Origin of the sequence: Microbacterium sp. LMX7-1.2 (assembly GCF_040675935.1) — a bacterium.
GTDB lineage: Bacteria > Actinomycetota > Actinomycetes > Actinomycetales > Microbacteriaceae > Microbacterium.
Genome location: NZ_JBEGIL010000001.1, coordinates 2,342,681 through 2,399,352, shown reverse-complemented (window position 1 = coordinate 2,399,352; position 56,672 = coordinate 2,342,681). Strand labels below are relative to the sequence as shown.

Below are 56,672 nucleotides of genomic sequence, written 5' to 3'. Positions count from 1 at the left end.
GATCTGCAGGAAGACCACGTTGCGCAGCCAGGAGTCCTTGGCCGGCAGGAGGAAGGGGGCGGCGTCTCCGCCGGAGAGCTCCGCCGTGACGCTCTTCAGGTCGTCCCAGGTCTTCGGGACCTCGAGTCCGGCGTCGTCGAAGATGTTCGAGTTCGCCCAGAGGTTCACGGTCTGGGTGAGGATCGGCAGCGAGTAGAAGTTCTCGTCGCCCTCGGGGTTGCCCATGCGGGACTGCTCGATGCCGATCGGGTAGAACTTGTCCTGCCAGTCGTCGCCCCAGGTCTCGGCGGCGCAGTCCTGCAGCGGCATGAGGTTGTCGCGGTACTGCTGGGTGAGCGCGCCGGGCTGCAGTCCCACGATGTCGGGCATCGTGTTGGAGCTCGCGCGGCTCTGCAGGTCGACGAGGTACTCCGGGTAGTTGAAGATCGTCGCGTCGATCGACGATCCCTCGTTCTGGGCCTCGAAGGCCTCGATCATCTGGCGCGTGGTCTGCTCGATCGGGCTCCACGAGCGGAACGTCACGGTGTCGGCGTCTCCCCCGCCACCGGTCTGGGTGGGTGCGGCACCACCGGCACAGGCTGTCAGTCCCACGGCTGCTGCGCCGGCGACGGCGACAGCCAGGCTCTTTCTGAGCTTCATTCGCAAACCCCTTACATCGTCGTAGAAGTTATCGGCGTGCGCCGAACGACGTCAGTTTAGGTTTATTTGCGTATTCTGGACCAGGAAATCAGCCCAACTTGGTGAAACTCTTTCTGTTCTTGTGTTTTCCGATCCCCAGTCTTTCGATTTCACAAGCGACAGCGACGACGATCCGCGATTCTTTGGGATCGCGGGGTTTGCGAACTCAGCGGTGCGTCGCCACGACCTGCGCGACAGCGGAGCGCTCGGCGTCGGTGGGCTCGGCGATCGCCATGCGGCAGTGCGCGTCGGCGACCTCGAGCACGCGGTACGCCTCCTTCATGCGGGCCATGTCGCCGCCGATCAGCGACACCACGTCGTCGACCGCCGCCTGGGCCGCGGCGATCGCGGCGGGATCGCCCGCACGACCGGCGTCGGCCAGCGCGCGGAACGGCTTCGGCGTCACCGAGGAGACGCCCGACACGACGCCCTGCGCACCGGCGTCCACCGCCGCGATGAGGTCGCGATCCGCGCCCGTGTAGAGCTCGAAGTCCGCGGGCACCGCCGCGCGGTAGGCCGCGATGTCGTCGAGGCTCAGCTCGCTGACCTTGGCGCCGACGACGTTCGGCAGCTGCGCGAGCCGCACCAGCAGATCGACCGAGACCGGGTTGCCGCTGCGCGCCGGGTAGATGTACACGTACAGACGCCCGTCGCCGACGGCATCCGACACCTTCTCGAAGTACTCGAAGATCGCGTCGTCCGAGGACTTCAGGTAGTACGGCGTGAGCGCGGCGAACTCCGTGGCGCCCAGACCCTTCGCGATCTCGACCAGACGGAGCGCCTCGAACGTGCTGGGCCGCCCGACGTGCACGATCACGCGCATGCGGTCGGCGAGCTCCTCCAGTGCGGTGCGCACGAGCGCCGTGAACTCCTCGACGTCGACCGCCGGGAACTCTCCCGTCGTGCCGAGCACGAAGGCCCCCTCGTTGCCGGACTCCCCCACGAACCGGAAGATCGACCGCGAGCCCTCGAGGTCGAGGCTCCCGTCGCGGTGGAACGCGGTGGGGATGGCGGTGAGGATGTCGTAACGGGTCACTTCTCGTTCTCCTTGGAACTGGTGCGCGGCTTCCGGCGCGCGCGGGCGGTGTCGTCGGTGCGGACCGTCGAGGTCAGCAGGTCGGGCCGCGCGGCGAGCTCGTCGTGCGCGCGCTCGATCTGCTCGCGGCTCTCGTCGTCGAGGATCGAGTCCTCGAGCGAGGCACGCTCGGCACGCGGCTTTCGGGCGGCCCGGATCGCGGGCATCACGATCGAGAACACGGCGAGGGCGAGCAGCACGATCGCGATCGGGCTCACGACCTCGAAGAACGGCCGGGTCGGGAGGATCGCCAGGGTCCGCGCGAGGTTCTCCTCGGCGAGCGGGCCGAGCAGGAGGCCGAGCACCACGGGGCCTGCGGGCACCTGCATCCGCTTGAGCAGCACGCCGATCACGCCGAACACGAGCATCGTCACGACGGTCGACAGGCTGTTGGACGTCGCGTACGTGCCGATGATGCAGAAGATCAGGATGCCGCTCCACAGGTACGGCTGCGGCACGTCGAGCAGCTTGACCATGCCCTTCATGCGCACGAGGCTCAGCAGCAGCGACAGGATGGTCGCTGTCAGCATGATGCCGACGATCGACACGACGAGGTCGGGCCGGTTGGTGAACAGCGTCGGTCCGGGCGTGATGCCCCAGATGATCATCGAGCCGATCATGACGGCCATGACCGAGTCGCCGGGGATGCCGAGCGCCATCGTGGTCGTCAGCGAGCCGCCGAGCGTCGCGCTGGAGGCCGTGTCGGAGGCGGCGACGCCCTCGATCGACCCCTTGCCGAACAGCTCGGGACGCTTCGACGCCTTGCGCGCCCGCTCCCATCCGATGAGTCCGGCGATGTCGCCGCCGGCCGCCGGGATCAGCCCCACGCCGAGGCCCACCGCGCCCCCGACCGCGGTTGCCCGGCCGCTCTGGCGCAGCTCGGAGCGGTTCGGCCACCAGCGGCCGAGGCTCGAGATCGGGCGCACGGTGCTCTTGCGGTACGTGAGCAGCTGGTCGAACAGCTCGGCGATGCCGAAGAGCCCGATGATCACGGCGATGAAGTTCACTCCCTCGACCAGTTCGAGAACCCCGAAGGTGAAACGCTGGTCGGCGGTCGCGGCGTACGTGCCGACCGTGCCGAGCATGAGGCCGAAGAGGCCGGCGAGGATGCCCTTGAGCATCGATTTCGACGAGATGCCGATCATGATCGAGATGCCGAACACCACGAGCGCGAACAGCTCCGGCGACTTGAAGTAGTCGCGGGCGAAGCTCGCGATCGGCACGGCCGCGACCGAGAACAGCACGAGCGAGGCGAGGATGCCGACGGCGGAGACGATCGCGGAGATCGTGAGCGCCAGTCCGGCGCGGCCCTGCTTCGCCATCGGATACCCGTCGAGCGTGGTGGCGATCGACGCGGGCGTGCCCGGAGTGTTGATGAGGATCGAGGGCACCCGGTCGCCGAAGTTCGCTGCGACGTAGATCGTGAGCAGCACCGCGAGGCCCTGCACGGGCTCGAGCGTCATCGTGAAGCCCGCGGCGAGCGCGACGGCCATGGTCGCGGTGATGCCGGGGAAGGCTCCGACCATGAAGCCGAGCACGAGGCCCACGAGCATGTAGAGCAGGATCGAGATGTCGAGGAGCGAGTTCAGCCCCTCCATGAGCGCGTTCACAGGGGGATCCTCAGGAGCATCCCGAACACGACGTACACGAACGCCGTGACGGAGGCAGAGTAGATGACGAGGCTCAGCCAGCGGCGGTGGCCGTAGAGGAGCATGAGGCCGGCCATCAGGAGGGCGGCCGCGATCGGGAAGACCTCGACGCGGTAGCCGAACAGGATGACGGAGCCGAGCGACCACAGCGCAATGAACGCGCCGGAGATGGCCAGCGTGGCGACGACGCGGACGTAGCCGCCCGGTTGGATGCGCTCGAGGTCCTCGCGACCCGGTGCCGGGCGGGCGAGGGCCATCGCGAGGATCGCGAGGGCGATCACGACCGCCGTGACGCCGATGACCATGGGCCAGAATCGGGCGTCGATCTGCCCGGGGGCTGCCTCACGGCGCAGCGGGATCTGCGTGGCGAGGGCGAGGTATCCGGAGGCGACGGCCAGGGAGACGACGCCGAAGAGGATCTCGAGCGGGCGGGACGCGGGCGCGCCCTGGTACGCGTCGCCGGAGTCGACGGCCGCGTCGACGGCGCCGGATGCGGGGGTGTCGGGAGTCGACATCGATGCTCCTCGGGGGTGACGGCTGGTCGGGAACCGCGGGGTCGGCGCGAACCGGCCCCGCGATCCGATCAGCCCAGGAGGTCCTTGAACAGGGCGAACTGCTCGTCGACGAACGTGGTCCACTCGGCGGAGTCGCGGTAGACCACGAGGTTGCCGGCGTCCTTCTGGAACTTCTGGTAGCCGTCGGACTCGACGGCCTCCTTGACGGCGGCCTCGAGGGTGCTCTTGACGTCGTCCGGAAGGTCCTTCGGGGCGTAGATCCCGCCCCAGCCGCCGAACTGCACGTCCTCGCCCACCGCCTCCTCGACCGTCGGCACGTCCTCGGCGTCGGGGTGGCGCTCGTCGTTCATGACAGCGAGGATGCGCACGGCCTCGCCCTGCGCGAGGGCCTCGCCCAGGCCCGAGACGGCGGCGACGGTCTCGCCCGATGCCGCGGCGGAGACCGCGGTGGCTCCGCCGTCGTAGGGCACGGGCGTGAACTCGGCGTCGGTCGCGTCGCCGAGGCCGATCGTCGCGGCCTCCCAGATCGAGCCCGCTCCGGAGTTGGCGACCGTGACGGCGCCGGACGTCGCCCGGTCGACGAGGTCCTCGAGCGACTCGATGCCGCTGTTCGCGCCGACCGTGATGACGCCCGGCGCGAGCATGATCTGTCCCAGCAGGGTGAAGTCGTCGGGCAGGACGTTCGCGCTCTGGGTGGTGTTGAGCATCGCGATCTCGACCGGAGCGAACCCGATCACATAGCCGTCGGGGTCCTGCGACCCGACGTACTCCATCGCGAGGGCGCCGGCGGCACCCGGCATGTTCTCGGGGATCACGCTGACCCCGAGGATGCCCTCGAGCTCGGTCGCGAGCGCGCGCGACGACAGGTCGGATCCGCCGCCGGGGTTGGCCTGGATGATGAGGCGGATGTCGTTCTCGGGGAATGCCGACGCGGCATCCTCCCCTTCTTCGACCTTGGTGCAGGCGGACAGGACGAGAGCCGTGGCTGCGACGGCGGCGATCGCGGCGGCCGCCCGGGTGATGCGCATGCGGGGCATCTTTGCTCCTCTACGTGGGTCGACCGTGTTGTCGACGTGACTGAGGCTAACAGTGTTGACTGTTAACAGTCAACACTGTGCAGGTCACAGACCGATCTCGAGGCGATCGCACGCGCTGCCGAAGGGCGGACGCACGCGCACAGAAGAGCGGATGCCGCTCAGCCGCGACCCGAGATCTCGCTGAGCATGCGCGCCCGAGCCCCGTCGAGGTGCGCCGCGAGCACCTCTGCCGCCGCCTCCGGCGTCCCCTCCCGCATGACCCTCATGAGGGTCACGTGGTCGCCGGAGGACTCGTGGAGGTCCTCGTCGTGATTGATCGTGACCTCCAGCAGCGCCGCGAAGGTCGGCAGGTACTGGTGCCAGGCCCCTTCGAGCCGGGCGTGATCCGCGAGCACGTAGATCTGCGAGTGGAACTCGAGGTCGGCCGCCACGAACGCCGCATGGTCTCCGGCATCCGCGGCCGCCCCCATCCGCTCCACGGCAGCCGCCATGGGCGACCACCGCGAGTCGTCCTCGACCCGCATCGCCCGCGCCAGCGCGAGCTGCTCCAACGCGCCGCGCAGACTGTAGAGCTGATCGACGTCGTCGGGCGCGAGGCCCACGATGTACACGCCGCGCGGGCGCTGCACCTCGACGAGCTTCTCGAAGCTCAGCTGCACGAGGGCGTCGCGGATCGGGCCGCGACTCACCGAGAATTCCTCGGCGAGCGCCTCCTCGGTGATGCGCGATCCGGCGGCGAGCTCGCCGCGCACGATGCGCTGTCGCAGCACCCGGGCCACCTGTGCGCCGAGGGACTCCCCGCGCTGGACGGTCTGTGTCACGATGACCTCCTGTTAACTGTTGACAGGATACACAGCGGGCGCGGCGACACGCGCGCCACGACCGGCGATCCGGCCCGCACCCTCAGACGGCTTCCGTAGACTCGCCGGATGGCGCGACCCGAGCGCCGACATGGCGCGACCGGAGCGCCGGGGAAGGATGCGAGACGACGGTGAGGGCGCGAGCTGTCTTCGGCGCACTGCGCCTCGCCGCAGCGACCGTGTGCACCGTCGCCCTCGTGCACCGCCTGTTCTGGGGGCTCAGCTCCCGCACGATCGCGGGCGACAACTTCTTCGCCTACCTCACGGTGCAGTCGAACTGCGCCCTCGTCGTCGTGCTCGTGATCGGCGCGGTCCTCGCGTTCGCCCGCGCCGCCGACCCGCGGTGGTTCACGGTCGCGCTGGCGCTCGTTCTGACATGGACCATCACCGCCGGACTCGCGTTCGCGCTCATCGTCTGGCAGGCCGGGCTCCGCGGCATCCGCGTCGACGTGCCGTGGTCGGATCAGGTGCTGCACTTCTACCTGCCCGCGTGCACCGCGCTCGCGTGGGTGCTCACGCCCGGTCACCGCGGCGTGCCGTGGTGGGTCGTGCCGACCGCGCTGGCGTTCCCGCTCGCCTGGGGAGGCGTCACGCTGTGGCGCGGCCCGCTGGTCGGCTGGTACCCGTACTACTTCCTCGACCCGCGGCAGGTCTCCGGACCGCCGGAGTTCTTCGTGACCAGCGCGATCGCGCTCGCGATCTTCGCCGCGGTGGCATCCGTGATCGTGCTCGTCAGCCGGATGCGGCGACGCGGCCACGAGCGCATCCCGGTCTGACGGGGCGGAGCCCGGACGCCCGGGTCAGGGCGTCGCGAGGAACGGCGCGAGTGAGGTGATGGCAGCCTCGAGCACCTCGGTGTCGTCGAGCTCGGCGAACGTCTGCGCGTCCTCGCCGCCGACGATCCCCACGACGACGGTCTCGCCGGTCACCGGGGAGAGGTCGATCCAGGTGCGGATCAGTGCGTCGCCGCCGACCACGTGCCACACACCGGCCGTCGCCTCCGGGGCGGGGGTCGGCGCGGGTTCCTCCGAGGGATCCGCGGCGAACGGCGATTCCTCGAACCGCATCCACACGGTCTCGATGCGGCCCATGCCGAGCTCGGCGATCGCGCCGCGGTGCGAGAACGGCAGCGCCGGGGCGAACTGCAGCCCCTCGCCCTTCAGCACGCCGAGCGGCACAGTGATGACCACGCGGTCGAACGACAGCGACTCCCCCGTCGCTATCCCGAGGCTCACGCCCGCGTCGTCGTAGGCGACGCGGGACACGGGCGACGACAGGCTCACCCTCGCGCCGTCGAGCAGGTCGTCGAGCACGGCGCCGAGGTCGCCGAGGGGAGCGGTGCGCTCGGCCGGCGGGAGTGCGGGTGGGAACCAGGTCGACGCGTCATCGGCGTCGGAGCCGGATGCCGATGAGACGGCCGCGAGCAGCGCGGCGAGTCCCGGCTCCTCGAGGTCGACGCCGGCCTCGGCGAGCGCATCGGCGAGCGAGACATCGGCGGGCTTCTGCTGCCCCGCGTCGATCGCGGCGCGGACCGGCTCGTCGGAGATGGCGTCGACCGCCCCCTCGGCCGACCGCCACGAGGGCGTCGAGACGGAGGCGGAGCGGATATCGAGACGGGTGAGCTGTGCGAGCATCTCGGTGTCCGCGGCGCCGAGGAGCCATCCGCCGAGTTGGGCGGGCACCGGCCAGGTCTTCTCGTCGACGACGGACTGCACGCGGCCGCCGACCCGGTCACGCGCTTCGAAGACCATGACCTCGGCCCCGGCGGAGACCAGGCGCGACGCCGCCGCCGCACCGGCGAGGCCCGCGCCGATCACGGCGATCCGCTCTCCGGTCCCGGCGACGCGCAGCACATCCTCGGCTGCGCGCTCGCCGGATCGCAGCGCAGCGTCGAGCGTGCCCGGCGCCTCGGCATCCGTCGCCTCCCCGGCCAGGAACAGGCGGTCCTCGACGGGCTCTGCGAGAGCCTCGCGGGCGCTCTGCTGGGTGCCGACGGGCGTGAAGCTCGCGGCGCCGAGGGAGAACGGATCGGTGGTCCACGCGCTGCGCGCGAACGCGGCGGGGCTGATCGCGCCGCCGGTCGGACGCGGTGTGGGGGTCGGTGTGGGCGTGGGCGACGGCGCCGGCTCGGGCGTGCAGGAGGCCAGCAGGACTCCCAGGACACCGGCTCCGGCGCCGACCAGCAGGGTGCGACGCGTCATCCTCATCGTGTCGCAACGATACCGCGCGCAGATGTGTGGGGCGCGTTCCGACGGCACCCTCAGCGGATCACGAGCTCCGGGGTGATGAGCGCGTGCGCGGATCCGGGCTCGAGTCGGCGGGGAGCGACGACGTCGCCGGTCGGCCCCATCAGCAGCTCGAGGATCGCCTGAGCGACGTCTTCAGGGCGCTGCTCGACGCTCGAGAATCCGAGCGCCTCGGCCGTGGGCGTGTTGTCGAAGCCGACCACGGGCACGCTCAGCCGTGCGTCGGCGAGGGCGAGCAGCGCCCCCACCGCGAGCGAGTCGCTCGCGCAGACGAGCGCGTCGATGCGGGTGCCCTCCGCGAGCACACGCGCCAGGGCCTCGCGCGCGCCGGTCACGGACTCCTCCGAGATCACGCGCAGACCGCGCGCTCCGGCATCCGCGATCGTCTCACGCCAGCCGCGCTCCCGGTCGTCGCCTGTGCCCGATCCGTGCGGCCAGCCGAGGAACGCCACGGTGTCGCCGAAGCCGAGCGCGTGCGCGGTCGCGGCCCGTGTCCCGGCGGCTCCGTCGACGTCGACCCACAGGTGCGTGGGGTCGGCGATGTCGTCGTCGCCCCAGGGGCGGCCGAAGGAGATGAACGGGAGGCCGACGGCATCCAGGCTCCCGACGCGGGGGTCGTCGCGCTCGGTGGCGGTGAGGATGGCCGCGTCGATCTCCGACCCCTCCCACAGCTCGGTGAGTTGGCTCAGCTCCTCCTGCGGCGAGCGCGCGGCGTAGACGAGCATCCGCATGCCGCGCGCGCTGGCGCGCTCGGTGATGGCGTGCACGAAGCGGTCGAGCACCACGCCGGACACCCCGCCGAGGTAGGGGTCGAGGCGGATGCCGATGGTCGAGCTGCGACGCAGGCGCAGCCGTCTCGCGGCGGCGTGACGTCGGTAGCCGAGCGCGTCGATCGCGGCGAGCACGCGCTCGCGCGTCTCGGGGCGGACGATGTCGGGGGTGTTGAGCACGTTCGACACCGTCTGCCGGGAGACGCCTGCGTGTGCGGCGACGTCTTCGACCGTGGGCGCCTTCGCCATCGCTCTCCTCGCTCCGTGCGGGCTTGACATGCCCGCGTGACCGCACCTAGCCTATTCCACGCGGAGTTTGATCGTTCAAATTGCACCCGGACCGCAACGATCACAGCCTCTTGCAGTGACTCATCAAAGGAGAGAGACCATGACACGGCACACCACACGCGCCCTCGTCGGCACCGGAGCGGTGCTGATCGCCAGCACGCTCGTCCTCGCCGGATGCGGCTCCGGCTTCTCGGGCGGCGACTCCGGCGGCGACTCGGAGGGCCTCACCTCCTCGGACGACGCGCTCACGATCCTGATCGGCTCCTCCGGCGACGCCGAGACCGCCGCCGTGCAGTCCGCGGTCGACGCGTGGTCGAAGGACTCCGGCACCGAGGTCGACGTGCAGGTCGCGAGCGACCTCGCCCAGGAGCTCTCGCAGGGCTTCGCGGCCGGAAAGCCCGCCGACCTCTTCTACCTCGCCCCCGAGCAGATGGCCGGCTTCGCGAAGAACGGGTCGCTGCAGGCCTACGGCGACGAGCTCTCGAACAAGGACGACTTCTACCCCTCGCTCGTCGAGAACTTCACGCTCGACGGCACGTTCTACTGCGCTCCCAAGGACTTCTCGACGCTCGCGCTCGTGATCAACAGCCAGATGTGGGCGGATGCCGGTCTCACCGACGCCGACCTGCCCAAGACGTGGGACGACCTCGCGACCGTCGCGCAGAAGCTCACGACCCCCGAGCACGTCGGACTCGCCTTCGGCGCCGAGTACCAGCGTGTCGGCACGTTCATGGCGCAGGCGGGCGGCGGCCTCGTCGACGACGGCACCGCGATCGCCGACGACCAGGCGAACGTCGACGCGCTCGACTACGTCAAGACGCACCTCGACGACGGCACCTTCGCCTACGCCAAGGACGTCGGCGCCGGATGGGGCGGCGAAGCTCTCGGAAAGGGCCTGGCCGCGATGGTGATCGAGGGCAACTGGATCACCGGCGCCATGGAGAACGACTTCAGCTCGGTCGACTACACCGTCGCCGAGTTGCCCGAGGGCCCGGGCGGTGCGGGCACCCTGCAGTTCACGAACTGCTGGGGCATGGCCGCCGACAGCCCCAACCAGCAGGCCGCGCTCGACCTCGTCGAGCACCTCACGAGCGCCGATAGCCAGCTCGCCTTCTCGAAGGCCTTCGGTCCGATGCCGTCGATCGCCTCGGCGGCCGACCAGTGGACCTCCGACAACCCGACGCTCGCACCGTTCCTCGCGGGTGCCGACTACGCGCAGTTCCCGCCGAACCAGGACGGCGCCGCCGACGTGGTCGCCGACTTCAACGCCCAGCTCGAGTCGCTGAAGACGGGTGACCCCGCGCAGATCCTCGGCACCGTGCAGTCGAACCTCGAAGCGATCGTCGAGTAACCATGGCGACGACGGCCACGCCTCGCCGCGGGGGAGCTTCCGGGCTCCGCCGCGGCGAGGCCGCCGCCGGATGGCTCTTCACCGCTCCCGTGATCGTCATCCTCGGCGTCTTCCTCCTCGTGCCGGTGCTCATGGCCCTGTGGGTGAGCATGTCGGACTGGGGCGGGCGCGGCAGCCCCTTCTCGCCCTCGGTCTCGTTCGTCGGCACGGAGAACTACTCCGCGGTGCTCGCCGACGGCGGGCTCGCCACGAAGGACTTCGGCACGGCGCTGCGCAACAACGCGTGGTACGTGCTGCTCGTCGTGCCGCTGCAGACCGCGCTCGCGCTGTTCCTCGCGGTGCTCGTGAACCGCGCCGTGCTGCGCGGCCGCGGGTTCTTCCGCACGGCCTACTACTTCCCGTCCGTCACGAGCTCGGTCGCGATCACGGTGCTGTGGCTGTTCCTGTTCTCGGCGAGCGGTGCCGTCAACAGCCTGCTCTCCTGGTTCGGCGTCGAGGGGCCGAACTGGTTCAACGACCCGCGCGGCGTGCTGCACCTCGTGCTCGGTGCGTTCGGTGTCGACGCGGGTCCGGCGGCCCTCACCGGCGGCGGCATGCTCGGGATCTCCTGGTGGGAGTGGCTCGCCGGCCCGTCGATCGCCATGAGCGCCTACGTCCTGATGGCGGTGTTCACGACCTCCGGCACGTTCATGCTGATCTTCCTCGCCGGGCTCCAGAACCTCGGCGCCGACGTCGACGAGGCCGCCATGATGGACGGCGCGAACGGCGGGCAGCGCTTCTGGCGCGTGACCCTCCCCCAGCTCCGGCCCACGCTGTTCACGGTGCTCACGCTGGGCCTGATCGGATGCTGGCAGGTGTTCGACCAGATCTACACGGGCACGCGGGGCGCCCCGAGCAAGACCACGCTCACCCCCGCGTACCAGTCGTACAAGACCGCGTTCACGGATCAGGAGTGGGGGCAGGGCGCGGCGATCGCGTTCATCCTGTTCGTCATCATCGTCGTGTTCACGCTGCTGCAGCGCTGGGTGCTGCGCGACCGCCCCGTGTCGCGCCGGCGCATCCGCGCCTACGAGATCACCTCGAAGGGGGGCGTGCGATGAGACTCTCCTCCAAGCAGCTCACGTGGCAGATCGTGCTGTACGCGGTGCTGATCGTCCTCGCCCTGATCTACATCTATCCGTTCCTCATCCAGGTGTTCACGAGCTTCAAGACGGATGAGGATGCCGCGGCCTCCGGCCTCGGCCTGCTGCCGGACTCCTGGACGTTCGCGGCGTACGAGCGCCTGTTCGCGAACTCGGACTTCCCGTCCTGGTTCGTGAACAGCGCGATCGTGACGATCTTCGTGACGGCCGGACGCGTGTTCTTCAACTCGCTCGCGGGGTACGCGCTCGCGCGTCTCCGGTTCCGCGGACGCGGCCTCGTGTTCGCCGCCCTCGTGGCGGTCATGTCGGTCCCGACCGTGGTGCTGCTGATCCCGAAGTTCCTCGTGATCAACCAGCTCGGCATCTTCAACTCGTACGCGGGCATGGTCCTGCCGCTGCTCGTCGACGCCGCGGGGGTCTTCATCATGAAGAACTTCTTCGAGTCGATCCCCGTCTCGGTCGAGGAGCAGGCGCGCATCGACGGCGCCGGCACGTTCCGGATGTTCTGGTCGGTCGTGCTGCCCATGGCGACGCCCGCGCTCATCACGATCGTGATCCTGTCGTTCCAGGGGTCCTGGAACGAGCTGAGCCACTTCATCGTGTCGACCAACGACCCCGCCCTGACGACCCTCACCAAGGGCGTCGCGTCCCTCGCGAGCGGACAGCTCAGCCAGGGCACCCAGTACCCCCTCAAGCTGGCTGCCGCGCTCATCATGACGATCCCCGTCGCCGTGATGTTCTTCGTCTTCCAGCGCCGCATCATGAATTCCACTGAAGGAGCCGTCAAGGAATGACCGACCGCCCCCGCCTCCAGCCCCTGCTCGACCAGGCTGTGATCGTGCTCGACGCCCCCACGCAGGTGTGGTCGGCGCGCGACGGCCGCATGGGCACCGCCCCGATCCATGGCGTGTACCACGGCGACGTCCGGCACATCTCCGCGATCGATGTGGTGGTGCGGGGCACGGCCGTGGAGTCGATCGGATGCTCGTCGCCGACGCCCGACCGGGTGATCTTCACGGATCTGCTGCGTGGCCTCGACGACGCGGGCGCCGATCCGAAGATCCGCCTGGACCGCGAGCGCACGGTCACGGCGGGGAGGTTCGCCGAGAGCATCCGCGTCTCCTCGCACCTCGAGGCCGCGGTGCCGGTGGAGGTCGCGGTACGCGTGCGCCCGGACTTCGCGCCGATGCAGCTCGTGAAGGCGGGAATGGACGCGGACCTCGCCTGGGACTGGGACGGCCGCGTCTGCCGCGCCGGGGACGCCTCTTTCACGCTGACCGCGACCGAGGCCGAGATCACGGCCGACGGCGGGGACATCGTGGTGCGGTGGCGGGCGGACGTGCCGGCGCGCGGCGCGCTCGACCTCGCCTGGTCCGTGGACCTCGACGACCCGTCGCTGGTCGTGACCTCGCCCGCACCGTCGTCCGCAACGCAACGAGTGGGTCACGGCGACGACCCCCGCGCCGCGCGCTGGCTCGACCGCGCCGCCGCCGACCTCGCCGCGCTCCGTCTCGCTCTGCCCGAGCATCCGGACGACGCGTTCTACGCCGCGGGCGCCCCCTGGTTCTTCACGCTGTTCGGCCGCGACTCGATCTGGGCCGCGCGTCTCGCCCTGGCAGCCGATCCGTCGATGGCCGCCTCGACGCTCCGGGTGCTCGCGCGCCTGCAGGGGACGGTGGTCGACCCGGCGACCGCGCAGGCTCCCGGCAAGATCGCGCACGAGCTGCGCAGCGGAGCGCTGTCGCTGCCGCACGAGGGCGTGCACCTGCCGCCGCTCTACTACGGCACGGTCGACGCGACACCGCTGTGGGTGTGCCTGCTGGCCGACGCCCGTGACGCCGGGCTCTCGGACGCCGAACTGCGCGAGCTGCTCCCGGCGCTGCGCGCGGCACTGGACTGGATGGTCGTGCACGGCGACGCCTCGGGCAGCGGGTTCATCGACTACCGCGACGAGACGGGGCACGGACTCGCCAACCAGGGGTGGAAGGACTCGGGCGACTCGATCCAGTGGCGCGACGGCCACCTGGCCGACGGACCGATCGCCCTGAGCGAGGTGCAGGCGTACGCCTACGAGGCCGCCGTGCGCGGTGCCGCGCTGCTCGACGAGCTCGGCGAGGACGGCGGCGACGAGCTGCGCGTCTGGGCCGACGACCTGCGCACGCGTTTCCGCGAGGCGTACTGGGTCACGACCGAGGAGGGCCACTACCCCGCGATCGCCCTCGATGCGCACGGGGCGCCGGTCGACACCCTGACGAGCAACATCGGCCATCTGATTGGCACGGGTCTGCTCGACGCGGACGAGGAGCGGGCGTGCGCCGAGCTGCTCCTCGGCGACTCGATGTCGAGCGGGTACGGCATCCGCACGATGTCGACGGGTGCCGCCGGGTACTGGCCGCTGAGCTATCACGGCGGCAGCGTGTGGACCCACGACACCGCGATCGCGGTGCACGGGATGCTGCGCTCCGGCCTGACGGGACCTGCGCGACGCATCGCGGAGCAGCTGATCGACCTCGCCGAGGGCTTCGAGTACCGCGTCCCCGAGTTGCACTCCGGGGAGCCGCGTGTCGCAGGAGGCGCTCCCGTGCCGTATCCCGCGGCGTGCCGCCCGCAGGCGTGGTCGGCCGCGGCTGCGGTCGTGTGCGCCGAGGCGCTGCGCTGACGGGAGTCGATCGCGGTTCCGGTCGCAGTTCGTGTCGCTTTCCGCCGCGGTGGGCGGCACGAATCGCGACCGGAACGGATGCCGGGGCCGCCGTCAGCGGACGGCGACCCCGTCCTTCCACACCCGGCCGACCAGGGGCACGCCCGGCCGGTAGGCGAGGTGGATGCGGGTCGGCGCGTTCAGCAGCACGAGATCGGCGCGCGCGCCTGGCGCGATGATCCCGACGTCGTCGCGCCGCAGCGCCTGTGCCCCGCCCGCGGTCGCCGCCCACACGGCCTCCGCCGGCGTCATGCCCATGTCGCGCACGGCGACCGCGATGCAGAACGCCATCGACGAGGTGAAGCTCGAGCCCGGGTTCGTGTCGCATGCGAGGGCCACCGTGACGCCCGCGTCGATCAGCCGCCGCGCGTCGGGATACGGCTGCCGGGTCGAGAACTCCACACCGGGCAGCAGCGTGAGCACGGTGTCAGACCCGGCGAGTGCCGCGACGTCGGCGTCCGTGAGGTACGTGCCGTGGTCGACCGATGCCGCTCCGAGCTCGACCGCGAGCTGCACGCCCTCACCCGGCCCGAGCTGGCTCGCGTGCAGGCGCGGCACGAGTCCGGCGGCGATGCCCGCCTCGAGGATCCGCCGCGACTGCGCGACCGTGAACGCCCCGGTCTCGCAGAACGCGTCGATCCAGCGGGAGTGCGGTGCGCACGCCGCGAGCATCTCGCCGCACACGAGGTCGACGTACGCCTCGGGGTCGTCGGCGTACTCGGCGGGGACGACATGCGCTCCGAGGAAGGTGACCTCGGGCGTGACCTCGGCGGCGAGCCGCACGAGTCGCTCCTCGTCGGCGACCGAGAGCCCGTAGCCGCTCTTGATCTCGACCGTGGTCGTGCCCTGCGCGAGCAGCTCGTCGACGAAGCCGCGCAGGCGCTCGCGGAGCTCGTCGTCGCTCGCCGCGCGCGTGGCGGCCACGGTGGAGCGGATGCCGCCGGCGGCGTACTTCTGCCCAGCCATGCGCGCCTCGAACTCGGCTGCCCGGTCGCCGCCGAACACGAGGTGGCTGTGGCTGTCGACGAATCCCGGGATCACGGCCCGGCCTCCGGCATCCACGATCTCGTCGGCGTCCGGTGCGTCGGCGGAGGGGCCGACCCAGGCGATCCGTCCGCCGTCGATCAGCACGGCGGCATCGTACAGCGTGCCGCACGGGTCGCCGGGCTCGCCGGCGCGTCCCGATCCGCCGACGGCGTCCCGATCCGCCGACGAGTTCACAGTTTCGGTCAGCGGATCGGGACCGCGTCCGCGAATCGGGTCATCCGGCGAGCCGACGTTGGTGGTCAGCTCGCCGATGTTCGTCAGCAGCACGGTGTTCGCAGGCACAGTGCTCATAGCCGCGGTGCTCACAGCATCGGCACGGTCAGGCCGCGCTCGCGGGCGATCTCGCGCGCGTGCTCGTACCCGGCGTCGACGTGCCGCATCACGCCCGTGCCGGGGTCGTTCGTCAGCACCCGCTCGAGCTTCTCGGCGGCGAGCGCGGACCCGTCAGCGACCGTGACCTGTCCCGCATGGATCGACCGGCCGATGCCGACACCGCCACCATGGTGCAGCGACACCCAGGAGGCACCGGACGCCGTATTGAGCAGCGCGTTCAGCAGCGGCCAGTCGGCGATCGCGTCGGAGCCGTCCTTCATGCCCTCCGTCTCCCGATACGGCGAGGCCACCGAACCGGAGTCGAGGTGGTCGCGGCCGATCACGATCGGCGCCGACAGCTCGCCTGCGGCCACCATCTCGTTGAACTTCAACCCGGCGAGGTGGCGCTCCTTGTAGCCGAGCCAGCAGATGCGTGCGGGGAGGCCCTCGAAGTGCACCTTCTCCCCCGCCTTCTCGAGCCAGCGGTGCAGGGCCGCGTCCTCGGGGAACAGCTCGGCGATCGCCCGATCGGTCCTGCGGATGTCCTCGGGGTCTCCCGACAGAGCGGCCCAGCGGAACGGCCCACGCCCCTCCTCGAACTGGGGGCGGATGTACGCGGGCACGAAGCCGGGGAATGCGAACGCCCGGTCGAAGCCGCCCAGCTGCGCCTCAGCCCGGATCGAGTTGCCGTAGTCGAACACCGCGGCACCGGCATCCTGGAACGCGACCATCGCCGCGACGTGCGCGGCCATCGACTCGCGGGAGCGGCGCGTGAACTCCTCGGGATCGCGCTCCGCCTCGGCCTTCCAGTCCGCGACGGGGATGCCGATAGGCAGGTACGCGAGCGGGTCGTGCGCGCTCGTCTGATCGGTCACGATGTCGATCGGCACGCCGCGGCGCAGCAGCTCGGGGAAGACCTCGGCCGCGTTGCCGACGACGCCCACCGAGAGCGCCTCGCCGGCGTCTTTCGCGGCGACGGCCCGTGCGATGGCCTCATCGAGGTCGGTGAAGTAGAGGTCGAGGTAGCCGTGGTCGACGCGGCGCGCGAGACGGCTCTCATCGACGTCGACGATCAGCACGGCCCCCTCGTTCATGGTCACGGCGAGCGGCTGCGCACCGCCCATGCCTCCGGCCCCGCCGGTGAGGGTGAGGGTGCCCTTCAGCGAGTCACGGCCGAGCGACCGCGCGACGGCGGCGAAGGTCTCATACGTGCCCTGGAGGATGCCCTGCGTGCCGATGTAGATCCACGACCCTGCGGTCATCTGGCCGTACATGATGAGACCGAGTTCCTCGAGCCGACGGAACTCCGGCCAGTTCGCCCAGTCACCCACGAGGTTCGAGTTCGCGATGAGCACTCGTGGCGCCCACTCGTGCGTGCGGAACACGCCGACCGGCTTGCCCGACTGCACGAGCAGCGTCTCGTCGGGCTCGAGCTCGTCGAGCGTGCGGACGATCGCGTCGTACGCGGCCCAGCTGCGCGCCGCGCGTCCCGTGCCGCCGTAGACGACGAGGTCTTCGGGATGCTCGGCGACCTCGGGATCGAGGTTGTTCATCAGCATCCGCTTGGCGGCCTCGGCGCCCCAGCTCTTCGCCGTGCGCTGGTTGCCCCGAGGGGCGCGGATCGTGCGAGGACCGGCGGCAGTCGTGCCAGTCGTCTCGGTCGTATCAGTCATGCGCGTGCTCCTTCGCGATGCGGGTGACGGCGCCGGACTGCACGAGTGCGGTCACGGCCTCCATGTCGGGTGAGAGGAAGCGGTCGGGGCCGGGGCCCTCAGCGACCGTGCGGACGAGGTCGCGGACGGCCCCGGTCGCGGGTCCGGCCTGCAACGGCGCTCGCAGGTCGAGTGCGCGAGCGCCGGTGAGGATCTCGATCGCGAGCACGCGTCCGAGGCCGTCGATCGCACGGCGCAGCTTGCGTGCCGCCGCCCACCCCATGGAGACGTGATCCTCCTGCATCGCCGAGGAAGGGATCGAGTCGACGGATGCCGGGGCGGCGAGACGCTTGAGCTCGGAGACGATGCCCGCCGAGGCGTACTGCGCGATCATGAGCCCCGAGTCGACGCCGACCTCGTCGGCGAGGAACGGCGGCAGCCCGTGGTTGCGGGCGGGATCGAGCGCCCGATCCGTGCGTCGCTCGGAGACCGAGGCGACGTCGGCCACCGAGATCGCGAGGAAGTCGAGCACCGCCGCGATCGGGGCACCGTGGAAGTTCCCGTTCGACTCGATGCGTCCGTCGACCGTGATGACGGGGTTGTCGATCACGCTGGCGAGCTCGCGCCCCGCGATCAGGGCGGCGTGCGCCATGGTGTCGCGTGCGGCACCGTGCACCTGCGGCGAACAGCGCAGCGAGTACGCATCCTGCACCCGGCCGTCCTCCGGCCCCTTGTGGCTGTGCACGATCGGCGAGTCCCGCAGGAACGCGCGCAGGTGGGCGGCTGACTCGCCCTGGCCGAACTGCGGACGCAGCGCCATGAGGTCGGCGGCGAAGACGGCATCCGTGCCGAGCTGCGATTCGATCGACATCGCGGCGGCCATGTCGGCGGCGAGGAGGAGCGAGTCGAGATCGTGCAGTGCGAGCGCCAGGGTCGCGAGCATCCCGTCGGTGCCGTTGATGAGGGCGAGCCCCTCTTTCTCGACGAGCGCGACGGGGGCGATCCCCGCGCTGGCGAGGGCGTCGGATGCCGGGACGAGGTCGCCCTCCGGCGTGCGGACGTCTCCCTCCCCCATCGCAGCGAGGGCGATGTGAGCGAGGGGCGCGAGGTCACCGGAGCATCCGAGCGAGCCGTACTCGCGGACGATCGGCGTGATGCCGGCGTTCAACAGGGCGGCGTACGTCTCGACGACCACGGGTCGCACACCGGTGCGTCCCGAAGCGAGGGTCTGCAGACGCAGGAGCTGCAGCCCGCGGATGACTTCGCGTTCGACCTCGGCACCGGTGCCGGCGGCATGCGAGCGGATCAGGCTGGCCTGCAGCTGCAGGCGACGATCCGGGGCGATGAAGGTCGTGGCGAGGGCGCCGAATCCGGTCGAGACGCCGTAGTGCGGGTTCGGATCGGCAGCGAGGCCGTCGATCACACGGCGGGTCTCAGCGACGCGCTTGAGCGCCTCGGCGCTGACGACGACGGACACGTCGTGACGCGCGACCGCAACGACCTGATCGATCGAGAGGGGGCCGGCGCCGACGACGACGGGGGACGGAGTGCTCATGTCTCGATTCCACACCCCGCACCTCGCGTGCGACACCCGTCCGTGGCATCCTGTGTCTGTGATACCAGACAACCCCGACGCGTCGATGACCGCCGCCCAGGTGCCGGCCGCGGACAACACTCTGCGCATGCTGCGTTACCTCGCCGGTCGCCCGGCGCCGGTGGCCGCGTCGGCGATCGCCCGTGACCTCGCGCTCCCCCGTTCGACGGTCTACCACCTGCTGACGACCATGGCCGCGCACGGGTTCGTACTGCACATGCGCGAGGATCGGCGCTGGGGCCTGGGGACCTCCGCGTTCGAGCTCGCGGGCGGTTATGCCCGACAGCAGCCGCTCGCCCGACTGGGCCGCCCCGTGGTCGCGGCACTCTCCGACCGTCTCGGCGAGAGCGCGCACCTCGCGGTCATGAGCGGCGGTGACGTGCTCTACATCGTGGAGGAACGAGCGCCGAGGCGTCCCGCGCTCGTGACGGACGTCGGCGTGCGGCTGCCGGCGCACCTCACTGCGTCGGGGCGAGCGATGTTGGCGGCTCTCCCCCGTGAGCAGGTGCGCGCGCTGTACCCGAGCGCTTCGGCGTTCCCGGATCGCACGGGCGTCGGGCCGCGCACTCCGGCCGAGCTGCGCGAGGTGCTGCGCATCGCTCGCGCGCGAGGCTATGCGACGGAGGACAGCGAGGTCGCCGATGGCCTGCGCAGTGTCGGCGCCGCCGTGCACGACCATGCCGGCTGGCCCGTGGCGGCTGTCGCCGTCACGTGGGCGAACGCAGATCTCGACGAGGAACTGCTCGCGGAAGCCGTGCGCGAGACGGCAGCGGTGCTCGAATCGCGACTGCGTCGATGAGCCCCGTCGCCGGGAGAATGAGGATGTCTCAGGACTGCGACATCCTCGCGACGCGGTGGCGACACCGCCTGGATACGCTCGACACATGACCTCGTTCACCGCTTCGCCCGCCCTCCGCATGAGCCATGCGCTCGCCGTCGGAGGGGTGCTCGCATGCTCCGCCGCCCTCGCGCTGACGGGCTGCGCCCCGGAGCCGGCGGCCAGCGCACCATCGCCGACGTCGGCGCCGACGGCCCCGGCCTCCGCGACCCCGGACGTCGCGACCGTCGCGGGATACGACGTCGGGCAGTTCCCGCCCGTGCCGCTCTTCGTGCTCCCGGATCTGTCGTTGCTCGACACTTCGGCGTCGGCGTTCACGATCGAGGTCAACCAGGCGCTCGCCGACATCCCCGGCGTCGTCGCCGCCCCCGCCCAGTGCGACGCGGGCGGGAGCGTGATCTCCGGCAACGGCACCGCGTATCTCTACGGGGACGGCTCCGGCTCCTTCACCGGACCGGACGGCACGGTGCAGAACTTCGGCGACGGATCCGGCAACTCGACGATCAACGGGGTCGCTATCCAGAACTTCGGCGACGGCTCGGGCAACTACAGCGACGGTACGGTGACCATCCAGAACTTCGGCGACGGATCCGGCACCTACTCCGACGCGACGACGACGGTGCAGATCTTCGGCGACGGATCGGGCAACTACGCCCGGGGCCCCGTGACGATCCAGAACTTCGGCGACGGCTCGGGCAACTACTCCGACGGCACCGTCACGATCCAGAACTTCGGCGACGGATCCGGCAACTACTCCGATGGCCGTGTGAGGATCCAGAACTGGGGCGACGGCACGGCCCTCGTCGACGGCGAGACGGTGGAGGCCGAGCCGCTGCCCGATGTGCCGAAGCTCGGCGTCTTCCCCCCGCTCGGCGCGCTCGCTCCGGTCGCGTCCTGCGGCACGACGCTGACGTTCGCCGACGGTGTGCTCTTCGACTTCGACAAGAGCGACATCCGCCCCGACGCGGCGACGACACTCGACGCGGTCGCCCAGGTGTTCACGCGTCTCGGCGTCTCCTCTGCGCAGGTGAGCGGGCACACCGACGCGATCGGATCGGATGCCGAGAACCAGGTGCTCTCGGAGGATCGCGCGCAGTCCGTCGTCGCGGGACTGGAGGACCGGGGCGTGACGACCACGCTCACCGCGGAGGGCTTCGGCGAGAGCCGTCCGGTCGCCGCGAACGAGATCGACGGCACCGACAACCCCGCAGGACGCCAGTTGAATCGCCGCGTGGAGATCTTCATCCCCGCGGCGCTGTGATCGGATGCCGTCGACACGAGAGGATGAATGCATGCGCCGCTCCACCGCGACCTCCGTCCTGCTGACCGCCGTCCTGCTCGCGACGACGCTGAGCGGATGCACGGTGTCGATCGTCGACCCGGGTGCCGCCGACGCCGAACGCACACCCACTCCGGAGTCCACGTCCTCCTTCGAGGTCGAGCGCACCGAGCCCACGCCCCCGGCCAGCTCGCCGACGGATTCCGACAGGCTGAGCGACGAGCGACAGGCCGACCGCGACCGACTCACCGCGGCGGCCTCGACGACCACGGCGTGCCCGACCGGTGCTGTCACGGCCGACGGGGTCGTCATCCGGATCGAGGGCTCGTGCCCGCAGCTGGACGTCCAGGCGGACGCGGCCGTCGTCATCGCCGACGATGTCGAGTCGCTCACGCTCTCCGGCAGCGGGACCGTGGTCTACGTCGTGAACGTCTCCTCGGTGACGGTGACCGGTGATGCGAGCTCGGTCTTCTGGGCCGGTTCCACGCCGAGCGTCGACGACACGGGCGCCGGCAACACCGTGCGAAAGGGGTGAGGATGAACGAGACTCCCCGTCCGCGCATCCTGCTCGTCGATGACGACGAGGCGATCACCACCGCTCTCGCACCCTTCCTCGAACGCAGCGGCTTCGCCGTGCAGGTGGCCGGCGACGGGCTCGCGGCACTCGACGCCGTCGGCGGCGAGGTGCCGGACATCGTGGTGTGCGATGTCGTCATGCCTCACGTGGACGGACGCGAGTTCGTGCGCCGGATGCGTGCGCGACAGCTCTGGCTGCCGATCATCCTGCTCACGCAGGTCGGAGAATCGTGGGAGCGCAGTGCCGCTCTCGATGAAGGCGCCGACGACTATCTCAACAAGCCCTTCGATCCGCATGAGCTCCTCGCACGCATCCGTGCCGTGCTCCGTCGCACGGCCCAGGGAGTCAGCTCCCTGCGATCCGCGACCCGCTTGCAGGCGCACGACCTCGTTCTCGACCGAAGCGCGCGCCGCGTCTGGCGCGGCACGACAGAGCTGTCGTTGACGCCGAAGGCGCTGACGCTGCTCGAGTACCTGATGATGCATCCGCAGGAGGTGCACTCGCGCGAACGACTGTTGTCGACGCTGTGGGGGTTCGACTTCGCGACGACCAGCCGCGCGGTCGACCATCGCATCGCCGAGCTGCGCCGCGTCCTCGGCGACGGAACCGGAGAGGTCCGGTTCATCGAGACCGCGCAGACGATGGGATATCAGTTCACGGCACCGGTGGTGGCGGCGTGAGCCGGGGTGCGGACGTCACGCTCGGCATCCTGGCCGCGGTGCCGATCGGGGCGTGCGCGGTCGTCGCGGGCGCCATGCTGCTGACGGGAGAAGATCGCCTGCTCGCCGTCGAGCTGACCCTTCCCTCCGGAGTCCTCGTCGGAGGTGTCGTGCTGTCGGCGATCCCGCTCGCGATCCTGGCGTGGCGACGACGCTCCGCACGAATTCGACGTCGAGAGGCTGCGGCGGCAGAGGCTGCCGCGGTCGCCGCCGCACAGCAAGAACGTGCGACGCATCAGCAGTTCCTCGCGCGCCTGGACCACGAGCTGAAGAACCCGCTCACCGCGATCCGGGCCACCGCGGCGGCCGGGCAGAGCGCGGACCAGGCCGACCCGAGCGCGGCAGCGTGGCAGACTGTGGACGCGCAGGCGTCGAAGCTGAGCTCTCTCGTGCGCGATCTGCGCAAGCTCGCCGAGTTGGAGACCAGGCCGCTCGAGACGGAGCCCGTGCTCCTCGAAGAGCTGCTCACGGAGGCGATCGACGCTCTCGGCCACCAGAACCCGCAGGCGAGGGCTCGCACGGCGTTGACGGTGACGAGGGTGCCGTGGGCCGTGCCGCCGCTGGATGCAGACCTGGATCTGCTGTCGCTCGCGGTCGACAACGTTCTCGGCAACGCCGCCAAGTACTCGACATCGGGACCGATCGAGGTCCGCCTGCGTGAGCAGGACGGCTGGGCCGTGATCGAGGTCGCGGATGCCGGGCGGGGTGTCCCGGCCGCCGAGCTGCCCACGGTGTTCGATGAGCTGGCTCGCGCGCAGAACGCCCGAGACGTGAGCGGTTCGGGCATCGGTCTGACCCTCGTCGCGACGGTCATGCGCCGGCACGGCGGTGACGTCGCGATCCGTTCGGTCGAGGGATCAGGATCGGTCGTGACATTGCGTCTGCCGATTCGACGCTGACCCGGTCCGACGCTGACGACCCGAGCGCGTTAACGCAGAAGAGCCACCCAACGATGGGCGGCTCTTCTGTCTAAAAGGAGTCCGGCGGTGTCCTACTCTCCCACAGGGTCCCCCCTGCAGTACCATCGGCGCTGTGAGGCTTAGCTTCCGGGTTCGGAATGTAACCGGGCGTTTCCCTCACGCTATGGCCGCCGAAACACTATTGATGTTTCAATCGTTGCATAACGACAAAGTCAAAGTTATGCGGTTCTCGACCGTACATCGAGAACCACTCAGTGGACGCAAGCACCAACAAACGGTGTGTTATCAAGTCATCGGCTTATTAGTACCAGTCAGCTGCACACGTTACCGTGCTTCCACATCTGGCCTATCAACCCAGTAGTCTGGCTGGGAGCCTCTCACCCGAAGGTATGGAAGTCTCATCTTGAGGCCGGCTTCCCGCTTAGATGCTTTCAGCGGTTATCCATCCCGAACGTAGCTAATCAGCGGTGCTCCTGGCGGAACAACTGACACACCAGAGGTTCGTCCAACCCGGTCCTCTCGTACTAGGGTCAGATCCTCTCAAACTTCCTACGCGCGCAGCGGATAGGGACCGAACTGTCTCACGACGTTCTAAACCCAGCTCGCGTACCGCTTTAATGGGCGAACAGCCCAACCCTTGGGACCTACTCCAGCCCCAGGATGCGACGAGCCGACATCGAGGTGCCAAACCATGCCGTCGATATGGACTCTTGGGCAAGATCAGCCTGTTATCCCCGAGGTACCTTTTATCCGTTGAGCGACAGCGCTTCCACAAGCCACTGCCGGATCACTAGTCCCGACTTTCGTCCCTGCTCGACCTGTCAGTCTCACAGTCAAGCTCCCTTGTGCACTTACACTCGACACCTGATTGCCAACCAGGTTGAGGGAACCTTTGGGCGCCTCCGTTACTTTTTGGGAGGCAACCGCCCCAGTTAAACTACCCACCAGGCACTGTCCCTGAACCGGATTACGGTTCGAAGTTAGATATCCAGAGTGACCAGAGTGGTATTTCAACAATGACTCCACATGAACTGGCGTCCATGCTTCACAGTCTCCCACCTATCCTACACAAGCCACACCGAACACCAATACCAAGCTGTAGTAAAGGTCACGGGGTCTTTCCGTCCTGCTGCGCGTAACGAGCATCTTTACTCGTAATGCAATTTCGCCGAGTTCGCGGTTGAGACAGTTGGGAAGTCGTTACGCCATTCGTGCAGGTCGGAACTTACCCGACAAGGAATTTCGCTACCTTAGGATGGTTATAGTTACCACCGCCGTTTACTGGGGCTTAAATTCTCAGCTTCGCCTTGCGGCTAACCGGTCCTCTTAACCTTCCAGCACCGGGCAGGCGTCAGTCCGTATACATCGTCTTGCGACTTGGCACGGACCTGTGTTTTTAGTAAACAGTCGCTACCCACTAGTCTCTGCGGCCACCACACCCTTTTCGGAGCAAGTCCGTATAAGTGGATGGCCCCCCTTCTCCCGAAGTTACGGGGGCATTTTGCCGAGTTCCTTAACCACGATTCTCTCGATCTCCTTGGTATTCTCTACCTGACCACCTGAGTCGGTTTGGGGTACGGGCAGCTAGAACCTCGCGTCGATGCTTTTCTCGGCAGCATAGGATCATCCACTTTTTATCCGCATCGTGTCTCAGCCTGTATGAGTCACGGATTTGCCTATGACTCGGCCTACGCACTTGCACCAGGACAACCATCGCCTGGCTTGGACTACCTTCCTGCGTCACACCTGTTAATACGCTAACCGCACCAGCATGGGGTCACGTGATCCACCACCCGATGGATCCCGAAGGACCCGGTGAGCGGCTTCGGACGTTTAGCACCACTGGATTAGCTTGGGCGGTTCTTCGCCGGTACGGGAATATCAACCCGTTGTCCATCGACTACGCCTGTCGGCCTCGCCTTAGGTCCCGACTTACCCAGGGAAGATTAGCTTGACCCTGGAACCCTTGGTCTTTCGGAGGACGTGTTTCTCACACGTCTTTCGCTACTCATGCCTGCATTCTCACTCGTGTAGCCTCCACGGCTGGTTTCCACCGCCGCTTCGCTGGCCACACGACGCTCTCCTACCCATCAACACGGCTGGACCACGAAGGCCTACCAATAATGTCAATGCCACAACTTCGGTGGCGTGCTTGAGCCCCGTTACATTGTCGGCGCGGAATCACTTGACCAGTGAGCTATTACGCACTCTTTCAAGGGTGGCTGCTTCTAAGCCAACCTCCTGGTTGTCACAGCAACTCCACATCCTTTCCCACTTAGCACGCGCTTTGGGACCTTAGTTGGTGGTCTGGGTTGTTTCCCTCTCGACTATGAAGCTTATCCCCCACAGTCTCACTGCTGCGCTCTCACTTACCGGCATTCGGAGTTTGGCTGACGTCAGTAACCTTGTAGGGCCCATCGGCCATCCAGTAGCTCTACCTCCGGCAAGAAACACGCAACGCTGCACCTAAATGCATTTCGGAGAGAACCAGCTATCACGAAGTTTGATTGGCCTTTCACCCCTATCCACAGCTCATCCCCTCAGTTTTCAACCTAAGTGGGTTCGGTCCTCCACGACGTCTTACCGTCGCTTCAACCTGGCCATGGATAGATCACTTCGCTTCGGGTCTAGGACATGCGACTGAATCGCCCTATTCAGACTCGCTTTCGCTACGGCTACCCCACACGGGTTAACCTCGCCACATATCGCTAACTCGCAGGCTCATTCTTCAAAAGGCACGCTGTCACACCTACCAGGGGTGCTCCAACGGTTTGTAAGCAAACGGTTTCAGGTACTATTTCACTCCCCTCCCGGGGTACTTTTCACCTTTCCCTCACGGTACTTGTCCGCTATCGGTCATCTGGGAGTATTTAGGCTTATCAGGTGGTCCTGACAGATTCACACGGGATTTCACGGGCCCCGTGCTACTTGGGATACTCTTCGCGCCAAGCAAGGCATTTCGACTACGGGGTTGGCACCCTCTATGACCGGCCTTTCAAGACCGTTCGTCTATACCTTCTTGTAACGCCGCCATCTCGGCAGAAATGACTGAAAAGTCCCACAACCCCGAACGTGCAACGCCTGCCGGCTATCACACACGCTCGGTTTAGCCTGATCCGGTTTCGCTCGCCACTACTAACGGAATCGCGGTTGCTTTCTCTTCCTGTGGGTACTGAGATGTTTCACTTCCCCACGTTCCCTCTACCCGCCCTATATATTCAGGCGGGAGTCACTAGGTCGGCACGCCGCCCAGCGGGGTTTCCCCATTCGGACACCCTCGGATCAAAACTTGCTTATCAGTTCCCCGAGGCTTATCGCAGATTGCTACGTCCTTCTTCGGCTCCAGATGCCAAGGCATCCACCGTTTGCTCTTAAAGACTTGAAATCACATGAGTTTGAATCAGAATCGATTCCAGACCCCAAAAGGCCTGGAATGAAATTGACTAATGATCTTTAAGATCATCTTGTGCAACCGATCGATGATCAGTTGCAAGATGCTCGCGTCCACTGTGTAGTTCTCAAAGTACGGGCGGTACCCCTCACCGCTTGCCCCACAGGACAAACAACGAAGGGCCCAGAGGTACAGACCCGCAACCCGAAGGCCGCGACGTCCGGTCCCTCAGGACCCAACAGCGTGCAGACACCCCGCTCACCAACCCCCACGTTCCTGCCGCCGAAGCGACGTACTAGCAGAAATCAGCTGCGCTGATGCCATGTCAAATGTTCCACCCATGAGCTCCGGTCGAGAACGTACGTCCCGAATCCGGCTCTGTCACCCCGAAGGGTGCAGTGCTCCTTAGAAAGGAGGTGATCCAGCCGCACCTTCCGGTACGGCTACCTTGTTACGACTTAGTCCTAATTACCGATCCCACCTTCGACGGCTCCCTCCACAAGGGTTAGGCCACCGGCTTCAGGTGTTACCGACTTTCATGACTTGACGGGCGGTGTGTACAAGACCCGGGAACGTATTCACCGCAGCGTTGCTGATCTGCGATTACTAGCGACTCCGACTTCATGAGGTCGAGTTGCAGACCTCAATCCGAACTGGGACCGGCTTTTTGGGATTCGCTCCACCTCGCGGTATTGCAGCCCTTTGTACCGGCCATTGTAGCATGCGTGAAGCCCAAGACATAAGGGGCATGATGATTTGACGTCATCCCCACCTTCCTCCGAGTTGACCCCGGCAGTATCCCATGAGTTCCCACCATTACGTGCTGGCAACATAGAACGAGGGTTGCGCTCGTTGCGGGACTTAACCCAACATCTCACGACACGAGCTGACGACAACCATGCACCACCTGTTTACGAGTGTCCAAAGAGTTGACCATTTCTGGCCCGTTCTCGTATATGTCAAGCCTTGGTAAGGTTCTTCGCGTTGCATCGAATTAATCCGCATGCTCCGCCGCTTGTGCGGGTCCCCGTCAATTCCTTTGAGTTTTAGCCTTGCGGCCGTACTCCCCAGGCGGGGAACTTAATGCGTTAGCTGCGTCACGGAATCCGTGGAATGGACCCCACAACTAGTTCCCAACGTTTACGGGGTGGACTACCAGGGTATCTAAGCCTGTTTGCTCCCCACCCTTTCGCTCCTCAGCGTCAGTTACGGCCCAGAGATCTGCCTTCGCCATCGGTGTTCCTCCTGATATCTGCGCATTCCACCGCTACACCAGGAATTCCAATCTCCCCTACCGCACTCTAGTCTGCCCGTACCCACTGCAGGCCCGAGGTTGAGCCTCGGGATTTCACAGCAGACGCGACAAACCGCCTACGAGCTCTTTACGCCCAATAATTCCGGATAACGCTTGCGCCCTACGTATTACCGCGGCTGCTGGCACGTAGTTAGCCGGCGCTTTTTCTGCAGGTACCGTCACTTTCGCTTCTTCCCTGCTAAAAGAGGTTTACAACCCGAAGGCCGTCATCCCTCACGCGGCGTTGCTGCATCAGGCTTGCGCCCATTGTGCAATATTCCCCACTGCTGCCTCCCGTAGGAGTCTGGGCCGTGTCTCAGTCCCAGTGTGGCCGGTCACCCTCTCAGGCCGGCTACCCGTCGACGCCTTGGTGAGCCATTACCTCACCAACAAGCTGATAGGCCGCGAGCCCATCCCCAACCGAAATTCTTTCCAACCACTGAAGATGCCTTCGTGGTTCGTATCCAGTATTAGACGCCGTTTCCAGCGCTTATCCCAGAGTCAGGGGCAGGTTGCTCACGTGTTACTCACCCGTTCGCCACTGATCCCACAGAGCAAGCTCCGTGTTCACCGTTCGACTTGCATGTGTTAAGCACGCCGCCAGCGTTCATCCTGAGCCAGGATCAAACTCTCCGTAAAAAAGAAATGCATACGAACACCCGGAATAGGATGACGCAGCGAGTTTGATGCTGACCAAAGAGATAAATCATTGCTGACTATCCATCGCCACTCCCCAAAGGAAGTGGTCTTTGATCCAAAGGAATCTCACCCTGCCGAAGCAGGAACGAGGTTATTTGGCATTTGACAAGTGCACGCTGTTGAGTTCTCAAGGATCGGACGCTCCCCCGACCCAACCATCACAGTCAGGCCCGAAGGGCAACTTCTCAATCTTACCTGCGCCGTCCCGGCTGTCAAATCGACACGCCGTGAGGTTCAGGCCCAGATCCGTAGCCGGGCGCTTACCGCGCCGAGGCAACTTCACTAGCTTATCCGTTCCGGTCAGGCTGTCAAATCGACCGCCGTCCCGTCCGGGAAGCTCCCACGTCGGACAGAAGTGTGTCCGCGATCTGCTCCGAGGATCTGATCTGAGGGAGTGGTTCTCCGCTTGAGGGGGGTAAGGCTCTCGGCCTCTCCGCTTCCCTGTGGGGCGAACAGGTAATAACTTACGTGGATCCCGGGACTCGGGCAAATCGCTGCGATCCGCCGGGCGTGTCGCCCGCGGACCGGGTGACACGTCTCAGCCGCGGCCGCTCCCCGGGTGCCACAGCACCACCTCTGTCGACCGGCGCAGTCGGCGCCCGCTCGGCATCGGCACGACACCAGCCGAACCGGCCGCGAACACTCGGACTCCCGGTCGGTTCTCGCGCTCGGCACGGAGCGCGGCATCCAGATCGGCCACGCGTCGGCGCAGCATCCGGTTCTCGTCCTCGAGGTCGAGGAGACGGGCGATCGCGGGAAGGCTCATTCCTTCCGAGGAGAGCTGCGCGACCTCGCGGAGCTGCTCGATGTTGCGGGTCGAATAGCGGCGAGACCCTCCGCTGGTGCGGCCGGGGACCACGAGCCCGATCCGGTCGTACTGTCGCAGCGTCTGCGGGTGCATGCCCGCGAGCTCGGCCGCGACCGCGATCGCGAACACCGGGGTGTCGGTATCCATCTGCTGATCAGCCATGGAGATCACCTCTTCCTTCCGGTGTTCGCGGTCGTCATCCCGGTCATGATGTCAGCGCCGTGCCTTCGCCATCAGGTCGGCGCGCGGGTTCTCGGCGGGCTCGAGCTCCTGGAACTTCTCCAGCGCCTCCTTGGCCGCCTCATCGAGGTGCGAGGGCACCGCGATCTGCAGCTCGGCCAGGAGGTCTCCCGTGCCCTTGCTGGTTGTGACTCCGCGTCCCTTGACGCGGAGCACCCGCCCCGACGGCGTGCCCGGGGCGACGCGGAGCTTGACCGTGTCGCCCCCGAGCGTGGGGACCTCGATCGTCGCGCCGAGCGCTGCCTCCGTGAAGGTCACCGGCACCACGACGCGCAGGTTGAGGCCGTCGCGCGTGAAGACCGGATGCGGTCGCACCGTGATCTGCACCACGATGTCGCCGCTCTCCCCGCCGTCCGGCGACGGTCGGCCGCGACCGCGCAGGCGGATCTTCTGCCCGTCGGCGACCCCGGCGGGGATCTTCACCTTGAACGGCTTGCCGTCCTCGCCCTGCAGGCTGATCGTCTCGCCCTGCACGGCGGTCGCGAAGTCCAGCGTGGTGCGGGCCGTGACGTCGGCGCCGCGCTGGGGGCCGCCGAAGCCGCGGAATCCGCCGGACGTCTGCCCGAACCGGCCGGAGCCGAACGATCCGCCGCCCTGCCCCTGGTTGAACATCGCGAAGATGTCCTCGAAGTCGGCGGTCTGCCCGCGACCCTGCTGGCCGAACCGGCTGAAGACGTCTTCGAAGCCGCCGCCGCCCTGGCCGCCCGCCGTGAAGCGCGCGCCCGAGCCCATCGCACGGATCTCGTCGTACTCCTTGCGCTGCTCGGCGTCGGAGAGCACCGAGTAGGCCTCGCTGATCTCCTTGAACTTCGCCTCCGCCTTCTCGTCCCCCTGGTTGGAGTCCGGGTGGTACTTGCGGGCGAGCTTGCGGTACGTCTTCTTGAGATCGGCGTCGCTGACGTCCTTCGAGACCCCGAGGGTCTTGTAGAAGTCCTTGTCGAACCAGTCCTGGCTAGCCATCGATCACCTACTCGGCAGGGACGGCGACCACGACCTTGGCGGGTCGCAGCTCGACGTCGCCGAGGCGGTAGCCCACCTCGACCACCTCGAGGATCGTCGTCGTGGTGGCGCCCGGCGTGGGCTGCTGGAAGATCGCCTCGTGGCGCTGCGGGTCGAACTCCTCACCGGCCGCCCCGTAGGAGACGACGCCGAGACGGTCGACCACCGTGCGCACCTTGTCGGCGATCACGGCGAAGGGCGTGCCCTCGACCAGATCGCCGTGCTGGGCGGCGCGGGCGAGATCGTCGAGCACGGGGATGAGGCCCTTCGCGGCCTCGCCCTTCGCGCGCTCGATCTCGACCTGACGCTGCTCCTCGGTGCGGCGGCGGTAGTTCGCGTACTCGGCCTGCAGGCGCTTGAGGTCGTTCAGGAGCGTCGACTCCAGGTCGGCGAGCACGGCGTCCTCCGCCGCGGCCTCGCCGGTCTGCGTGGCACCGAGGATGTCGTCGACCGTGAGGTCGTCGGGGGCGCCGTCGACCGGGGTCTCGTCCGATCCCTCGGCGGCCGCCGCCTCGCGGGAGTCCTGGTTCTGCGGCTCGGGGCCGGATGCCTGAGCATCCGACCCCTCGCTGCGACCTCCGGCGGACTCAGGATTCTGGTTCTCGTCGAAGTTCTTGTCCGTCATGATTACTTCTTCTCGTCCTCGTCGTCCACGACCTCGGCGTCGATGACGTCCTCGTCGGAGGAGGTGTCGTCACCGGCCGGGGCGTCGCCCTCGGCCGAGGCGCCGGCAGCGGCGTCCGCCTGCGAGGACGCGTACAGCGCCTCGCCGATCCGGCCCTGCGACTGGTTGAGCTTGTCGAACGCGGTCTTGACCGCGTCCTCGTCCTCGCCCGCGAGCGCCGTCTTGAGGGCGTCGACGTCGGCCTTGACCTCGGTCTTCACGTCCTCCGGCAGCTTGTCGTCGTTCTCGGTCAGCAACTTGTCGATCGAGTACGCGAGCGTCTCGGCCTGGTTGCGGACCTCGGCGGCCTCGCGGCGCTGCTTGTCCTCGGCGGCGTGCTCCTCGGCCTCGCGCACCATGCGCTCGATGTCCTCCTTCGACAGCGACGAGCCGCCGGAGATGACGATCGACTTCTCGGTACCGGTGCCCTTGTCCTTGGCGGACACGTGCACGATGCCGTTCGCGTCGATGTCGAACGTGACCTCGATCTGCGGGATGCCGCGGGGGGCCGCGGCGATGCCGGTCAGCTCGAACGTGCCGAGCGGCTTGTTGTCGCGCGTGAAGTCGCGCTCGCCCTGGAACACCTGGATCGCGACGGACGGCTGGTTGTCGTCTGCCGTGGTGAAGGTCTCGCTGCGCTTGGTCGGGATGGCCGTGTTGCGCTCGATGAGCTTGGTCATCATGCCGCCCTTGGTCTCGATGCCGAGGCTCAGGGGGGTGACGTCGATCAGCAGGACGTCCTTGCGCTCGCCCTTGAGGACACCGGCCTGCAGGGCTGCGCCCACGGCCACGACCTCGTCGGGGTTGACGCCCTTGTTGGCCTCCTTGCCGGTCTCGCGCTTGACGAGCTCGGCGACGGCGGGCATCCGGGTCGATCCGCCGACCAGCACGATGTGGTCGATGTCGGCGACCTTGATGTTCGCCTCGCGGATGACGTCCTCGAAGGGCTTCTTGGTGCGGTCGAGGAGGTCCTTGGTGAGGTCCTCGAACTTCGCGCGCGTGATGGTCTCGCTCAGCGACACCGGGCCGGACTCCGTCAGCGACAGGTACGGCAGGTTGATGCTGGTCGAGGTCGAGGAGGAGAGCTCCTTCTTCGCCTGCTCCGCGGCCTCCTTGAGGCGCTGCAGCGCGATCTTGTCGCCCGAGACGTCGACGCCCGTGGTCTCCTTGAACTGCTTGATCAGGTAGTCGACGAGGCGCTGGTCCCAGTCGTCTCCGCCGAGGCGGTTGTCACCCGCGGTCGCGCGGACCTGGATCGTGGAGAAGTCGTCGTCCTTGCCCACCTCGAGCAGGGAGACGTCGAACGTGCCGCCGCCGAGGTCGAAGACGAGGATGAGCTCGTCCTCCTTGCCCTTGTCGAGGCCGTAGGCCAGGGCGGCCGCGGTCGGCTCGTTGATGATGCGCAGGACGTTGAGGCCCGAGATCTCGCCGGCCTCCTTGGTGGCCTGACGCTCGGCGTCGTTGAAGTACGCGGGGACGGTGATGACGGCATCCGTCACCGTGTCGCCCAGGTACGACTCGGCGTCGCGCTTGAGCTTCTGGAGGATGCGCGCGGAGATCTCCTGCGGCGTCCACTTCTTGCCGTCGACGTCGAAGGACCAGTCGGTGCCGACGTGGCGCTTGACGGAGGCGATGGTGCGGTCGACGTTCGTGACGGCCTGGCGCTTGGCGGTCTCGCCGACGAGCACCTCGCCGTCCTTCGTGAAGGCGACCACCGAGGGGGTGGTGCGGAAGCCCTCGGCGTTGGCGATGACCTTCGGCTCGCCGCCCTCGAGGACGCTGACGACGGAGTTCGTCGTTCCGAGGTCGATACCCACAGCACGTGCCATGTTGTTCTCCTTTGTGTCGCGTGAGTTGATGTGGTCGGAAAATCCGGGGCGATCAGGGAAACCTGAGTCGCGATGGCTCAACTGTACTCCGACCTTCGGACGCTGTCAAACAAACTTGATATGAGTTCGCTCAAGTTTTGATCCGAGACGGCCGAGTAAGGCCACCCTAAGCAGACGATGGCAGGATGGAGGACGGAGGTGCACAGTGGACGACTCGACGCCCTACGACGCCCTGATCGTGGGCGGGGGGCCCGCAGGCCTCTCGGCCGCGCTGAATCTCGGCCGAGCGCTCATGCGCGTGCTGCTGGTCGACGCGGACCGTCCCCGCAACGCCGCCACGCTGAACTCGCACGGCTTCCTCACGCGTGACGGCGTGCCGCCCCACGAGCTGCGACGTCTCGCACGGGCCGAGCTCGAGGCCTACCCCGGGGTCGAAGTGCGCTCCCGCGTGCGCGTGCACTCGCTGCGGATGTCGGATGCTGGATTCGAGGCGGGCATCGGCCGACGCGGACCCGACGAGACCGTCGCGACGCGCGCCGTGCTGCTCTCGACGGGTCTGCGGGAGACCCTCCCCGAGGTAGCCAACCTCCGCGGCTTCTACGGCATGAGCCTGTTCAGCTGCACGGCGTGCGACGCGTGGGAGCTGCAGGGCCGTCGCCTGGCGCTGATCGGCGAGACGTCGGATCTCGCCGCTCGCGCCCGTCTGATCGCCCGCTGGACCGCGGCGCTCACGGTCTTCACGAACGGATCGGATGCCGTGACCGCGGCCGAGGAGGCGGAACTGGCCGCCGCGGGCGTGACGGTGCGACGAGCCCGCATCGTCGAGCTCGTCGGAGACCGAGGGGTCATCGAAGCCGTGCGGCTCGACGACGGGGAGGTCGTCTCGATCGAGGGCGGCTTCGTGCGGCCCGAGTGGTCGAGCGACCTGTCGTTCCTGCACGAGACGGCGCCGTCGGTCGACGGCCACGGGCTCATCCACGTCGACCACGGCGGGCGGACCGACGTCGCGGGGCTCTACGCCGCCGGCGATGCGACGGTGCCGGGACCGCAGCAGCTCATCGTGGCAGCCGGAGCAGGAGCCCAGGCCGCCAGGAGCATCGTGCGGGACTCCGTGGGCGTCGCGTTCGCGCACTGAGCGCGTGGCCCGGCATCCTGATCACTTGCCGCCGGGAGGGCCGACGAGCAGCAGGATCACGTACAGCGCGACGATGCCGACCACCAGCAGCATGGCGAGCACCCACGGCCGACGCAGGAACCAGCGCATGAGCCGGTCGTACCAGCGCGCATCGCGTGGGTCGTCGCCCTGCTCGAGCCGCCAGTCGCCGGTCAGGCGTCCGGTGCGCTGCAGCCAGATCTCGGTCGGGATCGTGGCGTACGGGATCACAGCGCTCGCCACGGCGACGACCGCGACGCCGACGTGCCAGCGCTGGTTGAGGGCGACGAGCAGGGCCGTGGCCGCGTAGGCGAGGAACACGAAGCCGTGGATGCCGCCGCCGATCGTCACGACGACGCCGGGCGCCCCGAGGGCGCGCGCGATGATCCCCGAGATGAGGATCGTCCAGGTGATCGCCTCCGCGATCGCCAGGACACGGAAAAGACGGCCGGGTGCACGGAACACGGGACTCCTCGGATGGTTTCGTGTCAGCGTAACCGGCGTTCCTATGAGCTCCCGGCCGGAATATCGCCGCGCGTGCAGGCGTTGCCTGAGGCATGGTGATCGCCGACTCCTCCGCGCTCGCGCGCGTGCTCGACTCCGTCGACCTGACGGTCGGCATCGCGCGTCGCGCACCGCTCGCGCCCGGCGGGCTGCTGGCGCTTCCGGCCGGACGCGCGACGCTCGTGTACGTCGCCGCAGGCGCAGTGCGCGGCCATCCCCCGCTGAACGCCGGATGCCGACTGGATGTCGACCGGGCCTCGAGCTCGATCGCCGTGGAGGAGCATCCGCGCAACGAGCCTCTGTCGGCGGGCGACGCCTTCCTCACCCTGGGCAACACCTCCTTCGCGCTCGAAGCCCGCGGTCCGGCAGACCTGGTGGTGTTCGACCTCGAGTTCTCCGAGAGCACCCGGCTGCTCGCCGGCGGGCTGCCGGACCCCGTCACCGTCACCTCTTTCGACGCTCTCGAACCCGCAGCGGCGGCGCTCGCCGCGAGCATGGGGCCGACCGACCCTCCCGGCTCGCCCGCGCGTCAGGGCGACCCCCTCATCTGCCGCATGATGGCGAAGACCGTGCTGTTGTCGGTCATCCGCGCCTGGGCGGCGAACGGCTGCGCTCCGGCAGGCTGGCCCGCGGCATCCGACCCCTTCCTCGATCGTGTCGTCGAGGCGATCCACGAGCGACCGGGCGAGGAATGGACGGTCGAGAGCCTCGCGAGCGTCGGCGCGATGTCGCGGTCGGTGTTCGCGGAGCGGTTCCGCATCGCGATCGGCCGCTCCCCCGCCGACTACGTCACCGAGGTGCGGATCGATGAGGCGAAGCGGATGCTGGAGGCCGGCCGTTCCGTCTCGGAGACCTCCCGCACCCTGGGCTATGCCTCGGACGAGGGCTTCAGCCGCGCGTTCCGCCGCCGCACGGGCATGACCCCGTCGTCATGGCGCGCGTCGCACGCGATCGTCCCCGCCTGACCTCTACCCGCTACCCGCGCGCCCGGGAACTCACCCGGTTCGAGGCCCCGAAGAGCACGGCGCCGAGCAGCAGCACGACCGCGCCGATCACGTAGACGAGCTGGATGCTCAGCGTGTCGACCAGCAGGCCGCCGACTCCTGCTGCGAGCGTGATCGCGCCCTGGAACCCGACGACCACGAGGCTGCCCCCGGCCTCCAGCCGATCGGGCATCCGGTGTCCGACCCAGGTGTTGGCGACGAGCAGCCACGACGAGAAGAAGAATCCCCACACCAGCACGATCGCGCCGACGCCGATCACCGTGCCCGCGAACAGGATCATCGACAGCACCGCCACCGCGATCACGAGCGGCGCGAAAACCGAGAAGAACGCGAAGCGCCGGTCGATGATCAGGCCGATCGACAGGTTGCCCGCGAGACCGCCGACGCCGAACAGCGCCAGCAGGACCACGATGGTCGAGGCATCCACACCCGGGATGCTCTCGAGCGCGAGCCGCACGTACGTGTACGCGAGGAAGTGCCCGAGCACCACGAGCACGTGGCCGAGCATCCCGAGTCCGATGCCGGGGCGACGCAGCGTGTCGACCAGGAGGCGGAGGCTGGACGCCTGCTCAGCCGGCACTGGAGGCAGCACGAAACGCAGCGCGACGGCCAGCAGCACCATCAGCACGCCGGCGATCGCGAACACCGCCTGCCAGTTCACGAACTCACTCAGCAGGACGCCGAGCGGGACTCCGGCGACGGTGGCGAGCGACACGCCCGCAGAGGTGAACATGACCCCGCGGCCCAGGTGCTCGGGCCCGGCGAGGCGCACGGCGACCGTGATGGACATGGCCCAGAACGCGCTGATCGCCGCGCCCAGCAGGAACCGCGCGAGGAGCACGATCACCAGGTTCGGCGCGATCGCGACGATGAGGTTCGACGCGGCGGCGGCGAGCGCCATCCACACGAGCAGCGACCGTCGGTCGAGGCGCGGGAAGACGAGTCCGACCGTGGGGGCGACGACGAGTCCGACGAGCGCCGTGACCGTGACCGTCTGCCCGGCCTGCCCGGGGGTCACCCCGAGTGCGTCGGCCATCTCGGTGAGCACGCCGTTGGGGAGGAACTCGGCCGTGACGAGCAGGAAGCCCATCAGCATCAGCACGATGAGTCCGCCGTAGCGGATGCTCGGGGTGCGCGTGGTCGTCACGGGAACGGGGGCGGTCGTGGTCATGCTTCCAGGCTTCCAGCACCCGAGGGCCCGCGCCCGACGGGCCGTCCGCCGCATCCGACCGATCGTCCGGACACGCCGAGGGCGGATGCCGCGGACTGGTCCACGGCATCCGCCCCCTGATGTGCGGTGCGGTCGCGCCGACTACTTCACGGTCGCGGTGTACGCGCCCGAGCCGGAGTCGGACACCACGACGACGCGGTACGTCCCGGCGGTCGCGCTGTACGAGAACTTCTCGTCCGGAGCGGTCGTGATGCCGCGGGCGACCGTCGTCCACGTCCCCGACGAGGAGCGCTTCTGCAGGTACGCGTCGAAGTCCGCGCCGGTCGGACCGTCGAGGCAGACCTCGATCGTGCCGGCCGCGGTGCGGCTGAACGTCGCGGAGATCGCCTGTGCGCCGGACGCGAGGGTGCCCGAGCTCACCGAGGTTCCGGTGCAGGTGCTCGGCGGCGTGGTCGAGGCGTTCACCTTCCACGAGAAGGTGAACGAGTCCTGCGTCGCGGGGCTGGCGGCGTCACGCACCGTGACCGTGACGGACGAGGTCGCCGCCGTCGTGGGCGTTCCCGTGATGCGTCCGGTCGTCGCGGAGATCGACAGACCCGCGGGAAGACCCGAGGCCGAGAACGTGTACGGCGCCGTGCCTCCGGTCGCGGTGACCGCGAGGTCGACCGCCGATCCGACGGTCGAGGTCTGGTCGGGGATAGCGGCGAGGTCGACAGCGGTCGGCGTCGTCGTGGTCGGGTTCAGGAACCCGGTGTACAGCAGACGGTTCGGCGACGCCGCGTCGAGGCCAGTGAGCACCCCGGTCGTGGCGTTGCCGACGAGCGCCTGCGCGATCTGGGCGGGCGTCGCGGACGGTGTCTTGCCGAGCATGAGGGCGGCGGATCCTGCGACGTGCGGGGAAGCCATGGACGTGCCGGTCAGGGACTTCGTCGCCGTGTCGCTCGTGTGGAACGAGGAGATGATCTCCGTGCCCGGCGCCCAGAGGTCGAGGCACGATCCGTGACTGCTCGTCGGGTTCTTGGCGTCCTGCCGGTTCACGTTTCCGACGGTGACGGACTCGGGGACGCGCTGCGGGCTGTACAGGCACGCGTTGTCGTTGGAGTTGCCCGCCGCCTGCACCCAGGAGATGCCCGAGGCGATGAGGTTCTTCACCGCCGCATCGAGCGCGGGGTACGAGCACGCGGTCTGACATCCGATGCTGTAGTTCACGACGGCCGGGCGCTGCGCGTTCTCCATGATCCATTCGATCGCGGCGAGCGACGCGTCGCTCGGGCCCTTCCCATTGCATCCGAGGATGCGCACCGAGTGCACGGTCGCCTTCTTCGCGACACCGTAGGTCGTTCCGGCTGCGGTGCCGGCGACGTGCGTGCCGTGGCCGTTGCAGTCCTGGTAGGGCTGGCCTGCGCCGGTGACGTCGAAGCCGTCGCCGAGGCGTCCCGCGAACTCGGAGTGGGTGCCGCGGATCCCGGAGTCGATGACGTACACGTGCACGCCTGCTCCCGCGGAGTCGGGGTAGACGAATCGTCCGTCGAGCGGGAGTGCGCGCTGGTCGATGCGGTCGTCGCCCCAGTTCGGCGGAGAGACCTGCTCGGCGAGGGCCACCATCGTCTGCACCGGCTCGACCGACTGGACACGCGGATCCGCGGCCACGGCGTTTGCCTCCTCAGCAGTGAGGGTGGCGGAGTAACCGTCGATGGCGGTGTCGAAGACCTCGGTCACCTCGCCTCCGGCCGCGTCGCTGATGGACTCCGCGACGCCGTCGTTGGCGGCGGCTGCCGCTTCGGGCTTCAGCACGACGACGTACTCCCCGTCGACCCCGGTGCCGGTCTGCGCGCCGACGACGGCCGGAGCGCTCGCCGGAGTGCCGACCGGGCTCGTGGCAGCATTCGCGATCGATGGCGTGAACAGCAGACCGCCGAGGGTGACGAGGGCCGCCGAGACGGCTACCCCTCGAGGCAGCTTCGCGCCTCGTGAACGTCGAATGGACATGGTGCTCCTCTCATCTACGAAGGGCACCTTGTGGGCGTCCCTCCTCGTGTGACTGAAAGGTAGCGAGGGCCGCGCCGTTTCTGCATCCGATCCAGAAATCGCATTCCGGAATGCTGGCTGATAGCCGTCGAGCGACGGCAGGCCGACGGCTCTGGACAGCACCCTCGCCGCACCCTAGGCTCGACCACGCACCGGGAAGCGCCCGGAAGGCCGCTCGAGAGGAGCCGATGACATGAACGCCGTCTTCGTCGCGCCCCTCGCCGACATCCTTCCCGAGGCCACCCGCTCCTGACCCGCGCGTGGCCTCCTTCTCCCCGGAGCCACACCGTGTCTGATCACTCCGCTTCTTCCGAAGCATCGTCCCTCTTCGACGCCTCGCCCTTCGAGGCCGTACCCGTCTTCGCCGACGTCGAACCCGGCGCGAACCAGCGCTGGACGACCTGGCCGTCCGTCACCCCCTCGGAACGCGGACCCGAGCCGCGGCCCGACTGGGTCGTGACGAGCGCCGGCGCCCTCGACACCGAGCTCGGCATCCTCAAGACAGGCAAGGAGGCCGACGTCTTCCTGATCGAACGGGCCGTTCCCGGCGATCCTCAGCAGCGCACGCTGCTCGCCGCGAAGCGATACCGCGACAGCGACCGCAGCGGCTTCCACCGCTCAGCGGTCTACACCGAGGGCCGCGCCACGCGGAACACCCGTGATACCCGCGCTCTTGCGAAGAAGTCCGCCCACGGTCGCGAGGTCGCCGCCGCGCAGTGGTCGTTCGCCGAGTTCACGGCGCTGAGCCGGATGCACGAGCTGGGCGCCCCTGTGCCCTACCCGGTGCAGGTGAACGGCACAGAGGTCCTGATGGAGTTCCTCGGGGACGCCGACGGCACCGCCGCCCCGCGCCTCGCCCAGATCCGGGCCGACCGCGTCGAGCTCGCCGGGCAGTTCGCGCAGGTCGTCGACCTCATGCGGGTGTTCGCCGCGGCGGGATTCACGCACGGCGACCTCTCGGCCTACAACCTCCTCGTGCACGAGGGCCGCGTGCGGGTGATCGACCTGCCGCAGATCGTCGACGTGATCGTGAACCCGCAGGGCCTCGACCTGCTGCACCGCGACTGCGTCAACGTGTGCGACTGGTTCGCCCGGCGCCGCGTCGACTGCGATGCCGAGGTGCTGTTCGCCGACCTCGTCGCGGCGTCGTTCGGATAGCGCCGCTCACCGGCTGCCGGTCAGGCTGCGGCTCCGGCTGCGGGACGGGTCAGTCCCGGGCGAGGCGCGCAGCGAGCAGCGTCACGAGCTCGTACACGACGTGGCTCGCGGCGATGCCGGTGATCTGGGCGTGGTCGTACGCGGGCGAGACCTCGACCACGTCGGCGCCCACGATGTCACGATCGCCGAGCGCCCGCAGGATGCGCAGCAGCTCGCGGCTCGTGAGGCCGCCCGCCTCGGGCGTCCCGGTGCCGGGGGCGTGCGCGGGGTCGAGCACGTCGATGTCGATCGACACGTAGAGCGGCTTGTCGCCGACGCGCTGCAGGATGCGTTCGATGCCGGCCTCGACGCCGTGCTCCTCGATGTACTCGCTCGAGACGATCGAGAAGCCGAGGCGGGCGTCGTCCTCGAGGTCCTGCTTCGAGTACAGGGGTCCGCGCGTGCCGACGTGGCAGCTCGCGGTGAGGTCGATCAGGCCCTCCTCACTCGCCCGACGGAACGGCGTGCCGTGGGTGATGGGCGCGCCGAAGTACGTGTCCCAGGTGTCGAGGTGGGCGTCGAAGTGCAGCACCGCGACGGGTCCGTGCTTCGCGGCGACCGCCCGCAGCAGCGGCAGCGCGACCGTGTGGTCGCCGCCGATCGTCACGATGCGCCGCACCTGCTCTCCGAGCGCACGGGCCGCGGTCTCGACCTCGGTCACCGCCTCGGTGAGGTCGAAGGGATTGACCGGGATGTCACCGGCATCCACCACCTGGGCGATCTGGAACGGCGACACGTCCTGCGCGGGGTTGTACGGCCGCAGCAGACGCGAGGACTCGCGCACGTGCGAGGGTCCGAACCGGGTGCCCGGGCGGTAGCTGACCCCCGAGTCGAAGGGGATGCCGACCACGGCGATGTCGGCGCGGTCGACGTCCTCGATGCGCGGCAGGCGCGCGAAGGTCGCGATCCCGGAGTAGCGGGGGTTCTTCGAGGCGTCGATGGGGCCCACGTTCTCGGTCATCGGTCGTTCCTGTTCTCTCTCGGAAGCGTGTCGGGATCAGACGAGCGCGCTCTGCGGGATGTGTACGAGCTGCACTCCCCCGTCGGCGATCGCCTCGCGAATGGCGGGGATGATGTCGGCGCGCGCGTCGACGCGACGCCCGTGCGCGCCGAAGGCCGTGGCGAGCGCGGCCCAGTCGGGCTGCACGAGGTCGACGCCGATCGGAGCCATGCCGCGGTCGACCTCGTTCTGACGGATCTCGGCGTAGCCGCCGTTGTCGACGCACACGATCGTGACGTCGAGGCGCTGCTCGACCGCGGTCACGAGCTCGTTCACGCAGAACATGAGCGCGCCGTCGCCGATCACCGTCACCACGGGACGCTCCGTCTGCGCGACGCGGGCGCCGATGGCCGCCGGCAGACCGTAGCCGAGGGTGGCGTAGGTGGGCGTGTAGAGCAGCGAGTGCGGATGCTCGGACGCGAGCACGCTGCCGAGCGCCAGGTACACGATCTGCGAAGAGTCCCCCGCGACGATCGCATCGTCGGGCAGGGCCTCCGCGATGATCTCGGCGAGTGCCACGGTCTCGGGCAGCACCTCGTGCATCTCGCGCGCGATGGCGGCACGCTCGGCGGTCAGGTCACGGGGCGGGCGCTGTTCGGCCGGGAGGAGCTCGAGCAGTGCGCCCGTGACGGCGGCCGCGTCGCCCGCGAGCCCGACGGTCGCCGCGAGGTTCTTGTCGAGCTGGGCCGGCGAGATGTCGACGCGCAGGACCGCCCCGCGCGCCTCGAGCCGCGGGGCCCACAGCTCGGCCTCGCCGAGCTTCGAGCCGACGACGAGCAGCACGTCGGCGTCCTCCGCGACCGTGCGGGCCGCCGCGAGGCGCAGGTTCGATCCCAGTGAGAGCGGATGCCGTTCGTCGACCACGCCCTTGCCGTTGAGGGTCGTCAGCACGGGCGCCCCGAGGCGTTCCGCGATCGCGGTGAGCTCGTGCACGGCATCCGTCGATCCGCCGCCCGCGACGATCACCGGACGCTCCGCATCCGACAGCAGTCGGGCCGCCGCGGCGAGCGCATCCGGGTCGCCGGAGACGCGCGCCGACACCGGTCGCGGCCGACGAGCCTCGGCGGGGACGCCGGCCGGGGCTTCGAGCACGTCGAGCGGGATCTCGATGTGCACGGGACGCGGGCGCCCGGTGCGGAACAGCGCGAACGCGTCGTGCACGGCCTCCACGGCCTCGGCCGCCGTCGTCACGCGCCGCGACCACTCGGCGATCGCGCCGACCATGGCGGTCGCGTCCTTGGTCTCGTGCAGCGTGCCGACGTCGGCGAACTCGGCACCCCGCGCGACGCCGGGCGACAGCACGATCAGCGGGCGCGACTCGCAGAACGCCGTGCCGATCGCGCTCATCGCATTCTGCAGACCCGGCCCCGAGGTCGTGATGACCACGCCGGGAAGACCGGTCTGCTGCGCCCAGCCGTCGGCGCCGTAGCCCGCCCCCTGCTCGTGACGGTTCGTCACGGCGCGGATGCCGAGGTCGGCGAGTGGACGGTACAGCTCGAGGTTGTGGGTGCCGGGGATGCCGAACACGGCGTCGACCCCGTAGGCGCGGATCGTCTCGAGCACCGCGCGCCCGGCCGTGTCGGAGTAGTCGGGCGCGGTCTCGGGTTCGGGTGTCACGTCAGGCACGGTATCGCCGCTCTCCGTCGACCCAGGTCTCGCGCACCGTGATCGCCGAGATGTCCTCCGCGGCGACGGCGAGCGGGTCGCCGGAGAGCACGGCGAAGTCGGCGTACTTGCCGACCTCGAGCGAACCGAGGTCGTCTTCGCGTCCGATCGACACCGCGCCCTCGTAGGTGTGGGCGCGGAGCGCCGCGGCGGCGCTGATGCGCAGGTCGGCCGGGCCCAGCGAGTGACCACGACGCGTGACCCGCGTCACCGCCGTCTGGATCGCCTCGAGCGGAATCGGCTCGGCCACCGGAGCATCCGAGGAGATCGTCATGGCCACCCCGGCCCGCTCGAACTCGCCGAGCGGGTTGAAGCGCTCGCCGGGGGTGCCGATCGCCTCCTCGACGCCCTCGCCCCAGTTGAAGTAGTGCTGCGTCTGATTCACCGGACGGATGCCGGCCGCCGCCATGCGGGCGATCTGCTCGGGGGTCGGCAGGCCGCAGTGCTCGATGCGATGGCGCGCGTCGGCATCGGGGTTCTCGGCGAGCGCCGCCTCGATCGCCGAGACGACCATCTCGATCGCGGTGGGCGACTGCGCGTGCGTCGCCGTCTGCAGTCCCGCGGCGTGCGCCTTCGCGATGAGCGCCGCGTAGTCGGCGGGCTCGTGGTAGAGCTGGCCCGTGCGGCAGGGGTCGCCCACGTAGCCGTCGGGGAAGTAGGCGGTCCAGCCGCCGAGCGTGCCGTCGGCATAGAACTTGATGCCGGCGAAGCTCAGGTGGGCGTTGCCGAACTGTCCGACCATCCCCATCTCCAGCGCCTCGTCGAGCAGGTGCGACAGCAGGTACATCGACACGCGCAGCTCGAGACGCCCGGCCTCGGCGAGGCGCAGGTACATGTCGAACTCGCGCCGGGTGACCTGGCAGTCGCCGATCGACGTGACACCGCCGGCGAGGAAGCGCTGCGTCGCGGCATCCAGCTGTCGCAGGTGCTCCTCGGGCTCGTCGGCGAGGTGGAAGTTCGGTCCGTGGTGCCCGATCTTCACACCGTGCACGCCCGTGAGGATGTTGCACGCGGCATCCGACAGCTCCCCGGTCAGCTCGCCGTCGGCATCGCGGAAGAACTCACCGCCGTCGGGGTCGGGGGTGTCGCGGTCGACCCCGGCCGCCTCGAGCGTGCGCGAGTTCACGACGCCGCCGTGACCCGAGGCGTTCATGAGGTACACCTCGCGGTCGGTGGACACCTCGTCGAGCTCGAAGCGGGTGGGATGCCGCTTCTCGGCGAGGTTGCGCTGCTCGTAGCCGTAGCCGCGCACCGGCCGCCCCTCCGGGGCCTCGGCCGCCGCCGCCCGCAGCAGCGCGACGATCTCGGGGATGCTGCCGGCCTTCTCGGGCCCGCAGTCCACCCAGGTCATCATCTGACCGAACATGAGCGGATGCGCATGGGCGTCGACGAACCCCGGGACCACGACTGCGTCGCCCAGGTCGACGCGCTCGGGGTCGAGTCCCCGTCGCTCCGCCTCCCGCTCGCACTCCGCGAGCGTGCCGATCGCGGCGATCCGGCCGCGGTCGGTGAGCAGCGCGGTGGCGGTCGTGTCCTCGGCATCCACGGTGTGGATGGCGCGGGCCGTGAGCAGTCGCGGCGACGTCTGGGCGGAGCGGTCGAAGGGGGTGAGCTTTCTCATGGGCCTGTTCGCTGTCGGGGCGGGCGGGGAAGGGCGGGCGCGGCCGCGGTCAGGGGAGCCGGTTCGCCGTCGTGTCGGTGCGCGCGGTGAAGGATGCCGTGACCGGCGCCTCGTCGGAATGCTGCGGTGCGAGCCGCGTGCAGATGCCGGCGATGATCGCCATGCCGATGAACATCGCGATCACAGACCACACGCTGCCCGTCCACGCGATCAGCTGCGTCGCGAACCAGGGCGAGAACCCGGCCCACACGGCGGCTCCCACGCCGTACGACAGCGCGATCGACGTGTAACGGGCCTGCGGGCGGAACATCTGCGCGAGGATCGCGGCGATCGGGGCGTAGGTCGCGCTCATCGCGATGCGCACGAGCGAGGCGAGCAGGAAGATCAGCGGCTCGACGCGTCCGGGCATGATCAACAGGAACGGAGCGAACGTGAGCACCGAGGTGATGAGGCCGATGTACATGACGTTCTTACGGCCCCACTTGTCGCCCAGCCACGCGACCGGCAGGGTCACGACGAACTCGACGAACGAGGCGATCGTCATGGCGTCGAGGATGACCTGCTCGCTGATCGCGATGGGCTCGCCCGTGGCGTACGCGGTCGCGAAGGTCGTGGCGAGGTAGTACCCGCCGGTCGAGATCGGGAGGATGCCGATGCCGAGGAGGATCGGCTTCCAGTTGGCGCGGAGCGCGAAGGCGAGCGGCATGGACTGCTTGCGGCCTTCGATCTTCTGCTCGAAGACCGGGGACTCCTCGACGCGGTACCGCACCCAGAGGCCGACGCCCACGAGCACGATCGAGAGGAGGAACGGGATGCGCCAGCCGCCGTCGATGATGAAGGTGTCACCGCCGCGCGACATGATCGCGAAGATCCCCGAGGCGAGCAGGGCTCCGGCCGGGTTGCCGAGCTGCGTGAAGCCGCCGTAGAAGGTCTTCGACTTCTCGGGCGCGTGCTCGACGCTCATGAGCACCGCACCGCCCCACTCGCCGCCGACCGCGAGACCCTGGATCGCGCGGAGCAGGATCAGGAGGATCGGGGCCAGGATGCCGATGTTCTCGTAGGTCGGGAGGCAGCCGACCAGCACGGTCGCGACGCCCATGAGGAGCAGTGTGATCACGAGCGAGACGCGGCGGCCGAGCTTGTCGCCGATGTGCCCGAAGACGATGCCGCCGAGCGGTCGGACGAGGAACGCGACGGCGAAGGTCGCGAACGCGGCGGCCGTCTCGGCGAGACGGTCCCCGCTCGGGAAGAACAGCGGGCCGAAGACGAGCGCCGCAGCGGTCGCGTAGACGTAGAAGTCGTACCACTCGATCGTGGTGCCGACGAAGGCGGCGATGCCTGCGCGACGCGCTTTGTTGTGGGTGGAGGCCATGGAGCCCGCTCCTTTGCGGAAGATGTTCGGATAGCGAAGGATGCTACGGACCCGCAGACGTCGCGGCAAGGGCACAACTCCAGCGTGAAACGCGATTCACTGGAGTTGTGATCGCGGGAGCGCACACCTTGCGGCTTCTCGTACGCCGATTCCGCTTCTAGACTGCACTTGTGTTCGCGTGTCCGCGCGTTCGCGGGGAACTGGGGAATGTGAGCCGACGATGGATTTCGACGCAGAACTGATCCGGGCGCTGCAGGAGGACGGCCGCGCCAGCATCCGCTCCCTCGCCCTTCGACTCGGCCAGTCGCGCGCCGCCGTCGCCGCGCGCCTCCGCGCCATGCTCGACGACCGCACGGTGCGGGTCGTGGCTGCCGTCGACCCCGTGTTCCTGGGTCAGCACGTGCTCGCGCACGTCTCGATCCGCACGGACGGCGCCGTCGAGATCGTCGCAGGGCACCTGCGCGACATGAGCGAGACCGTGCTGGTGTCGGCCGTCGGGGGTGCGCACGACCTCGTGACCGAGGTTCGTCTGGGCAGCATGGCGGATCTGCACGACCTGCTCGCGCAGATCCGCGCGATCGACGGCGTGCTCGACATCAACACGATCATCTACTCGACCGTCGTGAAGGGATTCTTCGTCTCGGAGTACCACGGCGACGTCACGCTCGACACGATCGACGAGGACCTCATCGAGCACCTGCAGTCGGACGGGCGGATGAGCTTCCGCGCACTGGGCGACGCCGTGCGTCTGTCGCCCTCGGCCGTCGCGACCCGCGTGCAGCGCCTGATCGACGGCGGCGTCATCAAGATCAGCGCGGTCGAGGCGCGCGGCCTCGCGCATCGTCAGCTGTCGATGGGCGTGGGGCTCAACCTCAACCACGACGACGAGGCCGTGATCGAGGAGCTCCGCACCGGACGCGGCATCGACTTCGCCGCCCGCACCCTCGGACGCTTCGACGCGGTCGCGACCCTCGTCGAGCCCTCGGCCGGGGCCCTGTATGCGAGCCTGGAGCGGCTGCGGTCCCTCGCGGGCGTCACGCGCATCGAGGCCTGGCTGCACCTCGCCGTCCTCAAGGAGGACTACGCCCGGACGCTGCACGCACCAGCGCTCACCGCCCGCGTGCGCTGACCGGCGCGCCGTCACCGTCCGTTCACCGCGCGCCGCCAGACTGCGAGCATGAACGATTCCTCCCAGAGCGGCGAGGCACCCGAGCCCGCCGCGACGGCGAACAGCGGCGCTGTCGGCGTCATCGGCCTGGATCTGCGCGGCGATGAGCCGGCGCCCAAGAAGCAGGTCTTCTCGTGGGCGCTCTGGGATTGGGCCACGCAGCCCTTCAACACCGTGATCCTCACGTTCATCTTCACGGCGCTGTACCTGACGACCGAGGCGTTCCTGCCTGCGGACATCGCGGCGCTCGGTGAGGACGACCCGATCCGCAAGGCCGCCGAAGCCGATCTCGCGTCGGGGCTCGGGCTCGGATCGACCATCGCCGGCATCGCCATCCTGCTCATCGCCCCGGTGCTGGGTCAGCGAGCGGATGCCGCGGGGCGTCAGAAGCTCTGGCTCGGGATCGGCACGGGCGCACTGATCGCGTGCATGTTCGGCCTGTGGTTCGTGGAGCCGACGCCGGCCCTGTTCTGGCTCGGTGTCGCCCTGATCTCGGCGGGATCGGTGTTCGGCGAGATCGCGGCGGTGAACTCGAACGCCATGCTGATCGGCATCGCCACCCCGAAGACCGTGGGTCGCATCTCGGGGCTCGGCTGGGGCTTCGGCTACATCGGCGGCATCCTCGCCCTCGTGCTCGTGGTCGTGTTCTACATGCTCGACTGGTTCGGTCTGCCGGACGACGGCGGGCTGCCGTTCCGGATCATCGCGGTGGGTTGCGCGATCTGGGCGATCGTCTTCTCGATCCCGATCTTCCTCAACGTCCCCGAGCCGTCGATGGGCCGCCCCGAACGCAAGGTCGGCTTCTTCGCCTCGTACGCGCTGCTCGTGAAGGACGTCATCGGGCTGTACCGCGACCCCGAGACGCGCAACACGTTCTGGTTCCTGCTGTCGAGCGCGGTGTTCCGCGACGGGCTGGGCGGCGTCTTCGCGTTCGGTGCGATCATCGCCGGACAGGTGTTCGGGTTCGAGTTCCTGGAGCTCGTGATCTTCGGCATCGCCGCGAACCTCATCGCGGGCGTCTCGACCATCATCGCGGGGCGGTTCGACGACAGGTACGGCCCCAAGCGCATCATCCTCGTCTCGCTCGCGTCGATGGTGATCGCCGGGCTGGCGGTGTTCTTCCTCGTGGATGCCGGCACCGTGGTGTTCTGGATCGGCGGCCTGATCCTCTGCGCGTTCGTCGGTCCGGCGCAGGCGGCTGCACGGTCGTTCCTCGCCCGGGTGACCCCGGCGGGCCGCGAGGGTGAGATCTTCGGCCTGTACGCCACGACCGGTCGGGCGACGAGCTGGATGTCGTCGGGCGCGTGGACGCTGCTGATCGTGCTGACCGGGGCGACCGCGTTCGGCATCGTCGGAATCGTGATCGTGCTCGTCGCCGGGTTCCTCCTGCTGCTGCCCGTCAAGGCGACTGCACGCTGAGGCGCGCCGCCCCGCCGCGGACGGGAGTAGCCTGACCGCGTGACCGTCATCATCGCGTTCCTCGCCAATGTCCTCGTGGCGATCGCGAAGACCGTCGCGGCCGTGCTGACGTCCTCGGCGTCGATGGTCGCGGAGGCAGCGCACTCCTGGGCGGATGCGGGCAACGAGATCTTCCTGCTGATCGCCGACCGCCGTGGCGCGAAGGCCAAGGACGACCGGCATCCGCTCGGCTACGGTCGTGCGGCGTTCGTGTGGTCGCTGATCGCCGCGTTCGGGATCTTCACGGCCGGCTCGATCGTGTCGATCATGCACGGCGTGCAGGAGCTCGCCGAGACCGGGCCGGTGGAGAGCCCGGGCATCGCCTACACGGTGCTCGGCATCGCGTTCGTGCTGGAGGGTGCGTCGTTCACGCAGGCGCTCGTGCGCTCCCGGCGTCTGGCGCGCGAGCGCGGGTCGTCGACCTGGGACTACGTGCTCGGCACGAGCGACACGACCCTGCGGGCGGTGTTCTTCGAGGACATGGCCGCGCTGATCGGGCTCGTGCTCGCCGGCGGCGCGATCGTCCTGCATCAGATCACGGGCGTCGCGGCCTGGGATGCCGTGGGGTCGATCCTCGTCGGCATCCTGCTCGGGATCGTCGCGGTCATCCTGATCGGTCGCAACATCGCGTTCCTGGTCGGAACGAACGCGACGCCCGAGCTGCGGAACCGCGTCGGACGCGCGCTGCTCACATCTCCGCAGGTGCAGCGCGTCACGTACCTGCACATCGAGTACGTCGGGCCCAACCGCCTGTTCCTCGTGGCGGAGGTCGATCTGACCGGCGACGCACGGGAGCATGATGTCGCGAGCCGGCTGCGGGAGATCGAACGGCAGATCGAGGCGCATCCGGTCGTCGAGACGGTCGTGCTGTCGCTGTCGGTCGACGACGAGGCGTCGCTCGATTTCGGCGAGGATGCGACTGCCGGGACGGTGTGAGTCACAGGGGTGACACGTCATCCGACGCCGATGCACGGCGCCCGGTCGATAACGGGCTCGTGCTTGTGCTGGCGCTTGTGGTCGCGCTCGCGTCTCGCGGCTGAACCGGCGACCGCCCGCTCGGTGTCGCGCGAGGGCTTCGGCCGGCCTCCGCGTTGCGGGCGTGGTCGATGCCGGACAGGCGCTGTTCGGCCGGTCGTCCTCGCGTCTCGGTCGCTGAGCCGGGGTGTGCGCCAATGCTGCTCGGGGTCCCACCAGGCAGGCCCCCGCACCTGTGGCACGCCGGAGTCCATGCGGATCTCCCACCCCGATCCGTCGAGCGAGCGGTGATGCCACCAGCACAACGGCACCCCGTTGTCGGTCTCGGTCGGCCCGCCTCGCGAGTGTTCGGTGACGTGATGGATCTCGCACCACCCGGCCGGCACGTGGCATCCCGGGATGAGGCACTCCTTGTCCCGGGCCACGATCGCTCGACGCTGGTGCACGGTGAATACGCGGCCCGTGCTGCTGGTCCCGACGATGCGCCCTCCGTCGAACACGACGCGTTGGATCGTGCCGGAGCAGCCTGTCTGCGCCGCGACCCGTGCGGGCACGTGTGCGTGCGAATGTCCGTGCGCCCCGGGAGTGATGCCGCTCCGGAGCCGCGCTCGAGATCCGCGACGTCCATCGTGACGACGAGGGTCGGCGCCGCGCCGCCGAGCGTCGGCATGTCCTTGTGGCGGGCGGCGATGGCAAGGGCCGCCGCGAACGCGTCGTGCCTCTTCTGCAGCGGCGTGCGGCCGTCGATCACGTTCCGCGGGTCGGTGTTGAACGGGTCAGCGCCCGTACCAGGATCAGCGTCAGCGTCAGCGAACGCCACCCGCGGCTTCGCCGGCCCCTCGCCCGCCGGGTTGTTGATCGCGTCGAGGACGGTCTCGAGCTGCGCCGCCACTTCGGGCGACAGCCACCCGCGGATCGGCCGCAGTCCGTCACGCAGACGTCCGATCGTGAGCCCGCGTCGGTGCTGCGCGTTCGCATCGTCGGGCTCTGCGCCGTCGGGATCGAGCACCGCGACGAGCGCATGCGCGAGGATTCCCAGGTCGTCCGTCGTCGGGATCGGCGCATCAGCCCCGCCGTCACGATCCGAGTCGATGCGCTCCCCGGCATCCGCACTCACGTATCCACCGCGTGCGGCGTCGGCGAGGCACTGATCGGCGCTCGCTCGCTCGTCGGGGGTCAGGCGGTCTCGGCATCTCTCGACCGGAGTCGTAGCCGCGAGCATGCCGGCGACGCTCACTCTGCCGTCGAGCATGGCGTCGCGGAGTTCGGGCCAACGCGCGGGAAGCCGCTCACCGGAGAGCAGGTTGACGTCGCGGCGCACCAGGTCGACGACTTTGCCGATCCGGGCGGCACCCGCAGCATCCGTCGACAGCGTGCGTTGCAGCAGCTCGCTCGTGGACCGGCACCCGGCACCGTGCGGAAGGTCGACGGCGTCGCCCGTCGCGACGGTCTCGACGATCATCGCCTCGAGGCGCCGCAGCGCGGCACCCGCCGTCGCCAGGATCTCCAGCCGTTCGTCCGGTGACACCCCGGCCAGGGTGTCGTCGCCCAGCATCGCGTCGAGGTCGTGAACGACCCGAGCGAGACGAGAGCGGGAACCGGTGGGCATGCCCCCATCTCAGCAGCTGCCACCGACATTCACACCGGCTCGAGCGCCGATTTTCCCCAGCTCAGAGAGATATTCCGGAACAGCACGCTCCCGATCGAAATCTCGCCGCTCAGGACTCCCAGTTGTCGGCGAGCTTGCCGAGAAGGCGGGCGAGTTCGACCCGCTCCTCGTCGGTGAACGCGGCGAGCGCCTTGCCCAGCGCCTCGCGTCGCTCGCCACGCACACCGCGCACCAGCGATCGCCCCTCGTCGGTCAGCGCGATCCGCGTGCGGCGCGCGTCGTCGGGATCGGCCTCTCGGCGCAGCCATCCGTGCGCGACCCCCTGCTGGACCAGGCGCGAGGCACGGGGCTGGTCCACGCCGATCGCGGAGCCGAGATCGCTCACGCTGAGCGGGACGGATGCCGCGGCGAGCGCCTCGAGCATCCGCATCCGAGCCGGTCCCCCGAAGCGCCCCGAGGGGTCGGCCATCCACGGCGGCATGCCAGGATGGCCGGGCCGACCAGGGTGGGCGTGCTCGAAGTGGTCGGGGTGGGGTCCGCCGTGCCAGCCGTGCGGTCCGCCACGTCCACCAGGGCCGCGTCCTCGATCGCCGGGTCGACGGCCCCGCAGGCGCGCGAGAGCGCGGGCGATGGCTTCGGCGGGGTCGTTCTCGGAGTCGCTCACGCCTCGATTTTACATGCGACTTGACATGCATTCGTGACGCATGTCACACTACATGTACATGCACTGTGACAAGCACATGCTCAATGACATCAAAAGGACACCACTTATGAACACCTCAGACACTCAGAACCCCGAGAACACTCCGAACCACGACCGTCCGTTCGGATACTGGCTCAAGGCGGTCGACCGCCTCATGGCCGCCGAGTTCGCCACCGCCTTCGACGGCGAGCACGCGAGCCGCCGCGATTGGCGCCTCCTGAACGCCGTTGAGGGCACGAACGCGCCGCGCCGCCCGCTCTCCGCACACAAGCTGCGCGGACTCGTCGAGCGCGGATGGATCGTCGCCGACCGCGAGGGCTGGACCCTGACCGACGAGGGGCGTGCCGCCAAGGACCGCCTCGGCGGCATCGTCGACGGCATCCGCGCGAAGGTCGCAGACGCCGTCTCACCGGACGACCTCGCCACCACCGTGGCGTCGCTCGAGCAGATCGCGCGCGCCTTCGGCTGGGACGAGGAGACCCCGCTCCCCCACAAGCGCACGCACGGTCGCGGCTTCGGACGCCGTCACGGCTTCGGCCCGCGTCATGGCTTCGGAGGCCGCGGGTTCGAAGGCCATGGCCGCCCGTTCGGCCCCGGATTCGGTCACGACGCTGGACCGGATGCCGAGCACGGCGACTGCGGACACCGCGGCCACCCCGGTCACGACCGCTTCCGCCGCGGACGCGGCGAGCACCGGTTCGCCGCGCACGAGTCCACCGGCCACGAGCACGGCTCACATCACGAGCACGGCTCAGACCACGCGCACGGCGACATCCCCGGCGAGCACCGCCACGGCGGACGCGGTTTCGGCGGACGCGGCTTCGGCGCACACGGACACCCGGGACACCCTGGGGCCCGCATGGCGCAGCACGCCTTCGAGCGCGGCTTCGACGCCGGATACTCCCGCGGGCGCGACGCCTGACGGCGCCCATCCGGACGACCCCGCCTCACGGCATCCATCCAGAACGCCCCCTCTCCGGAGGGGGCGTTCGGCATCCATGACCGGCGCCGGGCGGCACCGGCGGCCCCGGCATCCGCCTTATCGCAACGCGGGGAGGATGACCTGGTCGACGAGCTCCGCGACGGCCTCGGGTTCGAGGGCGCGGCGACGCAGGCTCACACTGCCGAAGGCGGCGGTCGGCACTATCCCCGCGATGACCGCGATGGGAGCATCAGCCCGGACCTCCCCGCGATCGCGCCACCGTTCGATCACACGCGTGAGCACGGCGACCGGAGGCCCTCCGATGACGCGGTAGGCGATCTCACGGAGCTCCTCGTCGCGCCCGATCTCACTGAGGATGCTGGCGAGCACGTTCGCGGTGCGCTCGTCAGCCTGCGCGAAATGCAGCGCTGCCGCGAGCAGGTCGCCGCGCAGCGTGCCGGTGTCCGGTGCGTCCGTCGTGACCTGGAGCGCGCGGACAGCCGCGACCACGAGCTCGGCCTTGTTCTCCCAGCGACGGTAGATGGCGGAGCGCCCGCAACGCGCACGCTGGGCGACGGCGGCGATCGTCGTGCCGGCGTAGCCGTTCTCGATCAGCAGCTCGTGCACCGCGGCGAGGATCGCGGCCTCGACGCCGGGATCGCGCGGGCGACCGGCCGTCCTGCTCGCCTGAACCGCTTCCATGAGTCCCCATTGTACATTCCGGGAACGAGGAGTACCGTTACGTATCGGTACCAGTCGGTACCGTATTGGATTCGCCGATCAAGGAGCTGTCATGGTCACCACCGTCCCCGCCGAGCAGGCCACGACGCGGTCCCGCACGCGCACCGTCCTCACCCTCGTCACGGCGGCCGTCATCGCGGTCGCCGCCAACGCCGTCGTCGCGTCCATCGCCGTCGCGACCGGAGCCCCGGCGACCTACGGCCCGCTCACCTTCCCTGCCTACGGCCTTTTCACCGTGATCGGCGTCGCGCTCGGATGGCTCGGGTGGTCACTCGTGCAGCGCAAGGCCCGCGACCCGCGGCGCACTCTCACGGTCCTGGTGCCCGCCGTCACGGTCACGTCGTTCCTGCCGGACGTGCTGCTGCTCGTGCTCGGGTTCATCCCCGGCACGACCACCGGCGCGGTGATCGCGCTGATGGTGATGCACCTCGTCGTCGTCGCGGTCGCCGTGCCCGCATACGCGTTCGCCTTCCGCGCCCGCTGAGCCCCTACCCCGGCGCGAGGAGAGCGGATGCCGTCGCCAGCACCGCCCCGGCCCCACCGCTCGACCAGGGGAACGAGGTCGTCGTCGCGAGGAACACGCCGACCGCGACGGCGCCGAGCAGCAGCAGGATCAGCACCGCGAAGATCACGGCGGACAGCACCCGGTAGCCGCCCGACGTGGGGACCTCGGGTGCGATCGACGGCTGAGCCCAGTCGTCCGCGGCGGCCGTCGGACGGTCACCGGACGGTTGGGCCGCAACGGGGGTCGGACGGCGGGAGGAGCGCAGCTGCGCCTCGGGCGGAGGCGGCGGGATCACGTCATCCGCGGGCAGGATGTCGGGCGGCGGGGGCACCGCCGCCTCCGAGGCCTCCGGCACCGACGGGGCCTCCGGGATGAGGCCGTCGGGGATCGGCGTCTCGGGCGGGGGCGGCGGCACGACCGCATTCGTCGTCGGATCCTGCGGGTTCGTGCCGTCGCTCATGTCAGCCTCCCAGTGCTCCCACGTCGGTCACTCCCACGTCGGTGCGGTGGAAGTTCTGGAACGAGCGGGATGCCGTCGGCCCGCGCTGTCCCTGGTAGCGGTTGCCGTACGGGCCGGAACCGTACGGGTTCTCGGCCGGCGACGTCAGACGGAAGAAGCAGAGCTGACCGATCTTCATGCCCGGCCACAGCTTGATCGGCAGGGTCGCGACGTTCGCGAGCTCCAGCGTGACGTGCCCCGTGAAGCCGGGATCGATGAAGCCGGCGGTCGAGTGCGTGATCAGGCCGAGGCGCCCGAGCGAGGACTTGCCCTCCAGGCGCGCCGCCACGTCGTCGGGCAGCGTGACCTGCTCGAAGGTCGCGCCCAGCGCGAACTCGCCGGGATGCAGGATGAAGGGCTCGTCCGGGTCGACCTCGATCAGCCGCGTGAGCTCGGGCTGGTCGACCGAGGGGTCGATGAACGGGTACTTGTGATTGTCGAAGAGGCGGAAGTACCGGTCCAGCCGGACGTCGATGCTCGACGGCTGGATCATCTCCGGCTCGTGCGGCGCCAGGCCGATGCGGCCCGTGGCGAGTTCGGCCCTGATATCGCGATCGCTGAGAAGCACGGCACCAGCCTAGTTGCCACGCCGTGACCGCGCTTTGGCCATGACGTGTCGGCCGGGTAGGCTTGCGATCACCCGCTTCTCGGATGCGGGTACGGGGCTGTAGTTCAATGGTAGAACTTCTGCATCAGGTATTTTGGATCCCTGCTCATCCCGCTGCATCCCGGATGATCGCCATTTCCGCTGATCAGCGCAGGCTTTTCAATCCCCTCAGTTCCCGCGCGTTCCCGGTCGTTCCTCCGTCCGCCTCGCCTCAAAGCGTTGCGTTTCCGTTGCGGCCATCCGATCAACCCCGCACGCGCAACGGTTCGAACATCCGTTCGAGCCTTGCTACCCTGGAGCTGGCCGGAGGAAGGACGCGCCGCAGCATGGGATCGAGCAGTCGGATGGAACCCGTCTACGCGAAGCGCGCTCACGACAAAGAGGTGATCGCCGCCTCGAAGCATGGCCCGCTGCAGTCGCTCTCTGATCGGGAGCTGGGGCTTAGCGAGCAGCCCGTCACGATCTACCCGCGCCCGCGGAAGGTGCAGGCTTGGGTCCGGTTCGGCGCAGAGCCTGTCCGCGTCTGGGCTCGCCTCGTGCGATCGACACCGACCGCGGCCGGGATCGAGTTCCGCGCCGAGGAGCAGACCTACAGATGCTGGGTATGGGGCAGCGCGGTCTACGTCGATGACAACGTGATCGCCTGACGTGTCGCCAGCGGCCACCCACGACGCGTCGCGAGGGCCCTCAAGACGCGTCGCGTCGCGCGGCCGCATCCACTAGTCGTCGCGCTCGCCTGTCGACACGACGCGTCGCCGCGCCGGCGAGGGGCGACGCTTCGATCATCACCATGGTGAAACGCGACGCGTTCTCGAGCTGCGCGCGACGCGTTCACCTGGTCGGCGCGACTCCTCGAGGGAACGACGAAAGCCCCCTCACCCAGCCCGAGGGCAGGTGAGGGGGCATGGGACGCTCAGCGCGCTGCCGCGGTGTAGTCCTCGGGCACGCCGTTGCTGATGATGCTCAGTGCGGACTGGGCACCGTTGACCACGGCGTTGAACGCCAGGCCCGCGACGCCGACGCCGAGCGCCAGGAGTCCGTCTCCCGTGAACACGAGAGTGAGGGCTCCAGGGACCGCAAAGCCGGTCGCGAGGGACTGGGCGGCGGTGCGGACGAATCCGCGCTTGGCTGCGAGTTTCACGCTCGCGGGGATGATGTCAGTGCTCATGCTTCTCCTTCAGGTTGTTGAGGATGTGGGACGACTCGGAGATGTGCCTGTCGAGCCGCTCGCCGAGTTCACCGATGCGAGCATTGTCGCTGTCGAGTTTCGAGTGGACGTCGTCCATCGAGCGAGACAGCTCGCCCACCACCACTTCGGTGCGATCGGCAGAGTCACGGAGTGAGGTGCCCGTGTTGGGCAGCACCTCGTGCTTCACCTGCGCGACGGCACCTTCCACGGACGCGAGACGCTCCATGAGCCCTGGCCGGGCCGGAACGCCGGGGCGCGCCGGCTCACCCGCGACGTCGTCGACAAAGTCGATGAGCTTGCGAAGGAACGGGCGCACCCACTTGAACGCGGCGATGGCACCGCCGATCACGCCCGCCCAGATCGCGATGTCGGCGAGGGTGATACCGCCGAGGAAGGCTTGGACTTCTGGG

49 protein-coding genes, 3 rRNA genes and 1 pseudogene (2 of these 53 running past the window's edge) are annotated in these 56,672 nt (G+C 68.8%); 20 read left to right on the top strand and 33 right to left on the bottom strand.

The window, feature by feature from the left end; genetic code table 11:
* From MRBLMX7_RS11780 to MRBLMX7_RS11755, 6 genes are all read right to left on the bottom strand, one after another.
* Positions 1 to 639, bottom strand: partial view of an ABC transporter substrate-binding protein gene (locus MRBLMX7_RS11780; protein ID WP_363368715.1) — the 5' end (the start) only. It extends 684 nt beyond the left edge of the window; only the first 639 of its 1,323 coding nucleotides appear in the window; it begins with the start codon at positions 637 to 639; the stop codon falls past the left edge of the window.
* 205 nt (positions 640 to 844) lie between these two features.
* Positions 845 to 1,714, bottom strand: a complete 870-nt coding sequence (locus MRBLMX7_RS11775) for a dihydrodipicolinate synthase family protein (RefSeq protein ID WP_363368713.1) — start codon at positions 1,712 to 1,714, stop codon at positions 845 to 847.
* On the bottom strand, positions 1,711 to 3,363 hold the full coding sequence (locus tag MRBLMX7_RS11770; RefSeq protein WP_363368711.1) for a tripartite tricarboxylate transporter permease: 1,653 nt from the start codon (positions 3,361 to 3,363) through the stop codon (positions 1,711 to 1,713). The genes MRBLMX7_RS11775 and MRBLMX7_RS11770 overlap by 4 nt, the downstream gene beginning before the upstream one ends.
* The gene (locus MRBLMX7_RS11765; RefSeq protein WP_363368709.1) at positions 3,360 to 3,917 is read right to left on the bottom strand and encodes a tripartite tricarboxylate transporter TctB family protein; all 558 of its coding nucleotides are present in this window, start codon (positions 3,915 to 3,917) and stop codon (positions 3,360 to 3,362) included. The genes MRBLMX7_RS11770 and MRBLMX7_RS11765 overlap by 4 nt, the downstream gene beginning before the upstream one ends.
* A gap of 68 nt (positions 3,918 to 3,985) precedes the next feature.
* Positions 3,986 to 4,954, bottom strand: a complete 969-nt coding sequence (locus tag MRBLMX7_RS11760) for a tripartite tricarboxylate transporter substrate binding protein (RefSeq protein WP_363368707.1) — start codon at positions 4,952 to 4,954, stop codon at positions 3,986 to 3,988.
* A 158-nt stretch (positions 4,955 to 5,112) separates the two neighbouring features.
* Positions 5,113 to 5,775: a GntR family transcriptional regulator gene (locus MRBLMX7_RS11755; RefSeq protein WP_363368705.1), complete on the bottom strand. Its 663-nt coding sequence runs from the start codon at positions 5,773 to 5,775 to the stop codon at positions 5,113 to 5,115.
* Between the two features lie 170 nt (positions 5,776 to 5,945).
* Between MRBLMX7_RS11755 and MRBLMX7_RS11750 the strand changes: the two genes are divergently transcribed.
* Entirely contained in the window at positions 5,946 to 6,590 is a 645-nt protein-coding gene (locus MRBLMX7_RS11750; RefSeq protein WP_363368703.1) for a Pr6Pr family membrane protein, read from the top strand.
* A 24-nt stretch (positions 6,591 to 6,614) separates the two neighbouring features.
* Here the strand turns inward: MRBLMX7_RS11750 and MRBLMX7_RS11745 are convergent, their stop codons facing one another.
* Entirely contained in the window at positions 6,615 to 8,015 is a 1,401-nt protein-coding gene (locus tag MRBLMX7_RS11745) for a flavin monoamine oxidase family protein (protein ID WP_363368701.1), read from the bottom strand.
* A gap of 59 nt (positions 8,016 to 8,074) precedes the next feature.
* The gene (locus tag MRBLMX7_RS11740; protein WP_363368699.1) at positions 8,075 to 9,079 is read right to left on the bottom strand and encodes a LacI family DNA-binding transcriptional regulator; all 1,005 of its coding nucleotides are present in this window, start codon (positions 9,077 to 9,079) and stop codon (positions 8,075 to 8,077) included.
* 139 nt (positions 9,080 to 9,218) lie between these two features.
* Here MRBLMX7_RS11740 and MRBLMX7_RS11735 point away from each other — a divergent pair, with 139 nt between their 5' ends.
* From MRBLMX7_RS11735 to MRBLMX7_RS11720, 4 genes are read left to right on the top strand one after another with little or no spacing between them, the layout of a single operon-like run.
* Entirely contained in the window at positions 9,219 to 10,469 is a 1,251-nt protein-coding gene (locus tag MRBLMX7_RS11735) for a sugar ABC transporter substrate-binding protein (protein WP_363368697.1), read from the top strand.
* A gap of 2 nt (positions 10,470 to 10,471) precedes the next feature.
* Entirely contained in the window at positions 10,472 to 11,569 is a 1,098-nt protein-coding gene (locus MRBLMX7_RS11730) for a carbohydrate ABC transporter permease (RefSeq protein WP_363368695.1), read from the top strand.
* A complete protein-coding gene (locus MRBLMX7_RS11725) occupies positions 11,566 to 12,405 on the top strand; it encodes a carbohydrate ABC transporter permease (protein ID WP_363368693.1) in 840 nt (279 codons plus the stop codon). Before MRBLMX7_RS11730 ends, MRBLMX7_RS11725 begins: the two co-directional genes overlap by 4 nt.
* Positions 12,402 to 14,270, top strand: coding sequence for a glycogen debranching N-terminal domain-containing protein (locus MRBLMX7_RS11720; RefSeq protein WP_363368691.1), 1,869 nt, complete (start codon positions 12,402 to 12,404; stop codon positions 14,268 to 14,270). The genes MRBLMX7_RS11725 and MRBLMX7_RS11720 overlap by 4 nt, the downstream gene beginning before the upstream one ends.
* 93 nt (positions 14,271 to 14,363) lie before the next feature.
* Here MRBLMX7_RS11720 and hutI read toward each other — a convergent pair whose 3' ends face one another.
* The 3 genes from hutI to hutH are packed head-to-tail and all read right to left on the bottom strand — an operon-like array spanning position 14,364 to position 18,875.
* On the bottom strand, positions 14,364 to 15,647 hold the full coding sequence (gene hutI / locus MRBLMX7_RS11715; protein WP_363368689.1) for an imidazolonepropionase: 1,284 nt from the start codon (positions 15,645 to 15,647) through the stop codon (positions 14,364 to 14,366).
* Between the two features lie 11 nt (positions 15,648 to 15,658).
* Positions 15,659 to 17,341 carry a urocanate hydratase gene (hutU, locus tag MRBLMX7_RS11710; protein WP_363368687.1) on the bottom strand — a complete coding sequence of 561 codons (1,683 nt, stop codon included), beginning with the start codon at positions 17,339 to 17,341 and terminating at the stop codon, positions 15,659 to 15,661.
* Complete coding sequence (gene hutH / locus MRBLMX7_RS11705) at positions 17,334 to 18,875, bottom strand: histidine ammonia-lyase (RefSeq protein WP_363368685.1); 1,542 nt, start codon at positions 18,873 to 18,875, stop codon at positions 17,334 to 17,336. Before hutH ends, hutU begins: the two co-directional genes overlap by 8 nt.
* 85 nt (positions 18,876 to 18,960) lie before the next feature.
* Between hutH and MRBLMX7_RS11700 the strand changes: the two genes are divergently transcribed.
* From MRBLMX7_RS11700 to MRBLMX7_RS11680, 5 genes are all read left to right on the top strand, one after another.
* Positions 18,961 to 19,713, top strand: a complete 753-nt coding sequence (locus MRBLMX7_RS11700; protein ID WP_363370906.1) for an IclR family transcriptional regulator — start codon at positions 18,961 to 18,963, stop codon at positions 19,711 to 19,713.
* A gap of 85 nt (positions 19,714 to 19,798) precedes the next feature.
* Positions 19,799 to 21,013 carry an OmpA family protein gene (locus MRBLMX7_RS11695; protein WP_363368683.1) on the top strand — a complete coding sequence of 405 codons (1,215 nt, stop codon included), beginning with the start codon at positions 19,799 to 19,801 and terminating at the stop codon, positions 21,011 to 21,013.
* 31 nt (positions 21,014 to 21,044) lie between these two features.
* Positions 21,045 to 21,566 (top strand): DUF3060 domain-containing protein, encoded by a 522-nt coding sequence (locus tag MRBLMX7_RS11690; protein ID WP_363368681.1) that lies wholly within the window; start codon positions 21,045 to 21,047, stop codon positions 21,564 to 21,566.
* Between the two features lie 2 nt (positions 21,567 to 21,568).
* Entirely contained in the window at positions 21,569 to 22,288 is a 720-nt protein-coding gene (locus MRBLMX7_RS11685) for a response regulator transcription factor (RefSeq protein WP_363368680.1), read from the top strand.
* Positions 22,285 to 23,226, top strand: coding sequence for a sensor histidine kinase (locus MRBLMX7_RS11680; RefSeq protein WP_363368678.1), 942 nt, complete (start codon positions 22,285 to 22,287; stop codon positions 23,224 to 23,226). The genes MRBLMX7_RS11685 and MRBLMX7_RS11680 overlap by 4 nt, the downstream gene beginning before the upstream one ends.
* A 79-nt stretch (positions 23,227 to 23,305) precedes the next feature.
* Here MRBLMX7_RS11680 and rrf read toward each other — a convergent pair.
* The 7 genes from rrf to dnaK all read right to left on the bottom strand — a co-directional run bounded on the left by rrf (position 23,306) and on the right by dnaK (position 33,171).
* Positions 23,306 to 23,422: ribosomal RNA gene (gene rrf / locus MRBLMX7_RS11675) — 5S ribosomal RNA — on the bottom strand.
* A 106-nt stretch (positions 23,423 to 23,528) separates the two neighbouring features.
* Positions 23,529 to 26,632 (bottom strand): 23S ribosomal RNA (locus MRBLMX7_RS11670).
* Between the two features lie 415 nt (positions 26,633 to 27,047).
* Positions 27,048 to 28,571, bottom strand: a 16S ribosomal RNA gene (locus tag MRBLMX7_RS11665).
* The 16S, 23S and 5S rRNA genes sit together here, the layout of an rRNA operon.
* A 598-nt stretch (positions 28,572 to 29,169) precedes the next feature.
* Complete coding sequence (locus tag MRBLMX7_RS11660) at positions 29,170 to 29,601, bottom strand: heat shock protein transcriptional repressor HspR (RefSeq protein ID WP_363368676.1); 432 nt, start codon at positions 29,599 to 29,601, stop codon at positions 29,170 to 29,172.
* A gap of 51 nt (positions 29,602 to 29,652) precedes the next feature.
* Positions 29,653 to 30,639, bottom strand: a complete 987-nt coding sequence (locus MRBLMX7_RS11655; RefSeq protein ID WP_363368674.1) for a DnaJ C-terminal domain-containing protein — start codon at positions 30,637 to 30,639, stop codon at positions 29,653 to 29,655.
* A 7-nt stretch (positions 30,640 to 30,646) separates the two neighbouring features.
* Positions 30,647 to 31,303, bottom strand: coding sequence for a nucleotide exchange factor GrpE (locus MRBLMX7_RS11650; protein WP_363368672.1), 657 nt, complete (start codon positions 31,301 to 31,303; stop codon positions 30,647 to 30,649).
* 2 nt (positions 31,304 to 31,305) lie between these two features.
* Positions 31,306 to 33,171, bottom strand: coding sequence for a molecular chaperone DnaK (dnaK, locus tag MRBLMX7_RS11645; RefSeq protein ID WP_363368670.1), 1,866 nt, complete (start codon positions 33,169 to 33,171; stop codon positions 31,306 to 31,308).
* Positions 33,172 to 33,376: 205 nt separating this feature from the next.
* On the opposite strand from dnaK, the gene MRBLMX7_RS11640 reads away from it, so the two are divergent.
* Complete coding sequence (locus tag MRBLMX7_RS11640; protein ID WP_363368668.1) at positions 33,377 to 34,306, top strand: NAD(P)/FAD-dependent oxidoreductase; 930 nt, start codon at positions 33,377 to 33,379, stop codon at positions 34,304 to 34,306.
* Between the two features lie 21 nt (positions 34,307 to 34,327).
* Here the strand turns inward: MRBLMX7_RS11640 and MRBLMX7_RS11635 are convergent, their stop codons facing one another.
* Positions 34,328 to 34,789 (bottom strand): DUF3817 domain-containing protein, encoded by a 462-nt coding sequence (locus tag MRBLMX7_RS11635; protein ID WP_363368666.1) that lies wholly within the window; start codon positions 34,787 to 34,789, stop codon positions 34,328 to 34,330.
* 92 nt (positions 34,790 to 34,881) lie between these two features.
* Here MRBLMX7_RS11635 and MRBLMX7_RS11630 point away from each other — a divergent pair, with 92 nt between their 5' ends.
* Positions 34,882 to 35,793, top strand: coding sequence for an AraC family transcriptional regulator (locus MRBLMX7_RS11630; RefSeq protein ID WP_363368664.1), 912 nt, complete (start codon positions 34,882 to 34,884; stop codon positions 35,791 to 35,793).
* Positions 35,794 to 35,803: 10 nt separating this feature from the next.
* On the opposite strand, the gene MRBLMX7_RS11625 is transcribed toward MRBLMX7_RS11630, so the two are convergent.
* Positions 35,804 to 37,003: an MFS transporter gene (locus MRBLMX7_RS11625; protein WP_363368662.1), complete on the bottom strand. Its 1,200-nt coding sequence runs from the start codon at positions 37,001 to 37,003 to the stop codon at positions 35,804 to 35,806.
* A 141-nt stretch (positions 37,004 to 37,144) separates the two neighbouring features.
* Complete coding sequence (locus MRBLMX7_RS11620) at positions 37,145 to 38,992, bottom strand: S8 family peptidase (RefSeq protein ID WP_363368660.1); 1,848 nt, start codon at positions 38,990 to 38,992, stop codon at positions 37,145 to 37,147.
* A gap of 327 nt (positions 38,993 to 39,319) precedes the next feature.
* On the opposite strand from MRBLMX7_RS11620, the gene MRBLMX7_RS11615 reads away from it, so the two are divergent.
* Positions 39,320 to 40,189 carry a serine protein kinase RIO gene (locus MRBLMX7_RS11615; RefSeq protein WP_363368658.1) on the top strand — a complete coding sequence of 290 codons (870 nt, stop codon included), beginning with the start codon at positions 39,320 to 39,322 and terminating at the stop codon, positions 40,187 to 40,189.
* 49 nt (positions 40,190 to 40,238) lie between these two features.
* Here MRBLMX7_RS11615 and speB read toward each other — a convergent pair whose 3' ends face one another.
* From speB to MRBLMX7_RS11595, 4 genes are read right to left on the bottom strand one after another with little or no spacing between them, the layout of a single operon-like run.
* Complete coding sequence (gene speB / locus MRBLMX7_RS11610; protein ID WP_363368656.1) at positions 40,239 to 41,189, bottom strand: agmatinase; 951 nt, start codon at positions 41,187 to 41,189, stop codon at positions 40,239 to 40,241.
* A 36-nt stretch (positions 41,190 to 41,225) separates the two neighbouring features.
* The gene (locus MRBLMX7_RS11605) at positions 41,226 to 42,845 is read right to left on the bottom strand and encodes a thiamine pyrophosphate-binding protein (protein ID WP_363368654.1); all 1,620 of its coding nucleotides are present in this window, start codon (positions 42,843 to 42,845) and stop codon (positions 41,226 to 41,228) included.
* A gap of 1 nt (position 42,846) precedes the next feature.
* Positions 42,847 to 44,514 (bottom strand): amidohydrolase, encoded by a 1,668-nt coding sequence (locus MRBLMX7_RS11600; RefSeq protein ID WP_363368652.1) that lies wholly within the window; start codon positions 44,512 to 44,514, stop codon positions 42,847 to 42,849.
* A gap of 49 nt (positions 44,515 to 44,563) precedes the next feature.
* On the bottom strand, positions 44,564 to 45,886 hold the full coding sequence (locus MRBLMX7_RS11595; RefSeq protein ID WP_363368650.1) for an MFS transporter: 1,323 nt from the start codon (positions 45,884 to 45,886) through the stop codon (positions 44,564 to 44,566).
* A 220-nt stretch (positions 45,887 to 46,106) separates the two neighbouring features.
* Here MRBLMX7_RS11595 and MRBLMX7_RS11590 point away from each other — a divergent pair, with 220 nt between their 5' ends.
* From MRBLMX7_RS11590 to MRBLMX7_RS11580, 3 genes are read left to right on the top strand one after another with little or no spacing between them, the layout of a single operon-like run.
* Complete coding sequence (locus tag MRBLMX7_RS11590; RefSeq protein ID WP_050723890.1) at positions 46,107 to 47,015, top strand: Lrp/AsnC family transcriptional regulator; 909 nt, start codon at positions 46,107 to 46,109, stop codon at positions 47,013 to 47,015.
* A gap of 48 nt (positions 47,016 to 47,063) precedes the next feature.
* Entirely contained in the window at positions 47,064 to 48,473 is a 1,410-nt protein-coding gene (locus MRBLMX7_RS11585; RefSeq protein WP_363368648.1) for an MFS transporter, read from the top strand.
* A 39-nt stretch (positions 48,474 to 48,512) separates the two neighbouring features.
* Complete coding sequence (locus MRBLMX7_RS11580; RefSeq protein WP_363368645.1) at positions 48,513 to 49,448, top strand: cation diffusion facilitator family transporter; 936 nt, start codon at positions 48,513 to 48,515, stop codon at positions 49,446 to 49,448.
* Between the two features lie 17 nt (positions 49,449 to 49,465).
* Here the strand turns inward: MRBLMX7_RS11580 and MRBLMX7_RS11575 are convergent, their stop codons facing one another.
* Together MRBLMX7_RS11575 and MRBLMX7_RS11570 are read right to left on the bottom strand one after the other, a co-directional pair.
* Entirely contained in the window at positions 49,466 to 50,041 is a 576-nt protein-coding gene (locus tag MRBLMX7_RS11575) for an HNH endonuclease signature motif containing protein (RefSeq protein WP_363371000.1), read from the bottom strand.
* Positions 50,042 to 50,121: 80 nt separating this feature from the next.
* A pseudogene (locus tag MRBLMX7_RS11570) lies at positions 50,122 to 50,496 on the bottom strand (DUF222 domain-containing protein); the annotation flags it as partial.
* Between MRBLMX7_RS11570 and MRBLMX7_RS11565 the strand changes: the two are divergent.
* A complete protein-coding gene (locus MRBLMX7_RS11565) occupies positions 50,449 to 51,012 on the top strand; it encodes a hypothetical protein (RefSeq protein ID WP_363370997.1) in 564 nt (187 codons plus the stop codon). The pseudogene MRBLMX7_RS11570 and the gene MRBLMX7_RS11565 sit on opposite strands and share 48 nt — an antisense overlap.
* 193 nt (positions 51,013 to 51,205) lie before the next feature.
* Here MRBLMX7_RS11565 and MRBLMX7_RS11560 read toward each other — a convergent pair whose 3' ends face one another.
* Positions 51,206 to 51,760 carry a MarR family winged helix-turn-helix transcriptional regulator gene (locus MRBLMX7_RS11560; RefSeq protein WP_363368643.1) on the bottom strand — a complete coding sequence of 185 codons (555 nt, stop codon included), beginning with the start codon at positions 51,758 to 51,760 and terminating at the stop codon, positions 51,206 to 51,208.
* Positions 51,761 to 51,866: 106 nt separating this feature from the next.
* Here MRBLMX7_RS11560 and MRBLMX7_RS11555 point away from each other — a divergent pair, with 106 nt between their 5' ends.
* On the top strand, positions 51,867 to 52,721 hold the full coding sequence (locus MRBLMX7_RS11555; RefSeq protein WP_363368641.1) for a MarR family winged helix-turn-helix transcriptional regulator: 855 nt from the start codon (positions 51,867 to 51,869) through the stop codon (positions 52,719 to 52,721).
* Positions 52,722 to 52,838: 117 nt separating this feature from the next.
* Here the strand turns inward: MRBLMX7_RS11555 and MRBLMX7_RS11550 are convergent, their stop codons facing one another.
* Complete coding sequence (locus tag MRBLMX7_RS11550) at positions 52,839 to 53,423, bottom strand: TetR/AcrR family transcriptional regulator (protein ID WP_363368639.1); 585 nt, start codon at positions 53,421 to 53,423, stop codon at positions 52,839 to 52,841.
* Positions 53,424 to 53,514: 91 nt separating this feature from the next.
* On the opposite strand from MRBLMX7_RS11550, the gene MRBLMX7_RS11545 reads away from it, so the two are divergent.
* Complete coding sequence (locus tag MRBLMX7_RS11545; RefSeq protein WP_363368637.1) at positions 53,515 to 53,946, top strand: DUF6069 family protein; 432 nt, start codon at positions 53,515 to 53,517, stop codon at positions 53,944 to 53,946.
* A gap of 4 nt (positions 53,947 to 53,950) precedes the next feature.
* Here MRBLMX7_RS11545 and MRBLMX7_RS11540 read toward each other — a convergent pair whose 3' ends face one another.
* A complete protein-coding gene (locus MRBLMX7_RS11540; RefSeq protein WP_363368635.1) occupies positions 53,951 to 54,427 on the bottom strand; it encodes a hypothetical protein in 477 nt (158 codons plus the stop codon).
* A gap of 1 nt (position 54,428) precedes the next feature.
* Positions 54,429 to 55,034, bottom strand: a complete 606-nt coding sequence (dcd, locus tag MRBLMX7_RS11535; RefSeq protein ID WP_050723900.1) for a dCTP deaminase — start codon at positions 55,032 to 55,034, stop codon at positions 54,429 to 54,431.
* Between the two features lie 164 nt (positions 55,035 to 55,198).
* On the opposite strand from dcd, the gene MRBLMX7_RS11530 reads away from it, so the two are divergent.
* Positions 55,199 to 55,720: a hypothetical protein gene (locus MRBLMX7_RS11530; protein WP_363368632.1), complete on the top strand. Its 522-nt coding sequence runs from the start codon at positions 55,199 to 55,201 to the stop codon at positions 55,718 to 55,720.
* Positions 55,721 to 55,986: 266 nt separating this feature from the next.
* Here the strand turns inward: MRBLMX7_RS11530 and MRBLMX7_RS11525 are convergent, their stop codons facing one another.
* On the bottom strand, positions 55,987 to 56,241 hold the full coding sequence (locus MRBLMX7_RS11525) for a hypothetical protein (RefSeq protein WP_363368630.1): 255 nt from the start codon (positions 56,239 to 56,241) through the stop codon (positions 55,987 to 55,989).
* Positions 56,231 to 56,672, bottom strand: partial view of a hypothetical protein gene (locus MRBLMX7_RS11520; RefSeq protein WP_363368628.1) — the 3' portion only. It continues 5 nt past the right edge of the window; only the last 442 of its 447 coding nucleotides appear in the window; its start codon lies off the right edge, out of view; it ends in the stop codon at positions 56,231 to 56,233. The genes MRBLMX7_RS11525 and MRBLMX7_RS11520 overlap by 11 nt, the downstream gene beginning before the upstream one ends.

What these genes read in the sequence shown, in the direction of transcription:
- MRBLMX7_RS11765 (WP_363368709.1), bottom strand. Translation starts at nt 3,917, where the DNA reads ATGTCGACTCCCGACACCCCCGCATCCGGCGCCGTCGACGCGGCCGTC.
- MRBLMX7_RS11760 (WP_363368707.1), bottom strand. Translation starts at nt 4,954, where the DNA reads ATGCCCCGCATGCGCATCACCCGGGCGGCCGCCGCGATCGCCGCCGTC.
- MRBLMX7_RS11745 (WP_363368701.1), bottom strand. Translation starts at nt 8,015, where the DNA reads ATGACGCGTCGCACCCTGCTGGTCGGCGCCGGAGCCGGTGTCCTGGGA.
- MRBLMX7_RS11740 (WP_363368699.1), bottom strand. Translation starts at nt 9,079, where the DNA reads ATGGCGAAGGCGCCCACGGTCGAAGACGTCGCCGCACACGCAGGCGTC.
- MRBLMX7_RS11735 (WP_363368697.1), top strand. Translation starts at nt 9,219, where the DNA reads ATGACACGGCACACCACACGCGCCCTCGTCGGCACCGGAGCGGTGCTG.
- MRBLMX7_RS11730 (WP_363368695.1), top strand. Translation starts at nt 10,472, where the DNA reads ATGGCGACGACGGCCACGCCTCGCCGCGGGGGAGCTTCCGGGCTCCGC.
- MRBLMX7_RS11725 (WP_363368693.1), top strand. Translation starts at nt 11,566, where the DNA reads ATGAGACTCTCCTCCAAGCAGCTCACGTGGCAGATCGTGCTGTACGCG.
- MRBLMX7_RS11720 (WP_363368691.1), top strand. Translation starts at nt 12,402, where the DNA reads ATGACCGACCGCCCCCGCCTCCAGCCCCTGCTCGACCAGGCTGTGATC.
- hutI (WP_363368689.1), bottom strand. Translation starts at nt 15,647, where the DNA reads ATGAGCACTGTGCCTGCGAACACCGTGCTGCTGACGAACATCGGCGAG.
- hutU (WP_363368687.1), bottom strand. Translation starts at nt 17,341, where the DNA reads ATGACTGATACGACCGAGACGACTGGCACGACTGCCGCCGGTCCTCGC.
- hutH (WP_363368685.1), bottom strand. Translation starts at nt 18,875, where the DNA reads ATGAGCACTCCGTCCCCCGTCGTCGTCGGCGCCGGCCCCCTCTCGATC.
- MRBLMX7_RS11700 (WP_363370906.1), top strand. Translation starts at nt 18,961, where the DNA reads ATGACCGCCGCCCAGGTGCCGGCCGCGGACAACACTCTGCGCATGCTG.
- MRBLMX7_RS11695 (WP_363368683.1), top strand. Translation starts at nt 19,799, where the DNA reads ATGACCTCGTTCACCGCTTCGCCCGCCCTCCGCATGAGCCATGCGCTC.
- MRBLMX7_RS11690 (WP_363368681.1), top strand. Translation starts at nt 21,045, where the DNA reads ATGCGCCGCTCCACCGCGACCTCCGTCCTGCTGACCGCCGTCCTGCTC.
- MRBLMX7_RS11685 (WP_363368680.1), top strand. Translation starts at nt 21,569, where the DNA reads ATGAACGAGACTCCCCGTCCGCGCATCCTGCTCGTCGATGACGACGAG.
- MRBLMX7_RS11660 (WP_363368676.1), bottom strand. Translation starts at nt 29,601, where the DNA reads ATGGCTGATCAGCAGATGGATACCGACACCCCGGTGTTCGCGATCGCG.
- MRBLMX7_RS11655 (WP_363368674.1), bottom strand. Translation starts at nt 30,639, where the DNA reads ATGGCTAGCCAGGACTGGTTCGACAAGGACTTCTACAAGACCCTCGGG.
- MRBLMX7_RS11650 (WP_363368672.1), bottom strand. Translation starts at nt 31,303, where the DNA reads ATGACGGACAAGAACTTCGACGAGAACCAGAATCCTGAGTCCGCCGGA.
- dnaK (WP_363368670.1), bottom strand. Translation starts at nt 33,171, where the DNA reads ATGGCACGTGCTGTGGGTATCGACCTCGGAACGACGAACTCCGTCGTC.
- MRBLMX7_RS11630 (WP_363368664.1), top strand. Translation starts at nt 34,882, where the DNA reads ATGGTGATCGCCGACTCCTCCGCGCTCGCGCGCGTGCTCGACTCCGTC.
- MRBLMX7_RS11625 (WP_363368662.1), bottom strand. Translation starts at nt 37,003, where the DNA reads ATGACCACGACCGCCCCCGTTCCCGTGACGACCACGCGCACCCCGAGC.
- MRBLMX7_RS11620 (WP_363368660.1), bottom strand. Translation starts at nt 38,992, where the DNA reads ATGTCCATTCGACGTTCACGAGGCGCGAAGCTGCCTCGAGGGGTAGCC.
- speB (WP_363368656.1), bottom strand. Translation starts at nt 41,189, where the DNA reads ATGACCGAGAACGTGGGCCCCATCGACGCCTCGAAGAACCCCCGCTAC.
- MRBLMX7_RS11600 (WP_363368652.1), bottom strand. Translation starts at nt 44,514, where the DNA reads ATGAGAAAGCTCACCCCCTTCGACCGCTCCGCCCAGACGTCGCCGCGA.
- MRBLMX7_RS11595 (WP_363368650.1), bottom strand. Translation starts at nt 45,886, where the DNA reads ATGGCCTCCACCCACAACAAAGCGCGTCGCGCAGGCATCGCCGCCTTC.
- MRBLMX7_RS11590 (WP_050723890.1), top strand. Translation starts at nt 46,107, where the DNA reads ATGGATTTCGACGCAGAACTGATCCGGGCGCTGCAGGAGGACGGCCGC.
- MRBLMX7_RS11585 (WP_363368648.1), top strand. Translation starts at nt 47,064, where the DNA reads ATGAACGATTCCTCCCAGAGCGGCGAGGCACCCGAGCCCGCCGCGACG.
- MRBLMX7_RS11555 (WP_363368641.1), top strand. Translation starts at nt 51,867, where the DNA reads ATGAACACCTCAGACACTCAGAACCCCGAGAACACTCCGAACCACGAC.
- MRBLMX7_RS11550 (WP_363368639.1), bottom strand. Translation starts at nt 53,423, where the DNA reads ATGGAAGCGGTTCAGGCGAGCAGGACGGCCGGTCGCCCGCGCGATCCC.
- MRBLMX7_RS11545 (WP_363368637.1), top strand. Translation starts at nt 53,515, where the DNA reads ATGGTCACCACCGTCCCCGCCGAGCAGGCCACGACGCGGTCCCGCACG.
- MRBLMX7_RS11540 (WP_363368635.1), bottom strand. Translation starts at nt 54,427, where the DNA reads ATGAGCGACGGCACGAACCCGCAGGATCCGACGACGAATGCGGTCGTG.
- MRBLMX7_RS11530 (WP_363368632.1), top strand. Translation starts at nt 55,199, where the DNA reads ATGATCGCCATTTCCGCTGATCAGCGCAGGCTTTTCAATCCCCTCAGT.
- MRBLMX7_RS11525 (WP_363368630.1), bottom strand. Translation starts at nt 56,241, where the DNA reads ATGAGCACTGACATCATCCCCGCGAGCGTGAAACTCGCAGCCAAGCGC.